This is a genomic window from Streptococcus ictaluri 707-05 (assembly GCF_000188015.2).
GTDB classification, from domain to species: domain Bacteria; phylum Bacillota; class Bacilli; order Lactobacillales; family Streptococcaceae; genus Streptococcus; species Streptococcus ictaluri.
Genome location: NZ_AEUX02000008.1, coordinates 1 through 57,671 on the forward strand (window position 1 = coordinate 1; position 57,671 = coordinate 57,671).

The 57,671-nt window shown below is 37.3% G+C and carries 58 protein-coding genes and 7 pseudogenes (1 of these 65 running past the window's edge); 52 read left to right on the forward strand and 13 right to left on the reverse strand.

The genetic code is table 11. From position 1 onward, the window contains the following. From STRIC_RS10400 to STRIC_RS10520, 27 genes and pseudogenes are all read left to right on the forward strand, one after another. A partial coding sequence (locus tag STRIC_RS10400; RefSeq protein ID WP_008090502.1) for a gp58-like family protein occupies window positions 1–994 on the forward strand: 994 nt, incomplete at its 5' end. Between the two features lie 9 nt (window positions 995–1,003). Further along, a complete protein-coding gene (locus tag STRIC_RS10405; protein ID WP_008090696.1) occupies window positions 1,004–1,432 on the forward strand; it encodes a DUF1617 family protein in 429 nt (142 codons plus the stop codon). 2 nt (window positions 1,433–1,434) lie between these two features. Continuing rightward, window positions 1,435–2,045 (forward strand): annotated as a pseudogene (locus STRIC_RS10410) (DUF1366 domain-containing protein). Between the two features lie 10 nt (window positions 2,046–2,055). Continuing rightward, window positions 2,056–2,376 (forward strand): hypothetical protein, encoded by a 321-nt coding sequence (locus STRIC_RS10415; RefSeq protein ID WP_008090734.1) that lies wholly within the window; start codon window positions 2,056–2,058, stop codon window positions 2,374–2,376. A 1-nt stretch (window position 2,377) separates the two neighbouring features. Next, window positions 2,378–2,713 carry a phage holin gene (locus STRIC_RS10420; RefSeq protein WP_008090651.1) on the forward strand — a complete coding sequence of 112 codons (336 nt, stop codon included), beginning with the start codon at window positions 2,378–2,380 and terminating at the stop codon, window positions 2,711–2,713. A gap of 1 nt (window position 2,714) precedes the next feature. Further along, window positions 2,715–3,467 carry a CHAP domain-containing protein gene (locus STRIC_RS10425; protein WP_008090834.1) on the forward strand — a complete coding sequence of 251 codons (753 nt, stop codon included), beginning with the start codon at window positions 2,715–2,717 and terminating at the stop codon, window positions 3,465–3,467. A 139-nt stretch (window positions 3,468–3,606) separates the two neighbouring features. After that, on the forward strand, window positions 3,607–3,783 hold the full coding sequence (locus STRIC_RS13090; protein WP_008090499.1) for a hypothetical protein: 177 nt from the start codon (window positions 3,607–3,609) through the stop codon (window positions 3,781–3,783). 159 nt (window positions 3,784–3,942) lie between these two features. Beyond that, window positions 3,943–4,371, forward strand: coding sequence for a Fic family protein (locus STRIC_RS13095; RefSeq protein ID WP_234944218.1), 429 nt, complete (start codon window positions 3,943–3,945; stop codon window positions 4,369–4,371). A 75-nt stretch (window positions 4,372–4,446) separates the two neighbouring features. Further along, complete coding sequence (locus STRIC_RS10435) at window positions 4,447–5,469, forward strand: IS30 family transposase (RefSeq protein ID WP_200857358.1); 1,023 nt, start codon at window positions 4,447–4,449, stop codon at window positions 5,467–5,469. 43 nt (window positions 5,470–5,512) lie between these two features. Then, window positions 5,513–5,908, forward strand: a pseudogene (locus STRIC_RS10440) (Fic family protein); the annotation flags it as partial. A gap of 255 nt (window positions 5,909–6,163) precedes the next feature. Continuing rightward, window positions 6,164–6,394, forward strand: coding sequence for a competence regulator inhibitor paratox (locus STRIC_RS13130; RefSeq protein ID WP_447446325.1), 231 nt, complete (start codon window positions 6,164–6,166; stop codon window positions 6,392–6,394). A 72-nt stretch (window positions 6,395–6,466) separates the two neighbouring features. Beyond that, window positions 6,467–8,308 carry a translational GTPase TypA gene (typA, locus tag STRIC_RS10445; RefSeq protein ID WP_008090656.1) on the forward strand — a complete coding sequence of 614 codons (1,842 nt, stop codon included), beginning with the start codon at window positions 6,467–6,469 and terminating at the stop codon, window positions 8,306–8,308. Between the two features lie 95 nt (window positions 8,309–8,403). Further along, on the forward strand, window positions 8,404–8,655 hold the full coding sequence (locus tag STRIC_RS10450) for a DUF3165 family protein (RefSeq protein ID WP_040832494.1): 252 nt from the start codon (window positions 8,404–8,406) through the stop codon (window positions 8,653–8,655). Between the two features lie 141 nt (window positions 8,656–8,796). Then, complete coding sequence (murD, locus tag STRIC_RS10455) at window positions 8,797–10,155, forward strand: UDP-N-acetylmuramoyl-L-alanine--D-glutamate ligase (protein WP_008090668.1); 1,359 nt, start codon at window positions 8,797–8,799, stop codon at window positions 10,153–10,155. Continuing rightward, the gene (locus tag STRIC_RS10460) at window positions 10,155–11,231 is read left to right on the forward strand and encodes a UDP-N-acetylglucosamine--N-acetylmuramyl-(pentapeptide) pyrophosphoryl-undecaprenol N-acetylglucosamine transferase (protein ID WP_008090822.1); all 1,077 of its coding nucleotides are present in this window, start codon (window positions 10,155–10,157) and stop codon (window positions 11,229–11,231) included. Before murD ends, STRIC_RS10460 begins: the two co-directional genes overlap by 1 nt. Beyond that, a pseudogene (locus STRIC_RS10465) lies at window positions 11,232–12,437 on the forward strand (cell division protein FtsQ/DivIB). 212 nt (window positions 12,438–12,649) lie between these two features. After that, on the forward strand, window positions 12,650–14,014 hold the full coding sequence (gene ftsA / locus STRIC_RS10470; protein ID WP_008090625.1) for a cell division protein FtsA: 1,365 nt from the start codon (window positions 12,650–12,652) through the stop codon (window positions 14,012–14,014). Window positions 14,015–14,037: 23 nt separating this feature from the next. Beyond that, the gene (ftsZ, locus tag STRIC_RS10475) at window positions 14,038–15,348 is read left to right on the forward strand and encodes a cell division protein FtsZ (RefSeq protein ID WP_008090836.1); all 1,311 of its coding nucleotides are present in this window, start codon (window positions 14,038–14,040) and stop codon (window positions 15,346–15,348) included. Between the two features lie 2 nt (window positions 15,349–15,350). Continuing rightward, window positions 15,351–16,022, forward strand: a complete 672-nt coding sequence (locus STRIC_RS10480; RefSeq protein WP_008090560.1) for a YggS family pyridoxal phosphate-dependent enzyme — start codon at window positions 15,351–15,353, stop codon at window positions 16,020–16,022. Window positions 16,023–16,034: 12 nt separating this feature from the next. Beyond that, entirely contained in the window at window positions 16,035–16,685 is a 651-nt protein-coding gene (sepF, locus tag STRIC_RS10485; protein ID WP_008090613.1) for a cell division protein SepF, read from the forward strand. 4 nt (window positions 16,686–16,689) lie between these two features. Next, complete coding sequence (locus tag STRIC_RS10490) at window positions 16,690–16,944, forward strand: YggT family protein (protein ID WP_008090504.1); 255 nt, start codon at window positions 16,690–16,692, stop codon at window positions 16,942–16,944. Further along, window positions 16,944–17,735, forward strand: a complete 792-nt coding sequence (locus STRIC_RS10495; protein WP_008090604.1) for a YlmH family RNA-binding protein — start codon at window positions 16,944–16,946, stop codon at window positions 17,733–17,735. Before STRIC_RS10490 ends, STRIC_RS10495 begins: the two co-directional genes overlap by 1 nt. A gap of 9 nt (window positions 17,736–17,744) precedes the next feature. Beyond that, on the forward strand, window positions 17,745–18,503 hold the full coding sequence (locus tag STRIC_RS10500; RefSeq protein ID WP_040832496.1) for a DivIVA domain-containing protein: 759 nt from the start codon (window positions 17,745–17,747) through the stop codon (window positions 18,501–18,503). A 259-nt stretch (window positions 18,504–18,762) separates the two neighbouring features. Next, entirely contained in the window at window positions 18,763–21,561 is a 2,799-nt protein-coding gene (gene ileS, locus STRIC_RS10505) for an isoleucine--tRNA ligase (RefSeq protein WP_008090529.1), read from the forward strand. A gap of 500 nt (window positions 21,562–22,061) precedes the next feature. After that, the gene (locus STRIC_RS10510) at window positions 22,062–24,236 is read left to right on the forward strand and encodes an EndoS/ChiA family endoglycosidase (protein WP_008090722.1); all 2,175 of its coding nucleotides are present in this window, start codon (window positions 22,062–22,064) and stop codon (window positions 24,234–24,236) included. A gap of 6 nt (window positions 24,237–24,242) precedes the next feature. After that, on the forward strand, window positions 24,243–24,998 hold the full coding sequence (locus STRIC_RS10515) for a hypothetical protein (RefSeq protein WP_008090470.1): 756 nt from the start codon (window positions 24,243–24,245) through the stop codon (window positions 24,996–24,998). Continuing rightward, entirely contained in the window at window positions 24,998–25,213 is a 216-nt protein-coding gene (locus tag STRIC_RS10520) for a hypothetical protein (protein ID WP_008090643.1), read from the forward strand. The genes STRIC_RS10515 and STRIC_RS10520 overlap by 1 nt, the downstream gene beginning before the upstream one ends. A gap of 474 nt (window positions 25,214–25,687) precedes the next feature. Here STRIC_RS10520 and STRIC_RS10525 read toward each other — a convergent pair whose 3' ends face one another. The 3 genes and pseudogenes from STRIC_RS10525 to STRIC_RS10535 form a co-directional block, all read right to left on the reverse strand. Continuing rightward, window positions 25,688–25,990: a DUF1827 family protein gene (locus STRIC_RS10525; RefSeq protein WP_008090788.1), complete on the reverse strand. Its 303-nt coding sequence runs from the start codon at window positions 25,988–25,990 to the stop codon at window positions 25,688–25,690. 59 nt (window positions 25,991–26,049) lie between these two features. Next, on the reverse strand, window positions 26,050–26,496 hold the full coding sequence (locus tag STRIC_RS10530) for an NUDIX domain-containing protein (RefSeq protein ID WP_008090564.1): 447 nt from the start codon (window positions 26,494–26,496) through the stop codon (window positions 26,050–26,052). A gap of 133 nt (window positions 26,497–26,629) precedes the next feature. Then, window positions 26,630–28,804 (reverse strand): annotated as a pseudogene (locus STRIC_RS10535) (ATP-dependent Clp protease ATP-binding subunit). Between the two features lie 276 nt (window positions 28,805–29,080). Here STRIC_RS10535 and STRIC_RS10540 point away from each other — a divergent pair. The 19 genes and pseudogenes from STRIC_RS10540 to STRIC_RS10630 all read left to right on the forward strand — a co-directional run bounded on the left by STRIC_RS10540 (window position 29,081) and on the right by STRIC_RS10630 (window position 45,154). After that, window positions 29,081–29,311 (forward strand): DUF1797 family protein, encoded by a 231-nt coding sequence (locus STRIC_RS10540; RefSeq protein ID WP_008090785.1) that lies wholly within the window; start codon window positions 29,081–29,083, stop codon window positions 29,309–29,311. Between the two features lie 125 nt (window positions 29,312–29,436). Continuing rightward, entirely contained in the window at window positions 29,437–30,120 is a 684-nt protein-coding gene (locus STRIC_RS10545; RefSeq protein WP_008090711.1) for an amino acid ABC transporter permease, read from the forward strand. Between the two features lies 1 nt (window position 30,121). After that, window positions 30,122–30,852, forward strand: a pseudogene (locus STRIC_RS10550) (amino acid ABC transporter ATP-binding protein). Between the two features lie 114 nt (window positions 30,853–30,966). Further along, the gene (locus STRIC_RS10555) at window positions 30,967–31,443 is read left to right on the forward strand and encodes a FeoA family protein (RefSeq protein WP_008090552.1); all 477 of its coding nucleotides are present in this window, start codon (window positions 30,967–30,969) and stop codon (window positions 31,441–31,443) included. Continuing rightward, window positions 31,440–33,599, forward strand: coding sequence for a ferrous iron transport protein B (feoB, locus tag STRIC_RS10560; protein WP_008090781.1), 2,160 nt, complete (start codon window positions 31,440–31,442; stop codon window positions 33,597–33,599). The genes STRIC_RS10555 and feoB overlap by 4 nt, the downstream gene beginning before the upstream one ends. Continuing rightward, on the forward strand, window positions 33,599–33,736 hold the full coding sequence (locus STRIC_RS12480) for a hypothetical protein (RefSeq protein ID WP_040832499.1): 138 nt from the start codon (window positions 33,599–33,601) through the stop codon (window positions 33,734–33,736). The genes feoB and STRIC_RS12480 overlap by 1 nt, the downstream gene beginning before the upstream one ends. 73 nt (window positions 33,737–33,809) lie before the next feature. Next, window positions 33,810–34,670 (forward strand): bifunctional methylenetetrahydrofolate dehydrogenase/methenyltetrahydrofolate cyclohydrolase, encoded by an 861-nt coding sequence (locus STRIC_RS10570; protein WP_008090516.1) that lies wholly within the window; start codon window positions 33,810–33,812, stop codon window positions 34,668–34,670. 147 nt (window positions 34,671–34,817) lie between these two features. Next, entirely contained in the window at window positions 34,818–36,146 is a 1,329-nt protein-coding gene (xseA, locus tag STRIC_RS10575) for an exodeoxyribonuclease VII large subunit (protein ID WP_008090558.1), read from the forward strand. Next, window positions 36,136–36,354, forward strand: coding sequence for an exodeoxyribonuclease VII small subunit (locus tag STRIC_RS10580; RefSeq protein WP_008090833.1), 219 nt, complete (start codon window positions 36,136–36,138; stop codon window positions 36,352–36,354). Before xseA ends, STRIC_RS10580 begins: the two co-directional genes overlap by 11 nt. Further along, a complete protein-coding gene (locus STRIC_RS10585) occupies window positions 36,351–37,223 on the forward strand; it encodes a polyprenyl synthetase family protein (RefSeq protein WP_008090591.1) in 873 nt (290 codons plus the stop codon). The genes STRIC_RS10580 and STRIC_RS10585 overlap by 4 nt, the downstream gene beginning before the upstream one ends. Next, on the forward strand, window positions 37,216–38,052 hold the full coding sequence (locus STRIC_RS10590; protein WP_008090688.1) for a TlyA family RNA methyltransferase: 837 nt from the start codon (window positions 37,216–37,218) through the stop codon (window positions 38,050–38,052). The genes STRIC_RS10585 and STRIC_RS10590 overlap by 8 nt, the downstream gene beginning before the upstream one ends. Then, window positions 38,039–38,509 carry an arginine repressor gene (locus tag STRIC_RS10595; protein ID WP_008090736.1) on the forward strand — a complete coding sequence of 157 codons (471 nt, stop codon included), beginning with the start codon at window positions 38,039–38,041 and terminating at the stop codon, window positions 38,507–38,509. Before STRIC_RS10590 ends, STRIC_RS10595 begins: the two co-directional genes overlap by 14 nt. A 19-nt stretch (window positions 38,510–38,528) precedes the next feature. After that, window positions 38,529–40,190, forward strand: coding sequence for a DNA repair protein RecN (gene recN, locus STRIC_RS10600; protein WP_008090503.1), 1,662 nt, complete (start codon window positions 38,529–38,531; stop codon window positions 40,188–40,190). Between the two features lie 171 nt (window positions 40,191–40,361). Continuing rightward, window positions 40,362–41,237: an LPXTG cell wall anchor domain-containing protein gene (locus tag STRIC_RS10605; RefSeq protein WP_008090661.1), complete on the forward strand. Its 876-nt coding sequence runs from the start codon at window positions 40,362–40,364 to the stop codon at window positions 41,235–41,237. 117 nt (window positions 41,238–41,354) lie between these two features. Beyond that, a complete protein-coding gene (locus STRIC_RS10610) occupies window positions 41,355–42,194 on the forward strand; it encodes a DegV family protein (protein WP_156033622.1) in 840 nt (279 codons plus the stop codon). Further along, window positions 42,187–43,038, forward strand: a complete 852-nt coding sequence (locus STRIC_RS10615; RefSeq protein ID WP_008090524.1) for an SGNH/GDSL hydrolase family protein — start codon at window positions 42,187–42,189, stop codon at window positions 43,036–43,038. Before STRIC_RS10610 ends, STRIC_RS10615 begins: the two co-directional genes overlap by 8 nt. Next, window positions 43,016–43,603 carry a YpmS family protein gene (locus tag STRIC_RS10620; RefSeq protein WP_008090724.1) on the forward strand — a complete coding sequence of 196 codons (588 nt, stop codon included), beginning with the start codon at window positions 43,016–43,018 and terminating at the stop codon, window positions 43,601–43,603. Before STRIC_RS10615 ends, STRIC_RS10620 begins: the two co-directional genes overlap by 23 nt. A gap of 88 nt (window positions 43,604–43,691) precedes the next feature. Then, window positions 43,692–44,714, forward strand: a pseudogene (locus STRIC_RS10625) (IS30 family transposase). A gap of 164 nt (window positions 44,715–44,878) precedes the next feature. Then, window positions 44,879–45,154 (forward strand): HU family DNA-binding protein, encoded by a 276-nt coding sequence (locus tag STRIC_RS10630; protein WP_008090501.1) that lies wholly within the window; start codon window positions 44,879–44,881, stop codon window positions 45,152–45,154. Window positions 45,155–45,243: 89 nt separating this feature from the next. Here STRIC_RS10630 and STRIC_RS10635 read toward each other — a convergent pair whose 3' ends face one another. The 4 genes from STRIC_RS10635 to STRIC_RS12790 all read right to left on the reverse strand — a co-directional run bounded on the left by STRIC_RS10635 (window position 45,244) and on the right by STRIC_RS12790 (window position 48,445). Next, window positions 45,244–46,386: a tyrosine-type recombinase/integrase gene (locus STRIC_RS10635; protein ID WP_008090616.1), complete on the reverse strand. Its 1,143-nt coding sequence runs from the start codon at window positions 46,384–46,386 to the stop codon at window positions 45,244–45,246. 126 nt (window positions 46,387–46,512) lie between these two features. Next, a complete protein-coding gene (locus tag STRIC_RS12785; protein WP_234944219.1) occupies window positions 46,513–46,710 on the reverse strand; it encodes a hypothetical protein in 198 nt (65 codons plus the stop codon). Window positions 46,711–47,122: 412 nt separating this feature from the next. Beyond that, window positions 47,123–47,839, reverse strand: coding sequence for a S24 family peptidase (locus STRIC_RS10645; RefSeq protein WP_008090635.1), 717 nt, complete (start codon window positions 47,837–47,839; stop codon window positions 47,123–47,125). 309 nt (window positions 47,840–48,148) lie between these two features. Next, window positions 48,149–48,445 carry a hypothetical protein gene (locus tag STRIC_RS12790; RefSeq protein ID WP_234944220.1) on the reverse strand — a complete coding sequence of 99 codons (297 nt, stop codon included), beginning with the start codon at window positions 48,443–48,445 and terminating at the stop codon, window positions 48,149–48,151. Between the two features lie 179 nt (window positions 48,446–48,624). Between STRIC_RS12790 and STRIC_RS10655 the strand changes: the two genes are divergently transcribed. Further along, window positions 48,625–48,855, forward strand: a complete 231-nt coding sequence (locus STRIC_RS10655; RefSeq protein ID WP_008087836.1) for a helix-turn-helix transcriptional regulator — start codon at window positions 48,625–48,627, stop codon at window positions 48,853–48,855. Window positions 48,856–49,069: 214 nt separating this feature from the next. Here the strand turns inward: STRIC_RS10655 and STRIC_RS10665 are convergent, their stop codons facing one another. After that, window positions 49,070–49,279: a hypothetical protein gene (locus tag STRIC_RS10665; RefSeq protein ID WP_008090780.1), complete on the reverse strand. Its 210-nt coding sequence runs from the start codon at window positions 49,277–49,279 to the stop codon at window positions 49,070–49,072. A 58-nt stretch (window positions 49,280–49,337) separates the two neighbouring features. Between STRIC_RS10665 and STRIC_RS10670 the strand changes: the two genes are divergently transcribed. After that, a complete protein-coding gene (locus STRIC_RS10670) occupies window positions 49,338–49,583 on the forward strand; it encodes a hypothetical protein (RefSeq protein WP_008090752.1) in 246 nt (81 codons plus the stop codon). Window positions 49,584–49,681: 98 nt separating this feature from the next. Further along, a complete protein-coding gene (locus STRIC_RS12220) occupies window positions 49,682–49,849 on the forward strand; it encodes a hypothetical protein (RefSeq protein WP_156033623.1) in 168 nt (55 codons plus the stop codon). 71 nt (window positions 49,850–49,920) lie between these two features. On the opposite strand, the gene STRIC_RS12225 is transcribed toward STRIC_RS12220, so the two are convergent. After that, on the reverse strand, window positions 49,921–50,067 hold the full coding sequence (locus STRIC_RS12225) for a hypothetical protein (protein ID WP_008090796.1): 147 nt from the start codon (window positions 50,065–50,067) through the stop codon (window positions 49,921–49,923). Between the two features lie 143 nt (window positions 50,068–50,210). On the opposite strand from STRIC_RS12225, the gene STRIC_RS10680 reads away from it, so the two are divergent. Next, window positions 50,211–50,396, forward strand: a complete 186-nt coding sequence (locus STRIC_RS10680) for a helix-turn-helix domain-containing protein (protein ID WP_008090476.1) — start codon at window positions 50,211–50,213, stop codon at window positions 50,394–50,396. Window positions 50,397–50,733: 337 nt separating this feature from the next. Here STRIC_RS10680 and STRIC_RS10685 read toward each other — a convergent pair whose 3' ends face one another. The 4 genes from STRIC_RS10685 to STRIC_RS10700 form a co-directional block, all read right to left on the reverse strand. Then, complete coding sequence (locus tag STRIC_RS10685) at window positions 50,734–51,489, reverse strand: DNA/RNA non-specific endonuclease (RefSeq protein ID WP_008090757.1); 756 nt, start codon at window positions 51,487–51,489, stop codon at window positions 50,734–50,736. 194 nt (window positions 51,490–51,683) lie between these two features. Beyond that, window positions 51,684–52,547: an IS982 family transposase gene (locus STRIC_RS10690; protein WP_008088535.1), complete on the reverse strand. Its 864-nt coding sequence runs from the start codon at window positions 52,545–52,547 to the stop codon at window positions 51,684–51,686. Window positions 52,548–52,819: 272 nt separating this feature from the next. Then, window positions 52,820–54,004, reverse strand: coding sequence for an MFS transporter (locus STRIC_RS10695; protein ID WP_008090707.1), 1,185 nt, complete (start codon window positions 54,002–54,004; stop codon window positions 52,820–52,822). Between the two features lie 66 nt (window positions 54,005–54,070). Next, complete coding sequence (locus STRIC_RS10700; protein ID WP_008090808.1) at window positions 54,071–54,946, reverse strand: helix-turn-helix domain-containing protein; 876 nt, start codon at window positions 54,944–54,946, stop codon at window positions 54,071–54,073. A 209-nt stretch (window positions 54,947–55,155) separates the two neighbouring features. Between STRIC_RS10700 and STRIC_RS10705 the strand changes: the two genes are divergently transcribed. Together STRIC_RS10705 and STRIC_RS10710 are read left to right on the forward strand one after the other, a co-directional pair. Beyond that, a complete protein-coding gene (locus tag STRIC_RS10705; RefSeq protein WP_083835452.1) occupies window positions 55,156–57,015 on the forward strand; it encodes a heavy metal translocating P-type ATPase in 1,860 nt (619 codons plus the stop codon). A gap of 394 nt (window positions 57,016–57,409) precedes the next feature. Further along, a pseudogene (locus STRIC_RS10710) lies at window positions 57,410–57,671 on the forward strand (IS1182 family transposase) (it continues 1,260 nt past the right edge of the window).

Genomic DNA, 57,671 nt, shown 5'->3' on the forward strand with positions numbered 1-57,671 from the left:
CCAATCAACGGTTGAGAGCAATGCCAGACGATTACGTGACGCTGAAGGCAATTACAATAGTCTGGCAGAAACAGTGGCAGGCTATGAGCGCAGGATATCTAGTCACGATGAGACTATCTCCTCTAACTTTACACAGCTTAAAAGCTTAATTAATGCCAGCGTATCCCTGGAAAAAATCCAATCTATGCTGCAACTATCTGGTGACAGTATCATGTTTGCGATTAAAGACAAAATCCCGCAAAGTAAAATGTCTGGTAGTGAGATAATCTCAGCGATTAACCTCAACGCTTATGGCGCAGTCATTACAGGTAAAAACATCGCTCTTGATGGCAATACCACTGTTAATGGCACCTTTACCACAAAGATTGCCGAAGCTATCAAGATACGAGCTGACCAGATTATCGCAGGTACTTTAGATGCCTCTAAGGCTCGTATTATTAATCTAAACGTTAGCAGTATCGTTGGTTTAGACGCTAACTTTATCAAGGCAAAGATTGGCTATGCGATTGTTGACATGCTTGAGGGTAAGGTTATTAAGGCTCGTAATAGTGCAATGCTTATAGACCTAAACGCAGCAAAGATTGACTTTAACAGCAATGCCACGATAACTTTTAATACAAAATACAATGCGATTGTGCGTAAAAGAGGTGAGAGTACCGCATTTTTACACTTTAATGACGATGTACACGGAGGAGCCTTTATCGGTCTTGGAGTGACGTCAAATTATGAGGGCATAAAATCACAGGACACGGTACGTTTTGCTGGTATGCGAGTATTTAGATCAAATGACAGTAATGACCAACTTGAGCTTTACGGAGATAGGATTATTATGTCACACGGTTTTGATCAAGGTGGGTCGCTAATTATTAAATTTAGTGATTTTGCTGGTACGGATGTCAATTTAGCTGATATATTTAATAAAATTTTTGATAATTTTAACAATCTAAACAATAACGGTAACTATAGTCGTAGTTTTTACGGCAGTTGGAAATAGGAGATACTAATGGATTTAACATTAAAAAATAAAGATTTAAACACAATGTATGCCGTACTTGATAAAATCAAGGTCACTAATATGTGTGCCAATCGTGGCCGTGCTAAGTTACTGGCCAAAGTCGTTGATAAAATCAAAGAGTACGCCAAGGATGAGGCTGACCTTATTGATCTGTATGCGGCCAAGGATAAAGATGGCAAGTTTGTCATCGATGAGCACAAAAACATCAAACTAGCAGATTCGACTAAGATTGATGAGCTCAATGACTTATTGTCTGAACTTGGTGATGAGGACATTACTATCAAAGGCCACGAGTATTCTAAGCGATTTATTGACTTTTTGGAATACTTGGCTGAATCTGAAGATGAATTTACGGCTCAGGAAATTTTGATTGTCGATAACATTTTGGAACAATTTGAAGAAAGCAAAGGAGAATAAAGATGAGAAATTGGAAAGTCACAGGAAAATACCCACAATATAACGGCGCAGGAGCAGTCGCAAGCACACACGTCATTATCGCTGCAGAAGACGGCGCCGTTATCCCGCAACTGATTAAGCAAGATTTAACATCAACTAACGATACAGAGATTATCAAAGCTGCCTTGGAAGAGTTTGAAAAATCAGAGTATGTCGAAATCGCCATGGGCGAAGCTGTCCAAAAAGTGGACGACTTGGAAAAAGTATCCCAAGAAGCTGCCAAGACTGCTAAAACAGCTCAAGCAGCTGCTGGACTAGCTAAGGTGTCCGCAGAGCGCACGCAGAAGATGATTAACTTGCAAACTATCCATGTTTTGACTAGCGGGGGCCGAGTAGAGCCTGACATCTACAAAGGCATGTTAGAGCTTATCGAGCCTGTCAAAAAAGGAGAGTACCAAGCCTATGATGTCTTTACTGTAGTGGACGACAAGCACGAAGACCAAGCAGGCAAGGTAATCTAGTCTTTGTCCACGTTAACGAGCCGTTTACCTACGAGGCGCAGACCTTAGAGGAGCTCGAATCAGAGGAAAAAGTGACCATTATCAAATATGCGGACCTCGTTAAAGAAGATTAGAGGTGGTTAGATGCACGAAATCTTAAGTCAGATCAAAGAGTTAGCAGGGGCTGTTAGTGCCCTTGCCCTCATTGGTGGTGCTATGATTTGGATTTACAAAAAGCTTGTCATCGAGCCAGACAGCCGATTGGCTGAGCGGTTACAAGCAGAAAATAACAAATTATTGACAGATACAGTAAATCCTCTAACTGATGCCATCAAAGACCTAAACTACAATCTCAACACCGCTACAAAAGAGCGTGCTGAGATGCGAAAAGACATTGAGGTGCACGAGGGGAGACTCGATGCACACGACATCCGCTTAACTGTATTAGAGACAAAGGAGAAATAAAATGCAAGAAATCACTAATATTATCACAGGGTCATCTCTATCAATCTTGACTATCTTTGCAGGTATTGTAGTCAAGTTGGTCAAAGATTATCTGCTTAAAAAAGGTGGAGAAAAAGCGGTCAAAATCGCCGAAATTGTGGCTCGCAATGCCGTGGAAGCAGTTGAGCAGATTGCTTATGACAAAGACATCAAGGGTATTGAAAAGCTCACAGAAGCTAAAATAAGCATGCAGAACGAGCTATCAAAACATAATGTTAATTTATCAAACGAAGATTTAGAGATGTATATTGAAGCGGCAGTCAAACGCATGCATGACGAATGGAAAAAGGAGCAATAATATGGCGACTTTAGATGAAGTCTTATCCTTTGCAAAAGGATTGGCGGACACTGGTCAAGTTATTGACCTTGATGGTGTCTACGGTACCCAGTGTGTGGATTTGCCAAACTGGATCACAACGAAATATTTTGGTGTTGCCCTATGGGGAAATGCCATTGATTTACTAGATAGTGCAGCTGCTCAAGGGATGGAAGTGGTCTACAATGCTCCTGGTGTTAATCCACGAGCTGGGGCTATCTTTGTGATGGTAACTTATGCTCACGGCTATGGTCATACTGGGTTAGTTATTGTGACGTCAGACGGCTATATTTTGCACAATATCGAGCAAAACGTTGATGGTAATGCGGACGCCCTTTATATTGGTGGTCTAGCTCGATATGTTGACCGCCCATTTGAAGATGGCACTGGCTATATTTTAGGATGGTTTTACCCCCCTTACGATAGTACGCCAGCAGCAGTGACAGAGCCAAGTGCTCCAGTGGTTGCACAGTCAGATGGTACTTATGTAGCTAACCCTGAAACAGGTACTTTTACTGTTCGTGTGGCAGCTTTAAATGTCCGTTCTGCGCCTCGTCTAGATGCAGAAGTTGTGGCAACTTATGGCGAAAATATGGAATTTAACTATGATGGTTGGATTGACTCAGACGGCTATATTTGGGTAACATATGTCAGCGTTACCGGTGTTAGACGATATGTCGCGGTCGGTAACTCACAAAATGGCCGACGTGTGACTAACTTTGGTACTTTTAGATAGGAAGTAAATCTCCTTAACATAAAACAAAGGCCCTCGCTTTTGCGGGGGCTATTTTTATTTATATATTTTATATTGTTTTTTGAAATAAAAACAAGATAAAATATATAAATGCGCAAAAAATATCTTAAGGAGTAGGATTATGGCATTACAGGGAATAAAAAAGTTACCAGTCTTGCTAGAGGATAAGCAAGCCTTAAACCTTTATAAGAAGCTGGCAATAGTAAATAAAGTTCTGGGGAAGTTAGATGCTGTTTTAGAATCATCCATTATTAACTCTTCGATTCTCAGTTTATTGTCTTACAATGAGTCAGTATAATCGACAAGAATAGAAGGGACTCAAGTAACTTTCCATGAAATAATGGAGACTGCTAAAGTAGGTGCCAAAAATTGGCAGCAATGAGAAGTTTTTAATTATAAAAAGGCGATTGATTTTGGTTTTCATAAAATAAAAAAAGGCGATGTCATAACTACACGGTTGATAAAAGATCTCCATCGCCTTTTGATGTCTGATGAAGCTAGAGGAACTACATCTAACGGCGGAGAGTTTAGGAAGATTCAAAATTTTATTGGTCCAGATAAGAATATCGAAAACGCTTCATATATACCCATTCCTGCAAACGAAATTGGTGCATTTATGACAAATCTCGAATTTTTCATAAATGGGGAATATCATTCGAGTTTAGAGTGCGGAAGGACTCAAGAATCTATTAACTTTAATAGTGATATTTTATTGAGAATTGCAGTTGCTCATGCGCAATTCGAATCAATTCATCCCTTCTTAGATGGTAACGGCCGTCTTGGGAGAATTCTTATTGCATTGATGTCTGTTCAGGAGGGGCTTCTAAAACACCCAATATTTTTTGTTAGTGAAGAATTAGAAAAGGAAAGAATTCCCGCGTTGTAAAATGAAGTGCAACAAAAAAGACATGTTCGTCTGATATACTAGAATTCCCCAATTCAGTATGGAAAGCAGATGAACATGTCCAACATTAATTCTACCAGAAAATCATCCTATTCTCATCTTTCAGCCACAGAACGGGGTGAAATTGCTGCTTATCTTAAAATGGGAAAGAAACCCGCTGAGATTGCTCGACTCTTGGGTCGTCACCGTTCTACAATCTGCCGAGAAATAAAACGTGGTTCAGTAGAACAGGTAAAGGATAAGAATGGAAAACAAACCTTCTTCAACGCCTATTTCGCTGATAGTGGGCAACGTGTCTATGAAACCAATCGTCAAAAGAGTTCTTATCTCAAGTTGAATGACTGCTCCGCTAGGTTCATTGAACAATTAGAATCTGCCTTGACGGCTAACATTCGTCTCCATAGTGTGGATAGTTTTGTTCAGACTTACAAAGTGAACCATCCTGAAGAAGTCGTCCCCTCTACCAAAACGATTTATCGTTATATCAAAGAGGGGGTATTAGCTATTAAACCAATCGATTTGCCTAAGATGGTTAGTATCAGAAAACGTTCTAAGAAAGTCATGAAGACGAATAAGAAGACTTTAGGTAAATCTATCGAAGAACGTCCAGAATATATTAATGATCGTTCTGAATTTGGGCATTGGGAGATTGATTTGGTTCTCGGCAAGAAAACCAAAGGTGAAGCTGTTATGTTGACTTTGGTAGAGCGCCAGACACGCTATGCACTAGGAGTTAAGCTAGAAGACAAGCAGTCCCAAACCATTAACCGTGCTGTCACGCATCTCATCAGTCAGTATCCTATTGCATCCATCACAGCGGATAATGGTTCTGAGTTTAGTTTACTCTCAAACTTAGAAGCTGTTGAAGTTTACTTTGCACATCCCTATTCTTCACATGAGAGAGGAAAAAACGAGAACTTCAATGGCCTCCTCAGAGAATATGTCCCTAAAGGAGTCTCACTTAATCCACTAACCTCTGAAGAACTTGACAATTATATTACTGCCATCAATGAGCGCCCAAGACGACTTCTTCAATATCAATCCTCAAAATTCCTGTTTGAGCTATCCCGAACAGCTTAACATCTGGAACTCTAGTTATCTATGAACTGGTTGCACTTGACTTGACAACTTGCGAAAGGAAAGAATTCGTTATTATAACGCGCTTAATGCTACAAGGGGAGAGAATCCAGATTGGAACTTATGGCTTAATCTCTTTCTCAATGCTAGTGAGCAAATGGCCAAGAATGTCTTAAAGAAAATTCGAAATGCGGATGAACATGCCAAAAAAGGACTTTCTGTTTGTGTGACTCAAACTCAAAAAACAGTTTGGCTTGCTACTTTTAGTCTTCCTGTGTCAACTGCAAAACAGTTAGCCGAGGCTACGGAGTTCCATCCAGCAACAGTGAAAAAAGCTTTGGACTTCTTGGTAGGAGAGGGATTTCTGGATAAAGATAATTCAGTAAAACGAAATGTTCCGTATTACAACTATGATTTAATTCGTGCGATACAAAATTATTAATATGCGAACACTTTTACCTCTATTGACATTTCTGCACATTCATGAGATAATCACAGTAGCAAGAATCGCCTGATACTAGCGGCTCTTGCTTTTTTATAGATATGTTATACAATCTTATTAGAATTGTTTAAGACATAATCCTCTAAACAGTCCTTATCATTTGTTTAACTCCTACTGATTCAGTAGGAGTTTCTCTTGACTTTTACACGATAGATAGTGTAAAATAATGTTAATATTTGAACCGCACTAGTTTAAATATATCTTTTTCATTTAGTTGCCTTACGTTTTTACGTAGGGCGTTTTTCTTTTTTACCAGGAGAGGAGATTAGGCCGTTGGAAGTTGTGACAGTTGAAGTTGTGGGAGACGTTTTGAGGGAGTTAGAAGGGTGCAAAAAAGGGTCGTTTTTAACGTTAAATACCGATTTTTTACGGAAAAAAGTGCTATTGAATAAGCTTGAAAACGTTTATTTTAAGCTATTTCGATAAATTACGTGCATTTTAGTTAGCTGAATGTTATACTTATTTAGTTAAAAATTTTTATTGTTACAAGAGGAAAAAATGACAAAATTTAGAGAAGATATCCGTAACGTTGCAATTATTGCCCACGTTGACCACGGAAAAACCACACTCGTTGACGAGCTATTAAAACAATCCCATACTCTTGATGAGCGTAAAGAGCTCCAAGAGCGTGCGATGGACTCAAACGATATTGAAAAAGAGCGTGGGATTACTATCCTAGCTAAGAACACTGCGGTTGCTTATAATGATGTTCGTATCAACATCATGGATACACCAGGACACGCGGACTTCGGTGGTGAAGTTGAACGTATCATGAAAATGGTTGATGGGGTAGTCTTGGTTGTTGATGCCTATGAAGGAACAATGCCTCAGACGCGCTTCGTTTTGAAAAAAGCTCTAGAGCAAGATTTGATTCCAATCGTTGTCGTTAACAAAATCGATAAACCGTCTGCTCGTCCTGAAGAAGTTGTTGATGAGGTTCTTGAGTTATTCATCGAGTTGGGTGCTGATGATGAACAGTTAGAATTTCCAGTTGTTTATGCTTCAGCAATCAACGGTACATCATCATTGTCAGATGATCCAGCTGACCAAGAACATACAATGGCTCCGATTTTTGATACTATTATTGATCATATTCCAGCGCCTGTAGATAACTCAGAAGAACCACTTCAATTCCAAGTGTCACTTCTTGACTACAACGATTTCGTTGGACGTATCGGTATTGGTCGTGTTTTCCGTGGGACAGTAAAAGTAGGTGATCAAGTTACCCTTTCAAAACTTGATGGCACAACTAAAAACTTCCGTGTCACAAAACTTTTTGGTTTCTTTGGACTTGAGCGTAAGGAAATTCAAGAAGCTAAAGCAGGTGATTTGATTGCCGTTTCTGGTATGGAAGACATCTTCGTTGGAGAAACAATCACACCTACAGATGCTGTTGAAGCGCTTCCGATTCTGCGTATTGATGAGCCAACACTCCAAATGACCTTCTTGGTTAACAACTCACCTTTTGCAGGGCGTGAAGGTAAATGGATTACATCACGTAAAGTTGAAGAGCGTCTTTTGGCTGAGCTTCAAACAGACGTGTCATTGCGCGTTGATCCAACTGACTCACCAGATAAGTGGACTGTTTCAGGTCGTGGTGAATTGCACTTGTCAATCCTTATTGAGACGATGCGTCGTGAAGGCTATGAGCTTCAAGTATCTCGTCCAGAAGTTATCATCAAAGACATTGATGGTGTTAAATGTGAGCCATTTGAGCGTGTGCAAATTGATACACCAGAAGAATATCAAGGTGCTATTATTCAATCATTGTCAGAACGTAAAGGTGACATGCTTGATATGCAAATGGTTGGTAATGGTCAAACACGTTTGATCTTCCTCATCCCAGCTCGTGGCTTAATTGGATACTCAACTGAGTTCCTTTCAATGACTCGTGGTTATGGTATTATGAACCATACCTTTGATCAATACCTTCCAGTCGTAGCTGGTGAAATCGGTGGTCGTCACCGTGGAGCCCTTGTCTCTATTGACAATGGTAAAGCAACAACATACTCTATTATGCGTATTGAAGAACGTGGAACTATCTTTGTGAACCCAGGAACTGAAGTTTATGAAGGTATGATTGTTGGTGAAAATTCACGTGATAATGACCTTGGCGTTAATATTACCACTGCTAAGCAAATGACAAACGTTCGTTCTGCAACAAAAGATCAAACAGCCGTTATTAAAACACCACGTATTTTGACATTAGAAGAGTCACTTGAATTCTTGAATGATGACGAATACATGGAAGTAACACCAGAATCTATCCGTCTTCGTAAACAAATTTTGAATAAAGCTGCGCGTGATAAAGCGAATAAAAAGAAAAAATCAGCTGAATAACTTGTCATTAAAATGCAAAAAGAAATTAGAGAAGAGTGATTTTCTCTAATGCTTTTTGCGTCTTGTACAAGAAAATGACTGGAAGGAGTGGTAAGATGTTTTATCTTATTATCGCTGCACTAATTGTCTCCTATTATTTATTTATGGCACCCAAAAGTGTGCGGAGTACTATTGGGATGATTGGTTTAATGGGCTTAGTGGCTTTGCTCATTGACTTAGCTGGCTTAAGTTTTATTAAAATTATGCAGACACCACCAGAGATTTTTGTGGGCATAGCTATGATAGCTCTAGGCTATAGAGCTATGAAAGATCTTTTAAAAATGCCTAAAAAAACAAAAGTCAAATAAAACAGACAGGTCAAATTCTATTAGAATTTGACCTGTTATAGTTATAAAAAGGTATAAAAAGTCCTTAACCTTTAAAATCTTGAAAAAGGTATTGAATAAGGGTAAAATAGTAAAGAAATAGAATAGATAGTGTGGATGATAATGAAAGAAATAAGAGCATTTCAAAACAAAAAAGTATTGATTTTAGGTTTAGCAAAGTCAGGAGAGGCAGCTGCTCGATTGCTAGTGAGACTAGGAGCCTTAGTAACAGTTAATGATGGCAAGCCTTTTGACGAGAATCCCGCGGCTCAATCTCTACTGGCAGAAGGGATAAAAGTTATCTGTGGTCACCATCCTTTGGAATTATTAGACGAAGACTTTCAACTAATGGTTAAAAATCCAGGTATTCGCTACGATAATCCTATGGTGGCAAAAGCCATTGAGAAAGGAATCCCAATTTACACAGAAGTAGAATTGGCTTTTCTTGTTTCTGAGGCACCTATTATTGGCATTACAGGTTCAAATGGTAAGACGACAACAACGACCATGATTGCAGACGTTTTAAACGCAGCTAATCAAGCAGCCCTTTTGTCAGGTAATATTGGTTTTCCAGCGTCAGAAGTTGTTCTAAGTGCTTCTGAAAAAGATACTTTAGTAATGGAACTATCTTCATTTCAATTAATGGGGATTGATCAATACCATCCACAAATTGCCGTGATTACAAATATCACTCCTTCTCACATCGATTATCATGGTGATTTTGACCAATACCTTGCTGCTAAGTGGCGCATCCAAGAAAGAATGACAGAAGCGGACTATCTGGTTCTAAATGCCGATCAGGAGTTAACTAGCGAGTTGTTGCCTAAAACCAATGCGACACCAATTTTATTTTCAAGTAAGAAAAAAGTTGAAGGTGCTTATCTCTATGAAGGTGGTCTCTATTTTAAAGATGAATGGGTGATGTCTGCAGATCAACTTGGTGTTCCAGGGGATCATAATATTGAAAATGCACTTGCCACTATCGCAGTCGCTAAGTTAAGGGCTGTCCCTAATGAGGTCATTGCAGAGAGTCTATCCCAATTTGGTGGGGTCAAACACCGACTTCAAAAAGTCGGCGACATTAACCAAGTCACTTTTTATAATGACAGCAAGTCAACTAATATTTTAGCCTGTCAAAAAGCTTTATCTGGATTCGATAATCAAAAAGTGATTTTAATTGCAGGTGGCCTAGACCGTGGCAACGACTTCGATGCCTTAGTTCCAAATCTTGAAGGCCTTAAAAAAATGATTCTTCTGGGAGAGTCAGCTCCTCGAATGAAGACTGCTGCACAAAAAGCTCAAGTTCCTTTCTTGGAAGCTAAAGATGTTACTGCTGCGACTAAATTAGCCTTTAACGAAGCAAGTCCTGGTGATATCGTGTTATTAAGTCCTGCCAATGCTAGTTGGGACATGTACCCTAACTTTGAAATCCGAGGAGAAGCCTTTTTAGCTGCTTTTGCGGAATTAAAAGGAGACAAGTAATGGCAAAGAAAATTGTTTTTACAGGAGGCGGTACGGTTGGACACGTAACCTTAAACCTTATTTTAATGCCTAAATTTATTAAAGATGGTTGGCAGGTCCACTATATCGGAGATAAAAATGGCATCGAATTTAAAGAAATCCAAAAATCAGGTTTAGAGGTTGTCTTTCACTCGATTTCAACGGGTAAACTAAGACGTTATTTTTCCTGGCAAAACGCTTTAGATGTTTTTAAAGTCGGGAAGGGTTTGACACAGTCTTTAGCCATTATGGCCAAAATAAAGCCAGATGCTCTTTTTTCTAAAGGGGGATTTGTATCGGTTCCTCCGGTAATAGCTGCTAAATTATTAGGTATTCCTGTATTTGTTCATGAATCGGATTTATCAATGGGGCTAGCTAACAAGATTGCTTATCGCTTTGCAACGTTGATGTATACCACTTTTGATCAAAATGATCATCAGTCAAAAATGAAACATGTGGGCGCAGTCACCAAAGTTTCAAAGGATGTTGCTTTTAATAAAGCATTAGTAGCTGATGTGATTGAGGCATTTGATTCTCATTTTAAAACGCTCCTCTTTATTGGGGGATCAGCTGGTGCTAAGGTTTTCAATACCTTTGTTACGGATCATCCAGAGCTGACAGAAAGTTACAACATCATCAATATCACAGGTGACTCTAGTTTAAATCATATGGGCAAAAACTTGTACCGAGTGGATTATGTTACGGACCTCTATCAACCTTTGATGGGATTAGCAGATGTAGTAGTTACTCGTGGTGGCTCAAATACACTCTTTGAATTACTAGCCATGCAAAAATTGCATCTTATTGTTCCTCTTGGAAAAGAAGCCAGCCGTGGAGATCAATTAGAAAATGCTCACTACTTTGAGTCAAAAGGTTATGCTAAACAGCTTTTAGAAGAACAGTTTAATATTGACAACTTACAAACTTCTGTGGATTACCTTTTAAGTCATGAAAAAGAGTACAAAGACGACATGGCTGCTGCAAAAGAAATCAAATCGCCAGATACTTTTTATGGCATTCTGACAGCTGATATAGCTGCTGTTCTAAAGGAAAAATAAATGTCAAAATCGAAAGAAACAAAACCAGAGGAAAAGCTTGCATTAACGGAATGGCAAAAACGTAATGTTGAATTCTTGAAAAAGAAGCAAGCACAAGCTGAAGAAGAAAAAAAATTAAAAGAAAAATTACTTAGCGAAAAAAAAGCGCAAATGCAAGAAAATAGCGACAAAAAAGAAACAGAAGAAGTCACTGAAAGCGAAGGCCATTCGGAAGTTTCATCTGAAGAAAGTTCTGACAATCCAAAAAAAGCTACTAAAAAAGAAAAAGCGCCTAAAAAAATCAAGAAGCCAAAAGAGCCAAGACAAAAAGGCTTGAAAGAAATAGCTTTTTTGAAGGCTTGGCCAGTCTTAGTCATTGCTTTTGTTCTCATGTCCTTATCGCTCTTTATGATAACACCATTTAGTAAACAAAAGGTATTCTCAGTAACTGGTAATAAAGAAACCAGTTTGCAGCTTTTGGTTGAAGAAAGTGGCGTAAAGGCTTCGGATTATTGGTTAAGCATTCTCTTTAATCCCAAACCCTATGAGAGGGCAATTGTTGCTAAAAATCCATGGGTCAAAAAGGTTAAATTATCTTATCAGTTTCCTAACCGCTTCCAGTTTAAGGTCACAGAGTTTAATGTTATTGCTTATGCTCAAGCAGGGCAAGATTTTCAGCCTATTCTTGAAAATGGCAGACGGGTGGAAGTTGTTAGTCAATCGGATTTGCCAAAATCTTTTTTGATTATTAATTTGGAAAAGGAAAAAGCCATTCAATCTCTGATAACAAGTTTGACAAAATTACCCAAAAAACTAGTAAAAAACATCAAATCTATTTCATTGGCCAATTCAGAAACAACTAAAGATTTGTTACTGATTGAAATGCATGATGGCAATCTTGTTAGAGTGCCCCAATCTCAAATCGAAGACAAACTGCCATATTATCTGAAAATAAAAAAACACCTTTCAGAAGCTGGTGTTGTCGATATGGAAGTCGGCCTTTACACAACGACCGCTGACATTGAAAATTAACCTCCTGTTCCAACTAATCCTGAGGTCAAAGAAGATAAACCAGAAGCTCAAGCTGAGCACCCTCAAGAGGGACAAAATCATGAAAATGCTAATGAAGCAAGTGAAGAAGCAGCTTCTACAGAAGGCTTACCACAGAACCCAGAAACTCCGACACTTGAAGCAGAAGTACCTACAGGAGAAAGTACTGGTCAGTAAATTTTATTATGTTTAAAGAATCGTAAAAGAAGCGGTCAAACCGCTCTAAAATAGGATTCATTAAATTGACGAAAAAAAATTAAGAATATATAACAAAATGCGTAAAATGATAACATTTTACGTTTTTTTATGGTATAATATTTTCTGAATAATTCTGTTTTTTAGCAGTTTTTAGAATAGTAAAAGTTTGGAAAGTAAGTGAGGTCGAGTGAATGGCTAGAAATGGCTTTTTTACTGGTTTGGACATTGGAACAAGCTCGATAAAAGTTTTAGTTGCAGAGTTTATCTCTGGTGAGATGAATGTTATTGGTGTAAGCAATGTTCCTAGTACCGGCGTAAAAGATGGCATAATCATTGATATTGAAGCAGCAGCGGCTGCTATTAAAACAGCGGTAGAACAAGCAGAAGAAAAAGCAGGAATGACAATTGAGAAGGTTAATGTTGGTTTGCCAGCAAATCTGCTTCAGATTGAACCTACTCAAGGGATGATACCTGTACCAAGTGAGTCAAAAGAGATTAAAGATGAAGATGTTGATAGTGTTGTAAAATCTGCATTGACCAAAAGTATCACACCTGAAAGAGAAGTCATTTCATTAGTTCCAGAAGAATTCATCGTTGATGGCTTTCAAGGAATACGCGATCCACGTGGCATGATGGGAATTCGACTTGAGATGAGAGGTCTCATTTACACAGGTCCAAGCACTATCTTACATAATTTACGTAAGACAGTTGAACGTGCAGGCATCAAGGTAGAAAATATTATCATTTCTCCATTAGCAATGGCTAAAACAGTTTTAAATGAAGGTGAGCGAGAGTTCGGAGCATCCGTTATTGATATGGGTGGAGGCCAAACAACAGTGGCTTCCATGAGAGCGCAAGAACTCCAGTATACAAATATTTATGCTGAAGGTGGAGAATACATCACAAAAGATATTTCAAAAGTTCTAAAAACATCGGTATCAATTGCCGAAGCTTTGAAATATAATTTTGGACAAGCAGATATTAAAGAAGCTAGTCCAACAGAAACAGTAAAAGTTGATGTAGTTGGTAGTGAAGAACCAGTTGAAGTCACTGAACGTTATTTATCTGAAATCATTTCGGCTCGTGTACGTCATATTTTAGACCGTGTCAAGCAAGACCTTGAAAGAGGCCGCTTACTTGATTTACCAGGAGGAATTATCCTTATTGGTGGCGGAGCAATTATGCCGGGTATGGTAGAGGTTGCTCAAGAGATTTTTGGAACAACAGTGAAACTCCATGTTCCAAATCAAGTCGGTATCCGTAACCCAATGTTTGCTAATGTGATTAGCCTGGTTGAATATGTTGGCATGATGTCAGAAGTGGATGTCTTAGCTCAAAATGCTGTATCTGGTGAAGAGCTATTAAGACGTAAACCAATTGATTTTACAGGTCAAGAAACCTATCTACCAGACTATAATGAGACTAGGAGACTTGAACCAACTGTCAATTACGAACCACAAGCAACACAGACAACTTATGAGCCTAAAGCACCAGCTGAACCTAAACAAAAGATTTCAGATCGTGTTCGTGGTATCTTTGGTAGTATGTTTGATTAAAAGTAATAAAGTGAGGAAATAAAATGGCATTTTCATTCGATACGGCATCAATTCAAGGTGCAATCATTAAAGTAATCGGTGTTGGTGGAGGTGGCGGAAACGCCATTAACCGCATGATTGATGAAGGTGTTGCAGGTGTTGAATTTATCGCTGCAAACACTGATATTCAAGCATTAAGTTCATCAAAAGCTGAAACAGTTATCCAGCTTGGACCAAAACTCACTCGTGGTCTTGGTGCCGGAGGTCAACCTGAGGTTGGTCGTAAAGCAGCAGAAGAAAGTGAAGAAACCCTAACAGAAGCCCTTACTGGAGCTGATATGGTCTTTATTACTGCTGGTATGGGTGGCGGATCTGGTACAGGTGCTGCACCAGTTATTGCTCGTATCGCTAAAAATTTAGGGGCTTTGACAGTTGCAGTTGTAACTCGTCCTTTTGGTTTTGAAGGCAATAAACGTGGCAACTTTGCGATTGAAGGAATTCAAGATTTACGTGAACAAGTTGATACGTTATTAATTATCTCAAATAACAATCTCCTTGAAATTGTTGATAAGAAAACACCGTTACTTGAGGCATTGAGTGAAGCAGACAATGTTTTACGTCAAGGTGTTCAAGGGATTACGGACTTAATTACCAGCCCAGGATTAATCAACTTGGACTTTGCAGATGTGAAGACAGTTATGGCCAATAAAGGCAATGCCCTCATGGGAATCGGTATTGGTTCTGGTGAAGAACGTATTGTTGAGGCAGCTCGCAAAGCTATTTACTCACCATTACTTGAAACAACTATTGATGGTGCAGAAGATGTTATTGTTAACGTAACTGGCGGTTTGGATATGACTCTTACTGAGGCAGAAGAAGCTTCAGAAATTGTCGGTCAAGCAGCTGGTTCAGGTGTTAATATTTGGCTTGGAACTTCCATTGATGACTCAATGAAAGATGAAATCAGAGTTACTGTTGTTGCAACAGGTGTCCGTCAAGACAAAGCCGAACAAGTTTCTGGTTTCCGTCAACCACGTACTTTTACACAAAGCAATGCTCAACAAGCAGCTGGCGCTCAGTATGCAACAGAGCAAGTAAAACAACCAAGTTTTGACCGTCGTTCAAGTTTTGACTTTGATATGGATGAAACACGTGAGATGCCAAAATCACAACACGTAACGCCAAATCATACCAATAACCAAGGATCTGCTTTTGGTAATTGGGATTTACGTCGTGACAATATTTCTCGCCCAACTGAAGGTGAGTTAGATAGTAAATTGAATATGTCAACTTTTTCTGCTAATGAAGATGTTGATGACGAATTAGAAACACCACCATTCTTTAAAAATCGTTAAACATGGATTTAGAAAAAAATAAGTCACTTGTTTTTGAAAATATCCGCTTAGCCACTAAAGCAGCTAATAGACCAAAAGATAGTGTTTCTATTATTGCTGTAACGAAATATGTGGACAGTACAGTTGCAGGTCAGTTAATTGATGTCGGTGTTGAGCATATTGCTGAAAATCGTGTTGATAAATTTCTTGAGAAATATGAAGCCCTCAAAGATAAAAAGGTCACTTGGCATCTTATTGGGACTTTACAACGTCGAAAAGTGAAGGATGTCATTCATCTAGTAGATTACTTTCACGCTTTAGATTCTGTGAAGTTGGCTTCAGAAATCAATAAGAGAGCTGACCATCCTGTAAAGTGTTTTCTACAAGTTAATATTTCTGAGGAAGAAAGTAAACATGGATTTCGACGACATGAAATTGATGAGGCAATTGAGGCAATAGGCCAAATGGAAAATGTCCACCTTGTCGGTATCATGACGATGGCTCCTCTTAATGCAAGCTCTGAAACCATTCAAGCTCTTTTCCATGAAGCAAATCAATTGAGAAAAAACTTGCAGTTAAAAATGAGAAAGAATATGCCTTTTACAGAACTTAGCATGGGTATGAGTGGTGATTATCAAATCCCTATTCAAGAAGGCTCTACCTTTGTTCGTATTGGTAGCTCTTTCTTTCACTAAATGGAGAATAAGATGGCAATTAAAGACACTTTTAATAAGATGATTTCTTATTTTGATACTGATGGGGTCAATGAAGTTGAAGAGGAAGTAACATCTCCTGCTGAAGAAGAAGTTTCTGCCCAACCACAACAACCGGTCAGATCTACTCAGCCACAGCAAGCAGCTAGACCTAGTCAACCACAACAATCACAACATGTAAGAAGTCAATCACATCAAACAAGACCACAATCAAAACCAGTAACCACTGAAAGAAGTTACCAAGCTTCTGGTAGGGTTGCTCAAGAAGTTGCTGTGAGACGTCAGAATGCCTCTGCGGCTGCTGCTTCAAGTAGACGTGAGCAGTACCAACAAGCAGCTCATCAAGAGCAAACAACTATTGCTTTAAAGTACCCGAGAAAATATGAGGATGCTCAAGAGATTGTTGATTTGTTGATTGAAAATGAGTGTGTATTGATTGATTTTCAATACATGTTAGATGCTCAGGCTAGACGTTGTTTGGATTTTATTGATGGCGCTAGTAAAGTCCTCTATGGCACCTTACAAAAAGTTGGTTCATCAATGTATTTGTTGACCCCGTCAAACGTATCTGTTAATATTGAAGATATGAATATCCCACATAGTGGTCAAGATATTGGTTTTGACTTTGATATGAAGAGACGGTAGAGCAATGATTTTTATCCTACTTGTACTTTTAAAACTAATTAAAGTTTATTCCTACTTACTTTTAGGCTATGCATTATTATCTTGGCTTCCAGGTGCCTATAACAGCTGGATTGGGAGATTGATTAGTGATTTAGTAGAACCTGTCTTAAAACCATTTAGATCCCTTAATTTGCAATTTGCAGGATTAGATTTCACCATTTTTCTAGTGGTGATTGGATTAAATGTTTTAAGTGATCTTTTAGTTAGAATTTTAATTTAATGTCAGCTCAGAAAGATATCTATCAGCATTTTCACCCCAATGAATTTCATTTTATTGAAAAAATGTCAGATGTGATTCAACGAGTTGATGACAATTATCTTTTAGAGGTAACAGATTTTTTAAATCCAAGAGAAATTCTTATTTTAAAAAGTTTGGTAGCTCCAACAAATTTGAATTGTTTTTCGTCAACGGATTCTTATTCTAGTGAGTATGGTCGTGTGATTATTGCACCAGAATATTATAAGTTGGAGACAGAAGATTTCGATATGGCATTGGTGGAGATTAGCTACAACGCTAAATTTAACCACTTAAGTCATGCTCAGATATTAGGGACTTTGATTAATGAATTAGGAATAAAGCGCTCTTTATTAGGCGATATTTATCTTGATTTAGATTATGCGCAGATTATGATTAGTCGTAAGCTTTTACCTTATCTTTTAGGAAATATTTCTAAGATAGCCAGAGCTAGTGTAACCCTAAAAGAAGTTACATTTGACCAACTGGTCCAAGGTACAGCTCAAGAAATAACACTTGACTTGACTGTATCCAGTTTGAGACTTGATCGCTTACTAGCAACAGTCCTGAAGCTTTCTCGCAGTCAGGCTATTAAGTTAATTGAGACTGATAAAGTGAAATGTAACTATCAACCAATGGATAAGCCTTCTGAGTCTGTAGCTGTTGGTGATTTAATCAGCATTCGAGGTTTTGGTCGATTCAAATTATTATCAGATAATGGGTTCACTAAAAATGGGAAATATAAGCTAACAATCAGCAAAATGATGCATAAATAAGGAGAAATAATGGCACTCACAGCACTTGAAATTAAAGATAAAACATTTAAAACAAAATTCCGTGGTTATAGTGAAGAAGAAGTTAACGAATTTTTGGATATCGTTGTAAATGATTACGAAGCATTAGTTCGCAAGAATCGTGAAAATGAATCAAAAATTAAGGATCTTCAAGAAAAACTTTCTTATTTTGATGAAATGAAAGAATCACTTAGCCAGTCGGTTATTTTAGCTCAAGAAACAGCTGAAAAAGTAAAGGCATCAGCTAATGCTGAAGCTAGCAATTTGGTTAGCAAAGCGACTTATGATGCGCAATACTTACTTGATGAATCAAAAGCTAAAGCAAATCAACTCTTACGTGATGCAACAGATGAAGCTAAACGTGTGGCTATTGAGACAGAAGAGCTAAAACGTCAAACACGCGTTTTCCACCAACGTTTAATTGCGTCAATTGAGTTACAATTAAGTTTATCTAACTCACCAGAGTGGGATGAATTATTACAACCAACTGCAGTTTATCTTCAAAACTCAGATGCAGCCTTTAAAGAAGTTGTTAAAACTGTTTTAGATGAGGATATTCCTGAATCAACTGATAGTTCATCATTTGATGCAACTCGTCAATTTACACCTGAGGAATTAGAAGAATTACAACGTCGTGTGGATGAAAGTAATAAGGAATTGGAAGCTTATCAAGCTGAACATAATGCTGATGAAGCTTCAGAACCTGAAATTAACTTAAATGAAACACAAACCTTCAAATTGAATATTTAATTAATAAGAAAAACGCAATTGATTGCTCATATATACAGCAAACAGGGGAAGATGAGAGCCCTGTAATCCCTGTGCATGAAGATTATCATTTTCTTTGATTTTAGCTGAAATGTCTCAGTAAGCTAAGAGGTCTGCTCACCATACGAGCAAAGAGGGAATAGTGTTTTTAAAATGCTATTCTGAACTAAGGTGGTACCACGAGCTTTCGTCCTTTTTGAGACGAGGCTTTTTTTATATATAAATAAAGGAGTTTGAGAGTATGAAATTAAAAGATACCCTAAATCTTGGCAAAACGGCATTTCCAATGCGTGCTGGTCTTCCAAACAAAGAGCCGCAATGGCAATCAGCTTGGGATTCAGCCGAATTATACCAAAAAAGACAGGCTTTGAATGAAGGTAAACCTGCCTTTCATTTACATGACGGGCCTCCCTATGCTAACGGAAATATTCACGTTGGTCATGCCTTAAATAAAATTTCTAAAGATATTATTGTTCGCTCTAAATCCATATCAGGTTTTCGTGCACCATATGTTCCAGGATGGGATACACATGGTTTACCAATCGAACAAGTTTTAGCTAAACAAGGTGTTAAGCGTAAAGAAATGGACTTAGCAGAATACCTTGACATGTGTCGTGACTATGCGCTTAGTCAAGTGGACAAACAACGTGAAGACTTCAAGCGTTTAGGTGTTTCAGCAGATTGGGATAATCCCTATGTGACTTTAGATCCTCAATTTGAAGCAGATCAAATCCGTGTCTTTGGTGCTATGGCTGATAAGGGTTATATTTACCGCGGAGCAAAACCAGTTTACTGGTCTTGGTCTTCAGAATCAGCACTGGCAGAAGCAGAAATTGAGTACCATGATATTGATTCAACCTCTCTTTACTATGCCAATAAGGTCAAAGACGGCAAAGGGATCCTTGATACTGACTCATATATTGTGGTTTGGACGACAACACCATTTACAGTAACTGCTTCACGAGGATTAACTGTTGGTCCAGATATGGATTATGCCCTTGTTAAGCCAGCAGCTTCAGACCGTAAATACCTTGTAGCAGAAGGGCTATTGGATCAACTGGCTGACAAATTTAATTGGGAAAGTTTTGAGCTTATTGCGACTTACAAAGGTCGTGACTTAGAATACATTGTCACTGAGCACCCATGGGATACTGAGGTTGATGAACTCGTTATCCTTGGAGACCATGTGACTTTGGATTCTGGTACAGGTATTGTCCATACTGCCCCTGGTTTTGGTGAAGATGACTATAATGTGGGAAGTAAGTACAAGCTAGAAGTAGCTGTAACTGTTGATGAACGTGGTTTGATGATGGAAAATGCAGGACCTGATTTCCATGGTCAATTTTATGATAAAGTGACTCCAGTTGTTATTGAAAAACTTGGTCAACTTCTCTTGGCTCAAGAAGTCATTAATCACTCTTACCCATTTGACTGGCGTACCAAAAAACCAATTATTTGGCGTGCGGTACCACAATGGTTTGCTTCAGTATCTGATTTCCGTCAAGAGATTTTAGATGAAATCGAAAAAACAACCTTCCATCCTTCTTGGGGTAAAACACGTCTTTATAACATGATTCGTGACCGTGGGGATTGGGTGATTTCACGTCAACGTTCATGGGGTGTGCCACTTCCAATCTTTTATGCGGAAGATGGTACAGCGATCATGACCAAAGAAGTTACAGATCATGTAGCCAACTTGTTTGAGCAGCATGGCTCTGTTATCTGGTGGAAATCAGAAGCTAAAGAGCTTCTTCCAGAAGGATTTACCCATCCTGGTTCACCAAATGGTGAGTTTACAAAAGAAACAGATATCATGGATGTTTGGTTTGATTCAGGTTCTTCTTGGAATGGTGTCATGAATGCTCGTGAGAACTTGTCATATCCAGCGGATCTTTATCTAGAAGGTTCAGATCAGTATCGTGGTTGGTTTAACTCATCCTTGATTACCTCTGTAGCAGTAAACGGACACGCCCCTTATAAGGCTATCTTATCACAAGGATTTGTGCTAGATGGAAAGGGTGAGAAAATGTCTAAATCTAAAGGGAATATCATTTCTCCAAATGATGTGGCAAAACAATACGGTGCAGATATCCTTCGTTTATGGGTAGCTTCAGTAGATACCGATAATGACGTTCGGGTATCAATGGAAATCTTAGGTCAAGTTTCAGAAACTTATCGTAAAATCCGTAATACCTTACGTTTCTTGATTGCCAATACCTCTGATTTTAATCCAGAAACAGATACTATTGACTACGCTAATTTATCAGCTGTTGATAAATACATGACGATTAAGTTTAACCAGTTAGTGGATACCATTAACAAAGCTTATGATCGTTATGACTTTATGAGTATCTACAAATCAGTTGTGAACTTTGTGACTGTTGATTTATCAGCCTTCTACCTTGATTTTGCTAAGGATGTGGTTTATATTGAAGCAGCTAATAGCCTAGAGCGACGTCGCATGCAGACTGTCTTCTATGATATTTTAGTTAAAATTACTAAGTTATTGACACCAATCTTACCACATACAGCAGAAGAAATTTGGTCTTATTTAGAACACGAATCAGATGAATTTGTTCAGCTCAGTGAAATGCCAACAGCAGAGACATTTGAGGGACAAGAGTCTATCTTAGAAGCTTGGGAAGCCTTCATGACGTTAAGAGCACAAGCCCAAAAAGCTCTGGAAGAAGCTCGTAATCAAAAGGTTATTGGTAAATCATTGGAAGCTCATTTAATAATTTATGCTGATACAGAAATCAGAACCTTGTTAAACGCCTTAGACAGCGACATTGCTTTACTTTTAATCGTCTCTCAATTAACCATTAGCGATCAAGAGGCTCCTGAGCATGCTATTTCATTTGATGGGGTTGCCTTCACGGTAGAACGTGCGCAGGGTGAGGTTTGTGAACGTTCTAGACGTATCGATCCAACAACTCGTATGCGCTCTTATAACGCCTTTGTTTGTGATCATAGTGCCAAAATTATTGAAGAAAACTTCCCTGAAGCCGTCGCAGAAGGTTTTGAAGTTGTGACAAAATAAGGCTTATTGTTAATTGTAGTGTCTGACTTATAACGACACACGAGAGAATCAGATTGGTTCTCTCTTTTTGTTGTTTAAAGTAAGGGGTTTCTTCATTTTTGCATTCTCCCAATTTCTGTTTCTGAAAGATGGGATAGGACTGTTTTATGATGGAATGGTGAGTGGGTGTATTCATCTTCCCTCTATACTGTGTTTCACGACTTTAGGATATCAGAAGAACATATCTTTTCTATTGAATCTTCTTTTCCAAGGCGGGGATTGTAGGAAGAGGGCCTGGTAAGAGAGTTTTTTAAAATTATTAGAAAATAAGATGTGACAAATAAACCGTTTAGACAAACCTTGACAATCTATTTTTAAAAACTAAAGTTTGTGTTATTTTACCTATAGTTTGTTCATTGTTTTTTTTAAAAATTTTGTAACATAATAAAGGAGCATAAAAAAGAAAGCGCTAACAAATTTTAAGGTTCGCTAATTATTTTTAAAATCCTAAGGAGGATGAAATGGATAAACGTCAATTTACCAAGTGTGCTGTTGGATTGGTCTGTGCAGCAGTTTTAGCAGGTGCAGCAATGCAAACAGGTGAAGGCTTAGGTCTACAAGGCTTCCAACCAGCCATCGTTCGAGCTCAGGAAAAATCACCTCGCGCAACAACTAGCGAAGGCATTGTGAACGAAATTCGCCAAGGAACACGTGGCCAACTTTACGGTGCCTACTTCCGTACATGGCATGATATTGCTGCGACAAAAGCAGCTAAAGCTGTTACGGATGATACAACGAAAGTAGTGGATGAATCTCAGTTAAATAAACCTTGGGATGATCGAAAAAACTCAATGGCTGAGGTGCCTGAAGAAGTGGATATGCTCTTTGTTTTCGATGATTGGGTTCATGAAGAAAGTCCTTTCTGGGATAAGTTAAAGAATGACTATGTTTTAAAAATGCATGAACAGGGAACAGCAGTTATTCAAACGATTAGTGTCAATGAATTAACGGGTAAGGCGGGACTCTCTGCTAAACCAAAATATCCTGATGATGAGATAGGGAATGCTAGGTTAGCACGTGATTTAGTTGACAAGTATGTGTATCAACGTGGTGTTGATGGCTTGGACATTGATGTTGAAGGTCATGATTATGATGTAAAATATAGATATACTACTAAAGAGCAAGTTGAACGTGCCAAAGCAGTTTTCAAAGAAATTGCTAAACTAATTGGTAAAGCTGGTAAAGATAGTGACAAGTTGTTGATTATGGATACGACACTTTCAGTGGAACAAAATCCTTTATTCTGCGAAACAGCTGATTCCATTGACCTCTTGCTTCGCCAATACTATGGTACACAAAATCGTGGAAGTGGTGATGCCTTACAACTAATTAAGGATGAGTGGGATGGTTATAGAAACTATATCTCACCACGTCAATTTATGATTGGCTTCTCTTTCTATGAAGAAAGATCACATACAAATGAAGATAATATTTGGTATGATATTAATCAGTATGACGAAAGTGATCCTGAAAAAGGTAGCAAAATTGAAGGCACTCAAGCTGAAAAATATGCCAAGTGGCAACCAGATAATGGAGGTCTCAAGGGTGGTATCTTCTCTTATGCCATTGACCGTGATGGTGTAGCCCATCCAAAAAAATGGTCAGGACATAGAAAATTGCCAAATCCAAACGGCGAGGAAATTTCTAAAGTTAATGAAATCTATCATACAGAGTACAAGGTTTCAAAAGCTTTGAAAGAAGTTATGAAAAAAGCAGAGGGTTATAAAAAACTGACTGAAGAGGATTTCCCTGATAAAGCTTTATTAGCAGAAGTACAACAACAAGTTGGTATCTATAAGGGTGACCTTGAGCGCTTTGATAAAAAGCTAAACCTTAGCAATCCTGATATTAAAAATCTAAAAGGGTTGACAGAACTGAAGAAAGTTAAACATATCACTTTAGATGGCTTGACTGGCTTGTCTGAATTGGATGTAAGTATGTTACCAGAGAGTATTAAGGAGCATGGAGGTCTTACCCTAAAAGGGATGACAGGTTTGAAGACTCTTAACATCTCAGGCATCGGTTTGGAAAGCTTAGAGTCGCTAGATGTTGAAAGCTTATCAGGGTTAACAACATTTGATATTTCAAACAACAAACTTGACTTGAAGCGTCAAGAAAAATTGTTAAATACTCTACTTGATACAGTGAAAAAACATGGTACTGATACGACAGCTGAAACTATAAAATTTGAAACTCAAAGGCCAATTGGTTATTTCCCTACATCTTATGGTCCGAAAGAAGCTACCCTTGTAAAAGGTAGTGATAAAAATGATATTTCCAAAGAATTTGTTCTTGGTACAAGTACCAAAGCTGGTACTCTTATCAAAGATAAAAATGACTTTGAAATTTATAAGGTAGAAAAAGCTGGAGGCCGTCCATATATTGCTCAAGACTGGACTTATGAAGCTTTTACCAAAGGAGTAAGTTATAAAGATTTTACTGTTTTGCAAGTCAACTCAACCTTAGGTAAAAATAATGACAGAATAATAAAAACTGATAAAGATGAAAGTTTCAAAATCAAAGTCTTTAAGGATAAGGAAATGACAAAACTTGTCCATGAAATGGAAGTTAAGGTTGGAGAAGGTAACGACTTCTTGACTAATCTATCACTTGAAGCAACTGCATTTGAAAATTAGTTTAACATGACTGAGAAACGGGCTTTAGATAATAACAGAGACAACGCTTTCACAAATCAGAAAGCTAAAGCTCAGTTAGTCATTGATTTAGGATCTTTCAATTCAGTCGAGCACTGGAGAATTTATAATTCAATTCTGAAAAATTGTCCTGATAGAAAAGATCATTTCTTAAAAGATGCACTGTTATTTGTTCTAAAGAATCCAACCGTTGATCTCAAAACAATGAAAGAATCAGATCGTGACGAATATATTGCAAAAGATGAAAATTGGAAGCTTGTAGCCTCTATTTCAGAAGCTAAGAAAGTTATGGAAGCATCGGCTAATATTGTGGCTCGTTATTGGAAACTTGATATCAAAGCTACTGAAGGAGGAACTGACTATGATGCTCCTCAGGTTGCTGAGGTTCAAATCCTTGGTAACAAACTAGACTCAGCTAAATTTGAGCAAAGTCTTAAAGCTGTCTCAGATGCTCGTGAAAAAATTAAAACTGAATTGAAAGATACTAAGACTGTCCTTACGAGCTTTGAAGAAAAACTCAAGGAAGCAACTGCAATTCTTGAAGCAGCTAAAGTTACACAGGCAGACTTGGACACTGCTGCCGATAAATTAGCAGAACTTGCTAAAGATTTCAGTGAGATGCCAGAACGCAGAGTAGTTGCGCATAAGACATTAGAAGAATATCGTAAAGTTGCAAATAACTTGCCGAACTTAATGCTGAGATTGATGGTAAAATTGGTGCTGAAGGCTTTAGTAAAGAGTTGATGGCATCAGTTGAAGAAATGGCAAAACTCACTCAAAAACTTGATCAATTGTCAGATCCAAACTATGATCAAATTAAAAAATTAGAAGAAACATCTCAACAATTGCATAAAGCAATGGAAAAGAAAGTTTCTGCTAAAGAATTTGACCAAGAGCTTGAAACATCAGCTAAAACAATGCTTGAAACTCTTAAAACATTAGAATCACTTTACAGGTAATAGCATGTACTATTCTCTCTCCTAAAAAACATTAAACGTCTGTAGCCTTTCAGTTAACACACCTCTATAATTGGCTACAGCTGACAAAGGGTCTGTGATATTCATCTCAGGCCCTTTTTGGTCGTGATCGGTATAGGATAACATCACAAATTCAAATGGTTTCCAGCTTTTCAAGGAATTTTCTTATCAAAGAAATGTATAGAATCGTTTTGGTGGTAGGTTTGCTGTTTCTTTTGTGAAATAAAAATCTGGTCAGCTCGATAAGAAAAGCAGAAATAACATTACAATGAAGGTATGTCACGGAAAATTTGAACTGAACTTTTTACAATATCTTAATCACAATGAGGTTAAAACTATTTGGGATAAGATATTGCTCTATGCGCTTTAATTTAAGTGTGTTTGGGGTTAAGTTTCTCTTTTGTGATAGTAAAAAAACCCTAGACTATAATAATCATTTAGGGAGTCAAAATCAGCTTATTTAATGGTTTCGTAAGAAATTTCAATGAGATTATCAGTGTGTAAGGTTCGTGAACGCTCTGGAATGACAATAGATTGATCAATTTTGCGCTTTAAGAAAAATTCTCGAATAACTTCAAGTTCATCATCTTTAATAGCACGGTATTTATTAGAAATAAGCAATTCATAATGCTTAGGTGCTTGAGTGAAAATCACATCGGTGTTTCCTGCGGAATAAATTTCAACAAGGTGAGCATCGGTATTTTTTAATTGATTTCTGACGAGTTCAGGATGACTACTGGTTGTATTAATAAGTCTCATCGTTTTCCTCCTTGATAGATCTGTTCTTATTATAGCACTATTTTAAAAGCATTTTGGTATTAATGGTGCTTTTTTTGCCACTCTTTAAGGCCCCATTGATGACTTCCTCGTTTGAGTTTTTCAATGGCTTCAGCAATGGGAAACCACGCTAGACGGTTAAAGTCCTCAAGAGGCTGAGCAACAGACTTGTAAGCTGTAACTTCATAAAGAAATGCTGGATTGTAAAAGTGTGTGTCTCTATGGCGAGAGTAAAAATACTCATCAGCCTGACCATAGAAGTAGCCAATGGAGGCAGAAAAGCCAAGCTCTTCTAAAAGTTCACGCTCTAAAGCCATAAGATGGTTTTCGTCTGCTTCTATTTCCCCCCCTGGTAAGAACCACGCCCCATTTGGAGCCTGGACAAGAATAACTTGGGTTTTATCTTGATTAGGAATAATAGCGTAGACACCATAGCGGGAGCTATAGGGTTGATCTTTTTGTTTGTCACCAAATACGGGAACTGTCATAACACGTCTCCTTTGTTTTATTATACTAAATTTTAGAAGTTTGTACCTATTTAAATGGTAAATATTACCAAAAAAAATTTTTAGCCACTAAGATTAAAAAAAGAGTTAGCTGATGCTAACTCTTTTAGAAGTATTAATCGACTTTTTTAGTTGATTTAATGGTAATGTTGCCATTGCTAGTTAAGACAGCTTTTAAGGATTTCTCGTTAGGGTTTTCAAGATAGAAATCAGTGATAGCATCTTCGATGTGATCTTGAATAGTACGACGTAATGGTCGAGCCCCCATTTTAGGATCATAACCTAAATCAACGAGTTTTTCTTTCACTTTTGGTGTGACCTCAAGGTGAATGACGTTAGTAGCTAGTCGATTATTAACATCATCAAGCATCAAATCCACTATATGTAAGAGATTTTCTTTGTTTAAGACCTTAAATTCGATAATACCATCAAAGCGGTTCATGAATTCTGGACTAAAGAAATGACTAAGCTCGCCAAGAACAGAATTAGTACGCCCTTCTCTAGAGGCACCAAAACCTACAGAGGCTTCTGATTTCCCTGTGCCAGCATTTGAGGTCATGATGATGATGGTATCTTTAAAGCTTACCGTACGTCCTTGCCCATCGGTGAGTCGTCCATCATCCAAGACTTGTAAGAACATGTGCATGACATCTGGATGAGCTTTTTCAACCTCGTCGAGGAGGATAAGAGAATAAGGATTCCGACGAACCTGCTCAGTTAGTTGGCCTGCTTCCTCGTAGCCAACATAACCAGGAGGAGCTCCAACTAGTTCAGCAACAGCATGTTTTTCCATGTATTCAGACATGTCAAAACGAATCATATTGTCAGCAGATCCAAATAATTCAATGGCTAGCTGTTTGGATAATTCTGTTTTACCAACACCAGTCGGACCCACAAATAAGAAAGAACCAATTGGACGATTAGGGCTTCCAAGGCCGACACGATTTCGACGAATAGTTTTAGCGATTTTATCCACAGCTTCATCTTGACCAATGACTTGTTTTTTCAAATCATCGGCTAAGTTAATGAGTTGAGATTGTTCTTTTTCTTTGAGGTTACCAACTGGAATATTGGTTTTTTGTTCTACAATCGCTTCAATGGCTTTTTCGGTAATAATAGGTGTGACTTGATCGTCTATTTTTTGAGCTTGAAGTTCTTTATATTTGGCAATTTGATCGCGGAAATAAGCAGTACGTTCAAAATCTTCCTCACGTGTGGCTTTGAGATTTTCAGCTTCAATTAAACGTTTATCGATTTCTTTAGGATCAACCACGTTGAGTGTCAGATTCATTTTTGAGCCAGCTTCATCCAGTAAATCAATGGCTTTATCTGGTAAGAAGCGATCTTGAATATAACGATTGGAAAGATGAGCTGCCGCTTGGATAGCAGCATCGCTGTATTTCACATGGTGGTAGTCTTCGTATTTGGGTTGAATCCCTTTTAAGATGGTAAGGGTTTCTTCGACAGAAGGTTCATCCACTTTGACGGGTTGCATACGACGTTCCAATGCAGCATCTTTTTCGATAATGCGGTATTCATTGAGAGTAGTGGCGCCAATCAGCTGCAATTCCCCACGAGCTAGAGCAGGTTTTAAGATATTGCCAGCATCCATATCTCCCTCACCAACTGAGCCAGCTCCAACAATTTCATGGATTTCATCAATAAAGAGAATGACGTCTTTTCGATGCCTGATTTCTTCCATTAATTTTTGCATACGCTCTTCAAATTGTCCTCGAATACCAGTTCCTTGAACCAAGCTAACCACATCTAGTCGAATAACTTGCTTTCCTTGCAATTTGTGAGGAACGGTACCGTCAACAATTTTTTGAGCCAGTCCTTCAACAACGGCGGTTTTCCCGACACCAGGTTCACCAATTAGAACAGGATTATTTTTGGTGCGACGGTTTAGAATTTCAATCACTCTGATAATCTCTTCGTCACGTCCAATAACAGGATCAATATCACCTTGTCTTGCCATCTCAGTAAGATTTATCCCAAATTCATCTAAAAGTCCTTTGGCTTTTTCTTGTGCTGGCGGTGCTTGATAAGGCCCATGACCTTGATTACCACCTCCATTGTAGCCATTTCCTGAACCATGACGACCACTTTGAGTTGGTGGGGTATTTGGGAGTTGTCCGAAAGCTTTGAAATTATTCAAATCTCCGAAGAAGTCATCGAAGAAAGGATTCATTTATGACTCTTGGTTAGAATGGAGATGTCTTTTTTGTCCTCCTAAAAGTGTATTTTGAGGGTCTGTTTTCATGATTTGATAACAATTTTGACAGAGCATGATATACCTCCAGAATCTTCTTTAAATGTCAAAAACATTTAGTCAAAAATGGTCAAATTTTATAGTCATATTATAGCACCTATAGGATTGAAATCAAGTAAAAAGTATCATAAATTAGCACTGTTATACTTAGAGTGATAATGTTAGAAAAAGTGAAAAGGAAACGAGCTTTTCCATTATATTTGCTAAAATATAGAGAAAATTGTTTCTTTTCTTGTTTGTTTATAGCGATTTGTGTTAAAATAATAGGGATAATAAACGAATAGGAGAAACGAAATGGAATCACATTTGGTGAGAATCATCAACCGCTTAGAATTGATGATAACAGATGGCGGTAATCTAAAAAGAAACTTCGAGCGTGATGGCGTTGTTGTTGCAGAAGTTGCTTTTTCAAATGATCCTGAAAACGGTCCAGTTTTCACATTGCGTGATGTGGAAGCACGTGAGTCATACTCATTTGATAGCATTGATTTAATCGCTATGGAAATCTACGATTTATTATATTAAGTTTAATCTCGTAAATAAAGAGGCTTGCTTTGGGCAAGTTTTTTTATTTTAAAAAGTGTTGTATTATTATTCGTGAGATGGTATAATTATCTCTTTTCTTGTTGTTAATTAGTGAGGAGATTAGTATGGATTTTTCGTTTTTGCCTAAATATTGGGCCTATTTTAATGATGGTGTTTTGGTCACCATTATGATATCAGCTTGTGTGGTTTTCTTTGGTACTATTATTGGTGTTCTGGTAACTTTTATCAAGCGTAGCCATCTACGACCACTAGCCTGGTTGATGAATTTATACGTATGGATTTTCCGTGGAACTCCTATGGTTGTTCAAATCATGATTGCCTTTGCTTGGATGCATTTTAACCAAATGCCAACGATTGGTTTTGGCGTTTTAAGTCTCGATTTTTCAAGACTTTTGCCGGGTATTATTATTATTGCTTTAAACAGTGGTGCTTATATTTCAGAAATTGTTAGAGCTGGTATTGAAGCAGTTCCCAAAGGTCAACTAGAAGCAGCTTATTCTTTAGGGATTAGACCTAAGAATGCCATGCGTTATGTGATACTACCACAGGCCTTTAAAAATATTTTGCCAGCCTTAGGGAATGAATTTATTACCATCATAAAAGACAGTGCTCTCTTGCAGACCATTGGCGTTATGGAGCTATGGAATGGGGCACAATCTGTTGTGACAGCCACCTATTCTCCTATCACACCTCTTTTGTTTGCTGCCTTTTATTATTTAATGGTAACAACGGTTCTATCACAACTATTAAGTCTTTTAGAAAAACGAATGGCTCAAGGAGGAAGATAACATGACAGAGATTTTGATGTCTATTAAAGGGCTTCATAAAGCCTTTGGCAATCATGAAGTGTTAAAAGGGATTGATTTAGAGATTAAACAAGGGGAAGTAGTGGTAATTATCGGCCCGTCAGGCTCTGGCAAATCAACCTTTTTAAGAACCATGAACTTACTAGAAGTGCCTACAAAAGGGACTATTTCTTTTGAAGGTGTTGATATTACTGATAAAAAGAATGATATTTTTAAAATGCGGGAAAAAATGGGGATGGTCTTCCAACAATTTAATCTCTTTCCTAATATGACAGTTTTAGAAAATATTACCTTATCCTCAATCAAAACAAAGAAAGTATCTCAAGCAGAAGCCAAAGCCATGCTTTTGCTTGATAAAGTAGGGCTATCCGAAAAACCAATGCTTATCCGTCTAGTTTATCAGGCGGACAGCAGCAGCGTATTGCTATTGCTCGAGGCTTGGCCAGGGACCCAGATGTTCTCTTATTTGATGAGCCTACTTCAGCTTTGGACCCTGAGATGGTTGGAGAGGTATTAGCAGTGATGCAAGATTTGGCCAAATCCGGTATGACCATGGTCATTGTGACCCATGAAATGGGATTTGCCAAAGAGGTAGCTGATAGGGTTATTTTCATGGATGAGGGCTCAATTATTGAAGAAGGAAATCCTATCCAAATATTTGAAAATAGTAAAGAAGTCAGAACACAAGATTTTTTAAGTAAAGTCTTGTCATAAACAAAAATACTGGGCTATGATCAGTTTTTTAAGTTAGGATGAGAAATCCTAGTAATATCTGTCATGCTTTAAGGGTTATGGTATAATAATCAATGTGTAAAAGGAGTGATAGGATTGAAATTATGGCAAGCACATATTGGTGTGGATTATCAAATTGATGAGATTGACTTAGCAGCTGATTATCAAAGGCATTTGGCCATTCTTGGTATTAGAATAGGGAGTCAGGTTAGGGTCTTATCAAAGACTAAGACCAGCCTTATTTTGATGCTTAAGACAGGACGTCTAGCCTTTGATCAAAGTATTCTTGATAAGATTGAAGTCCAAGAAATATCTGATAGTCAGCCACTGATCCCCTTATCGGAATTAAGCGTCTCAGAAAAAGCTGTTATTAAGGGAATTTATGCCTCTAAAGAAGCCAAGCGTCGCTTGATGGATATGGGCTTAACTCGTGGGACAACTGTTCAACTCTGCAAAAGAGCTCCCTTAGGAGATCCTCTGGATATCAAAGTTAGAGGTTATGACTTAAGCTTACGGCAGTCCGAAGCTCAATTGATTTCAGTAGCTAAGGTAGAAATTGAGGAATTGCCATGATTAAAATGGCCTTAATAGGAAACCCCAATAGTGGTAAAACCAGTCTCTTTAATCTTTTAACAGGGACTAACCAAAGAGTAGGTAATTGGCCAGGAGTGACGGTTGATCAGAAAAGTGGTTTCTTAAAAAAGGATAAAAGGATTGAAATTCAGGATTTGCCTGGTGTCTATTCCATGTCACCATACAGTCCTGAAGAAAAAGTGGCGCGTGATTACCTCTTGAGCCAGGATGCTCAAGTCATTCTTAATGTGGTTGACGCGACTAATCTAGAACGTAACCTTTACTTGACGACTCAGCTGATGGAAATGGGTATACCTATGGTCGTAGCGCTAAACATGTCCGACCTTTTAGAGAAATCAGGCAAAGCTATTAATCCGGATAAATTGAGTTATCAGTTGGGTCTGCCAGTTCTTTTAACCAGTGCCCTTAAGCACAAAGGGGGGCAGGATTTGATTGAAATGGGGAAAAAACAAGCTAAGTTAAGTCCTTTTTCGCCATCCTTTCCCACCTATGATAGTCGGCTAGAAGCCGCCTTAAGTCAAATTCTGGATCTTCTTGAGGATTGTGATTTGGGCAAGAGTTACCGTTACATTGCTATCAAATTATTTGATCGAGATCCTCTTGTTCTAAGCCAGTTATCGCTTAGTCCACAACAAGAAAATGACATAGAAGAGATTAGGCAGATTACAGAGTCATTATTTGGAGAAGACGCTGAATCTATTGTGATTAATGAACGCTATGCTTATATTGAACAGGTCTGTCATATGGCACAAATTAAGACCAGTGATTTTGACTTAAGCCTATCAGATAAGATTGATCGTATTGTTACGCATCGTGTCTTAGCCTTGCCTATTTTTGCCTTCACCATGTTCTTGGTTTATTTTTTAGCCATTCAAACGGTTGGAACAATGGGGACTGATTGGGTCAATGACCAACTATTTGGACAATACCTTCCAGATGTGACGACTTCCGTATTACAGTATTGGCAGGTTGCTCCTTGGATGCAAGCCTTAATCATTGATGGTATTTTAGCTGGTATTGGTGCTGTCTTAGGATTTGTTCCTCAAATAGCGGTTCTCTTTTTGTGTCTAGGCATTTTGGAAGGTATTGGTTATATGAGTCGGATTGCTTTTGTCATGGACCGTATGTTTAGACGCTTTGGCCTTTCAGGGAAATCCTTTATTCCCATGTTAATTGCGACAGGATGTGGTGTGCCAGCTGTTATGGCGAGTAGGACTATTGAAAATGAACGAGACCGAAAAATAACTATTATGACAGCAACCTTTATGCCTTGTTCTGCTAAGTTGGCTATTATTGCCTTAATTTCAGGAGCTTTCTTCCCAGATAGTCCCTTTATTGCACCAAGTGCTTATTTTATTGGGATGGCCTCTATTATTTGTTCTGGAATTGCTTTGAAAAAAACGAAATTCTTAGGAGGACAAACCAGTCCCTTTATCATGGAACTACCAGCTTACCATCTGCCAAATCTTTTTACAGTAGGACACTATGCTTTTGGAAAAGCTTGGAGTTTTGTCAAACGTGCTGGAACTGTTATCTTTAGTTTAACTATATTAATTTGGTTTTTATCAACTTACGACTTTAAGTTACAGCCAGTTCAAACTAATCATAGTATCTTAGCTCAATTTGGTCACCTTTTTGCCTGGTTCTTTAAGCCACTTGGTTTTGGGAATTGGCGAGCGACAGTCGCTGCCTTGACAGGATTAGTAGCTAAGGAGACGGTAGTGGCCACCTTGGGGATTTTGTATCATCATGCAGATGCCAATGAGACAAGTAAAGCCTTATGGACCAGTCTTCAAATGGATTATTCTGCCTTAGAGGCCTATTCTTTTTTAGTCTTTAATCTTTTATGTGCGCCTTGCTTTGCAGCTATTGGAGCTATCAAAAGAGAAATGAACAGTTTGAAGTGGTCTTTAGTGGCTATAGGCTTTCAGACGGCTTTTGCTTATCTGGTCAGTATGGTTATTTATCAGCTTGGCTTACTGTTAATGAGGGGTTCCTTCACGTTATGGACTTGGCTAGCTATTGTAGTTGTTTTGGTAATGCTGTACCTAGTCTTTAGAAGACCAACTGAAAAAACCCTTGAAGTTATTCAACTGGATACGTTAGCTAAGATAGATCAAAAAGGAGAACACTAATGTCAACACTTATTATTGGATGTGTTTTATTGCTTTTAGTTGTTATCAGTATTAGATATGCGATTAAGCAGAAAGGGTCTTGTGGGGATTGTCACTGTTCTTGTCCCGTGAAAAAAGAAATGACTAAAAAACGATAAGGATTTGAAGGAGCAGGTTTGGCTCCTTTTTGATATAATGAATAAAATAGAAATGAATGTAAGGGGAATGTAAATGACAGAATTGATTGATGGCAAGGCCTTAGCCCAAAAAATGCAGAAGGCCTTAGCTCAAAAAGTGGCTAAACTAAAAGATGACAAAGGCATCGTTCCAGGTCTTGCTGTGATTTTGATCGGAGATAATCCAGCCAGTCAAGTCTATGTCCGAAATAAGGAGCGTGCAGCACTTGCAGCAGGATTCAAGAGTGAAACCATTCGCTTATCAGACGCTATCTGCCAAGAGGAATTAATCGCTATTATTGAGAAGTATAATGCTGATGAAACCATACATGGTATTTTGGTTCAGCTGCCCTTACCGAATCACATTAATGATAAAAAAATTATTTTGGCTATTGACCCTAAAAAAGATGTTGACGGTTTTCACCCCATGAATACAGGACACCTCTGGTCAGGAAGACCCCTTATGGTTCCTTGTACACCTGCTGGTATTATGGAATTGTTGCATGAGTATCAGGTGGACTTAGAGGGGAAACACGCTGTTATTATTGGACGCTCGAACATTGTGGGTAAACCCATGGCTCAACTGCTCCTTGATAAAAATGCAACGGTAACCCTTACCCATTCTAGGACACGACATCTTGAGGACGTTTGTCGTACGGCAGATATCCTCATTGTGGCTATTGGGCAAGGGCATTTTGTAACGAAAGCGTTTATCAAAGAAGGTGTTGTTGTTATTGATGTTGGCATGAATCGTGATGATCAAGGAAAATTAATCGGAGACGTTGCTTTTGATGAAGTGTCCCAAGTAGCAAATAAAATCACACCCGTTCCAGGAGGGGTAGGGCCCATGACGATTACCATGTTACTGGAGCAAACCTATCAAGCAGCACTTAGAAGTGTTTCGCACTCTTCTTAATTTGCTCTGCTAGTCATAACGGTAAATGAAGTCCTTAGGGGGCTTCTTTTTAGCTCTTTTGAGGTCACTTTTTCAAAAGAAAAATGGTATAATTGCATTAGTATACCGTTTCCCTTTTTTAGGGATGACAAAGAGAAAGGTGGTTTGATGACAGATTATTTAAGCGTCACTAATCTAACGAAATACCTCAAGTTAAAATTTGATCGTGATCCTTATTTAGAAAAAGTTTATCTGACAGGACAAGTGTCTAATTTTAGGAAAAGACCTACCCACCAGTATTTCTCTTTAAAGGATGAGGGAGCTGTCATTCAAGCAACCATGTGGGCAGGAGCTTTTAAAAAACTTCCCTTTGAATTGGAAGAAGGCATGAAGCTTAATGTGGTTGGACGTGTCCAGTTATATGAACCAGGAGGTTCTTACTCCATTATTATTGAAAAAGCAGAGCCGGATGGTATTGGTGCTCTTGCCTTACAATTTGAACAGCTCAAGAAAAAATTAGCAGAGCAGGGCTTTTTCGATGCCAAGCACAAAGAAGGCATTCCTCAATTTGTAACCAAAATAGGTGTCTTAACCAGTCCTAGCGGTGCAGTGATTCGTGATATTATTACGACCGTTTCCAGACGCTTTCCTGGTGTGGAAATCCTATTGTTCCCAACAAAGGTTCAGGGTGAAGGTGCCGCTCAAGAAATTGTAAGTAATATTGCTAAAGCCAATCAGCGTGATGACTTAGATTTGTTAATTATTGGTCGTGGTGGTGGGTCTATCGAAGACTTGTGGGCCTTTAATGAAGAGGTGGTGGTTGAAGCTATTTTTGCTTCCAGATTGCCTGTTATTTCTAGTGTAGGCCATGAAACGGACACTACCTTAGCAGATTTTGTAGCAGATCAGCGGGCAGCAACGCCAACAGCCGCTGCTGAGTTAGCCACACCAGTGACTAAAGCTGATATTCTGTCGTGGATTGTCGAGAGACAAAATCGTGCTTATCAAGCAAGCCTGCGTCTGATCAAGCAAAAACAAGAGGGGCTTAATCAGCAGATGCGGTCAGTAATCTTTAGACAGCCTGAACGCTTGTATGATGCTTACCTTCAAAAGATTGATCGTTTAACCTTTTCCTTAGCTAATTCTGTTAAAGAAATGATTCAGCTAAAAAAAGAAGGGCACTTGCATGCGCAACATCGCTTGTCAGCTCTAGGTTTGCCTGCTCGACTAGCACGCTATCAAGATCAGATTAATAACGCCAATCGTTTATTGCTATCGCAAATGTCAAATCAATACGATAGCAAGCTAGCTCGTTTTGAAAAAGCTCAGGATGCCTTATTATCCCTTGATACCAATCGGATTATCGCTCGTGGTTATGCCATGATTTATAAAGAAGGACACCTAGTGTCTTCCACAAAAGACCTTCAAAAAGGCGATCAATTAGCTGTAACCTTAAAAGATGGACAAATAGAAGTAGAGGTAAGAGATGTCAACTAAGAAAACATTTGAAGAAAATTTACAAGACTTAGAGGCTATTGTAAGCAAACTAGAAAATGGAGATGTGCCATTAGAAGAGGCAATTGCTGAATTTCAAAAGGGAATGCTCTTGTCAAAAGACCTTCAAAAAACCTTGCAAAGTGCTGAAAAAACCTTAGTGAAAGTCATGCAAGCAGACGGAACAGAAGTAGAAATGGATGCCCAATGATTAGCCTTAACAAAATCGATGAGGCCATTCACGATTATTACCAAAAGTCGCACTCTCAAGTTTCCACAGACTTGATTGAAGCTATTTTATATTCGGTAAATGGTGGTGGAAAACGCATTCGCCCACGCATCCTATTAGAATTGCTAGAGGGGTTTGAGATTACTTTAACAGAGAGTCATTATATGGTGGCTGCAGCGCTTGAAATGATTCATACAGGGTCGCTTATTCATGATGACCTTCCTGCCATGGATAATGATGATTACCGTCGCGGTCGTTTAACCAATCATAAGCAATTTGATGAAGCTACAGCTATATTAGCGGGAGATGCTTTGTTTTTAGATCCTTTTGATGTATTAGTCAAGGCTCATTTAAAGGCAGAAGTAACCCTTCATTTAGTGACCTTATTATCAAGCTCAGCAGGAAGCTTTGGCATGGTCGGTGGTCAGATGTTAGATATGAAAGGTGAAGAAAAATCCTTATCACTTTTGGATTTGACTGCGATTCATACCAATAAAACAGGAAAACTATTAGCCTTTCCTTTTTTGGCTGCCGCTATCATTGCAGAAGCGTCTGAAAAGGTGTGTGGGCAATTTTGGCAAGTGGGTATGCTTGTTGGGCATGCCTTTCAGGTTAGGGACGATATTTTGGATCTGACAGCTAGTTTTGATCAGATGGGGAAAACTCCCCAAAAAGATATCGCTTCTCAAAAATCAACCTATCCTAGTCTATTGGGCTTAGAGGAGTCTTATGCTGTTTTAAAGGACAGTTTGACTCAAGCCAAAGACTTGCTTGAGCAAATTGCTCAAGAGACTAACTTCAATGCTCAAGAGATAGTAAAACTAATAGAAGGACTACGATTAGATGCCTAAAGAAAGAGTAGATGTCTTAGCCTATAAACAAGGCTTATTTGAGACACGTGAGCAAGCCAAGCGAGGCGTTATGGCTGGTCTTGTGGTTTCGGTTCTGAATGGGGAACGTTTTGATAAACCAGGAGAAAAAATTGATGAAGCTATTGAATTAAAGCTAAAAGGTGAAAAGCTTAAATATGTTGGTCGTGGTGGTTTAAAACTCGAAAAAGCCTTAAATCTTTTTAAGCTCTCCGTTCAAGATAAAATCTGTATTGATATTGGTGCCTCTACAGGTGGTTTTACGGATGTCATGCTTCAATCAGGAGCTCAGTTGGTTTATGCAGTTGATGTTGGAACCAATCAGTTAGTCTGGAAATTACGTCAAGATTCACGTGTTCGTAGTATGGAGCAGTACAATTTCCGTTATGCCAAAGCAGATGATTTTGAAGAAGGTAGACCTAGTTTTGCAAGTATTGATGTATCCTTTATTTCCCTAAGCCTAATATTTCCCGCTCTAGTTGAAGTCTTGGCTGATGGGGGGCATGTCGTTGCACTGATTAAACCTCAGTTTGAAGCTGGCCGTGACCAAATTGGTAAAAAAGGAATTGTCAAAGACAAACAGGTTCATGAAAAAGTGATACAAGATGTCATTAGCTTTGCTGAAAAAAACGAATTAATGATTAGAGATTTGTCCTTTTCTCCAATACAGGGAGGACATGGCAATATAGAATTTTTAGCTCACTTTGAAAAGGTTACAAGTCCTGAAAAGACAGATGTGATATCTAATCAAGCTATTAGGGAAGTTGTGACCCAAGCACATAAGGAATTTGAAAAACATGAAAAAGAATGAACGTTTAGATTTAATCAAGAATCTAGTTCTCAATCATGATATTGAGACTCAGCATGATTTGTTGCAGCGCTTAAAAGAACATGGATTGGTTCTCACTCAAGCAACCATTTCAAGAGATATGAATGAGATTGGTATTGTTAAGATTCCTTCAGGTTCTGGACGCTATGTTTACGGCTTATCACAAGATAGTGGTAAAAAAGTAGTCCAAAAACCTACTTCCATAAAAAGCACTATTCTAGAAATATCTGAAAAAACGGAAGGGCTTGAGCGCTTTTTATATCTAACTGTAGTACCTGGAAATAGCAAGTTGATCAAGCGCTATTTATTAACCGACTTTTCTGAGCAAATTTTTAGCCTTGTTGTCGACGATGATAGCCTCTTATTGATAGCTAAAACACAAGAGGCTGCTGATTTTATACGTCATGAAGTAAGACTTTGGATGCAAGGAAAAGACTAAGGCTTTAGGGGAGAAGAACATGTTATTAGAAATTTCCATTAAGAATTTTGCTATTATAGAAGAAATCTCCCTAAATTTTGAAAACGGGATGACAGTTCTAACGGGTGAAACAGGAGCAGGTAAATCAATCATCATTGATGCCATGAACATGATGCTTGGAGCGCGTGCTAGTACAGAAGTGATTCGTCATGGCGCTAATAAAGCAGAAATTGAAGGTTTCTTCTCTCTTTCTGAAAATCGTGACTTACAAGCCTTGTTAGAAGAATCGGGAATTACCATAGAAGAAGAATTGATTGTACGCCGTGATATTTTTGCCAATGGTAGGAGTGTTAGTCGTATCAATGGTCAAATGGTCAATTTGGCAACCTTAAAGAAAATTGGACAGTTTTTAGTTGATATTCACGGTCAACATGATCAAGAAGAACTGATGAGACCACAAATGCATTTGCATATCTTAGATGCTTTTGGTGATGACCATTTTAGGCAAGTCAAAGAGAACTATCAGAGACTTTTTGATAGCTATAAAATCTTGCGAAAAGATGTTCTTGAAAAACAAAAAAACGAGCAAGAACATAAAGCCAGAATTGACATGCTCGCTTTTCAAATGGCTGAAATTGAAGCTGCAGATTTACAACGAGATGAAGATCAGGTGCTTAATCAAGAAAGAGAGCGTCTTCTCAATCATAAAAAAATAGCAGATACCTTAACAAATGCCTATCTGATGTTGGATAATGATGACTTTTCAAGTTTATCCAATATTCGCTCAAGTATGAACGATTTACAAAGCATAGAGACCTTTGCCCCTGATTATAAGCAGTTTTCCACTTCTATTGCGGAAGCATACTATATCTTAGAAGAAGTGAGTAAGCAATTAGCTACATCTCTTGATGAGCTTGATTTTGATGGTACACGCCTACAAGAAATTGAATATCGATTAGATTTGTTGAATAGCTTGAGTCGAAAATATGGCGGAGATGTTAATCATGTGATGGATTATTATACCAATATTGTCACAGAATATCAGTTACTCACCGGTGATGAAAGGACCTCAGGTGAGTTAGAGATAGAGTTGAAAAAACTTGAAAAACAATTGGTAATTGCAGCTCAGGACCTGAGTGAGGGTCGTCACCAGCTGGCTTCAACCTTAGAGACTGACATCAAATCACAACTGAAGGACCTTTACATGGAAAAAGCTGATTTTAAAGTGTCATTCACTAAGTCAAAATTTAATCGTCAAGGAAATGAACAGTTAGAGTTTTATATTTCAACCAATCCAGGGGAAGGTTTCAAGCCTTTAGTTAAGGTAGCGTCTGGAGGTGAGTTGTCTCGCCTAATGTTAGCAATTAAAGCGGCTATTTCTAAAAAAGAGGATAAAACCAGTATTGTCTTTGATGAGGTCGATACAGGGGTATCAGGCCGTGTCGCCCAAGCCATAGCACAAAAAATCTATAAAATTGGACAGCACGGGCAAGTCTTAGCTATCTCTCATTTACCACAAGTCATAGCCATTGCTGACTACCAGTACTTTATTTCTAAAGAAAGCAAGGAAGACTCGACGGTTTCAAAAGCAAGATTATTAACACATGAAGAGCGTATTGAAGAGATTGCAACTATGATAGCAGGAACTGATATGACTCAAGCTGCTCGTAATCAAGCAGAAGCCTTATTGAAAAAGTTCTAATCTTATTTCTCATTTTGAAAAAAGAGTTTTTCTTAAAATAGAGAAATCGATTAAAATCCTTATTATAACTAAAGAAGCCGTAAAAACATGCGGTTTTTTTAGTTTTCTACTATTGACAAAACCTTAATTAATAGTAAAATAAATAAGAGAATTCTAATCTAGGAGGTATATATGTCTAATAAAAAAATGTATTTCTCAACAATACTAATATGGACAGCCTTGACATGCCACACACAACTAATCAAAGCTGATCAGGTCTTAGAAACGATGGCATCTGTGGACCAGAAAGTTGATTTAATGCCCACTAATGAAGGCTCAGCCTTTCATTTAGAAGAGAAAGCGGCAGAGGTATTACATATCATTGAAGAAGTGGCCCCAGAAACTTTAAGTGATCAGGAAAAAATCGAACGTACAGAATTGATTCAACAGTTTCTAGACGATTTAGATGCTAAAGATTCTGATCAAGAGCTTATAGTCGAAAATTCAGATACTCTTTCTGAACCACATGTAGAAATAAATAGTCCTCAAGCAGAAGATGATTTTGATTTATCGACTGTTTTTGTGGCTAAGTTACCAACCGAAGAACAGATTAATCCTTTAGAATTGGATTATTATAGTAGTTCTGAGATAAACAAGCGCTATCAAGCCGCTCGTCAGGAGCTACAAGTAAAGATGACACAGTTTAATAAAGCAAGCAAAAGCTTTGTCAATGCTATCAGCAATCGTTCTCATCTGAAACCATCTAAACTTTACCTTGCGGCTCAGCATGAGAAACAAAAAGTTGAACAATTGGTTCTAAAAAGCCGGGAGGCTGAACAGATTAGCCAAACTCCTACCTCTATCATCAATGAATTTTTATCATCTATTAATGGTGAGGGAGACCGAATTTCTGTTCCTTATAACAGAAAAATTAGCTTTTTAAAATCAACTAGTAGACTTCAATTACCAAATACTGGAGAAAAAACAGAGAGATTACCTCAACTTTTAGGAATGCTCTTGGTAACAGCAGGAGTTGTTGGACAATTTCTCAGAATAAAAAGAAATTAGGCTTCTTTAAGCCTAGTTTTTATTTTTAAGGAGGTTATAGCCTTTACTTATTTTGATTTATTTACCAATGAGTGATAAAATAAAGAGATGATAAACTAGACTAGAATGGAAAAAGACATGGGAAAAATTAAAATTGTTGCAGATTCTTCAATGACCATTGAACCTGAATTGGTTAAAGAACTTGATATTACAGTTGTACCACTGTCGGTCATGATTGACAGCAAACTTTATTCGGATAGCGACTTAAAAGAAAAGGGACACTTTTTGTCATTAATGAAGGCTAGCAAGTCACTACCAAAAACCAGTCAACCACCTGTTGGCTTATTTGCAGAAGTGTATGAGCAGTTGGTAGCTGAAGGAGCAACCGATATCATTGCCATTCACTTATCCCCAGTTCTGTCTGGAACCATTGAAGCTTCTAGACAAGGAGCTGAAATTGCAGGTGCGCCTGTAACAGTGTTAGATTCTGGATTTACTGACCAAGCCATGAAATTTCAAGTGGTTCAAGCTGCCAAGATGGCTAAAGAAGGAGCAGAGCTTTCTGAAATTCTTGATGCTATCCAAGAAATAAAATCCAAAACGGAACTCTACATTGGAGTATCGACTCTCGAAAATCTTGTTAAAGGAGGTCGTATCGGTAGGGTAACAGGTCTTATTAGTTCTCTTTTAAACGTTCGCGTCCTCATGGAAATGAAAAATGATGAGTTAAAAACCCTTGTCAAAGGTCGTGGTAATAAGACCTTTATCAAATGGTTGGAAACCTATTTGGAAGCTAATGCTCACAAACGCATCGCAGAAATTGCCATTTCTTATGCTGGAGAACCAGACTTGGCTGAGAGCTTAAAGGAAAAAATTGCTGCTGTCTATGACAAGCCAATTGCGGTTTTGGAAACAGGATCAATCATCCAAACTCATACTGGTGAAGGTGCTTTTGCGGTGATGGTTAGATATGAATAAGCGTCAGTTTCTAAAAGGATTATTGGTCTTTCTTTTTGCTTTTTGCATTTCGCTCTTTTTACTAAATAATCTGATTCCAAAATCAGATTCTAAATTGAAAAAGAGTGACTTTTTAAAAAATGAAAAAATCGACTTTACTTACGTGGCTATTGGTGATTCCTTGACGGAGGGGGTTGGTGATCTAACCAACCAAGGTGGTTTTGTTCCTCTGTTATCAGACGAAATCAGTGATACTTTTTATGCTAAAGTTAGTCATAAAAATTATGGGGTTTCGGGAAATACCAGTCAACAAATCTTAAAAAGGATGTCTACAACTAAAGACATTCAATCAGATTTAAAAGATGCCGATTTATTGACCGTAACAGTTGGTGGTAATGATGTCTTAGCTGTCATTCGAAAGAATTTAGCTCATCTAAAACTATCTAGTTTTGATAAGCCTTCGATAGCCTATCAAAAACGTTTGCGCCAGATACTAGATTTAGCTAGGAAAGATAACAAGGACTTGCCCATTTTTGTGGTTGGTATCTACAATCCATTTTATTTGAATTTTCCTGAATTGACTGATATGCAAACAGTTATCGATGACTGGAATCAAAAGACAAAAGAAACCATTTCGTCCTACAAAGGTGTTTATTTTGTTCCTATTAACGATTTGTTGTACAAAGGGGTAAATGGACAAGATGGACAAGAAGGCATTATTCAGTCCTCAGGAGATCAAACAAGGGGCATTAACGATGCTCTATTTACGGGTGATCATTTCCATCCTAATAACACGGGTTATCAAATCATGTCAGATGCAATAATGGAGAAAATTAGGAAACATGAAAAAGAAATTAAACCTTAACTGGTGGAAGTGGGCCTTCTTATGCTTATTAGCTTTAAATCTAGCTTTTGGGGTGGTTATTGGAAGTCGCCTTATCCAAGTCAGAGAACCAGAATCAGAATTGATTGCTAAAAAGAAACTCAACAATATTAAGGTTGGTACTTTTACCACGAATCGTGAGCAACTAAATGAAACAGTAGCTAGTTATTTAAAGGATTATCAAACAAAAACCTTACACTACAAGTTTTATGCTACATCAACGTCTATCTTATTTGAAGGAACCTATCAATTATTAGGCTATGAAGTACCACTATATATTTATTTTCAACCCAATCGTTTAGATAATGGGGCTGTTCAATTACAGGTGGTTTCGTTCTCAGTAGGTACCCTTCCTCTTCCTGAAAAAGATGTTTTACAGTATTTGAAATCAAGCTATAAGCTACCTAAATTTGTCAAAGTAATGCCAAACCAGTCTGCTATCATTGTGAATTTACAAGAATTGAAGAATGACGCAAATGTCTACTTAAAGGCAAAAAAAGTGGATTTAGTCAAGGACCAAATTAGCTTTGATATTTATAAGAAATAGGACCGCGTTGTAAAATGAAGTGCAACAAAAAAGACATGTTCGTCTGATATACTAGAATTCCCCAATTCAGTATGGAAAGCAGATGAACATGTCCAACATTAATTCTACCAGAAAATCATCCTATTCTCATCTTTCAGCCACAGAACGGGGTGAAATTGCTGCTTATCTTAAAATGGGAAAGAAACCCGCTGAGATTGCTCGACTCTTGGGTCGTCACCGTTCTACAATCTGCCGAGAAATAAAACGTGGTTCAGTAGAACAGGTAAAGGATAAGAATGGAAAACAAACCTTCTTCAACGCCTATTTCGCTGATAGTGGGCAACGTGTCTATGAAACCAATCGTCAAAAGAGTTCTTATCTCAAGTTGAATGACTGCTCCGCTAGGTTCATTGAACAATTAGAATCTGCCTTGACGGCTAACATTCGTCTCCATAGTGTGGATAGTTTTGTTCAGACTTACAAAGTGAACCATCCTGAAGAAGTCGTCCCCTCTACCAAAACGATTTATCGTTATATCAAAGAGGGGGTATTAGCTATTAAACCAATCGATTTGCCTAAGATGGTGTATGCTATACGAAGTTATTAGAAAGTCATGAAGACGAATAAGAAGACTTTAGGTAAATCTATCGAAGAACGTCCAGAATATATTAATGATCGTTCTGAATTTGGGCATTGGGAGATTGATTTGGTTCTCGGCAAGAAAACCAAAGGTGAAGCTGTTATGTTGACTTTGGTAGAGCGCCAGACACGCTATGCACTAGGAGTTAAGCTAGAAGACAAGCAGTCCCAAACCATTAACCGAGCTGTCACGCATCTCATCAGTCAGTATCCTATTGCATCCATCACAGCGGATAATGGTTCTGAGTTTAGTTTACTCTCAAACTTAGAAGCTGTTGAAGTTTACTTTGCACATCCCTATTCTTCACATGAGAGAGGAACAAACGAGAACTTCAATGGCCTCCTCAGAGAATATGTCCCTAAAGGAGTCTCACTTAATCCACTAACCTCTGAAGAACTTGACAATTATATTACTGCCATCAATGAGCGCCCAAGACGACTTCTTCAATATCAATCCTCAAAATTCCTGTTTGAGCTATCCCGAACAGCTTAACATCTGGAACTCTAGTTATCTATGAACTGGTTGCACTTGACTTGACAACTTGCGTATAAGAAATAGGGCTAAATAACGTTAAATACTTGACCTGAGAGCGTTTTTTAGATATGATAATATCTGTTAAAGCATTAAGCTTACTAATTATTTGGAGGATTTGTTAAATGGCTAACAAACAAGATTTAATCGCAAAAGTTGCAGAAGCAACTGAACTGACTAAAAAAGATTCAGCAGCAGCAGTAGATGCAGTTTTCTCTGCAATCGAAGCATTCCTTGCTGATGGTGAAAAAGTACAATTAATCGGTTTTGGTAACTTCGAAGTTCGCGAACGCGCAGCTCGTAAAGGTCGTAACCCACAAACTGGTGCAGAAATCGAAATTGCAGCTTCAAAAGTGCCAGCCTTCAAAGCAGGTAAAGCTCTTAAAGACGCTGTTAAATAATAGATATAAAAAAAGTCTATTGCATCAACGTTTTGACGTTGTACAGTAGACTTTTTTTATATGTTTTGGGGCAAATTTGGGGCATATAATTAGTAGTTTTCCATGATTTCTGCTACATTTGATTTCAATTTTTTTGTTATATGGGTATATATTTGGGTAGTTGTCTTTGCGTCAGCATGATCGACACGATCCATAATTGCTTTCAGAGGCGTCTTATTTTCTGCCAAGCGACTAACTAGGGTATGACGGAATATGTGGCTAGAAAGATTTTTCGTTATTGGATTTTCAAGTCGTTCATTTGCCTTTTTCAAAGCAATGTTAAAAGAATTGGTCTGAATTGGGACACCATTTTTAGTCGTGAAGCTATATCCCATATCCTTATATCGATGATTGGTATTCTTTTCCAACTCATTCATAAACTCAAGTTCTTCAATGATTTCCATCTCACGCTTCGTCATTATGGTCTCACGATAGGAAGCGAGAGTTTTCGGTGATGTCTTTTCGCCATTACGATAGCCTTCAGTGTGATCGTAGGTTCCATGTAGTTTTAGGATTCTAGTATCAAAATCATGATTAGCGGGCTCAAGACTGACTGCTTCACCAATACGGCAGCCGTTTAGGCTCATAAATTCAGCTAGTAGAGCTGTCCGATATGTGCTTGGCCGTCGGTACAATTCTTTGAGCAACGGTTGAATCTCGTCTTCTTCAAGATATTTTTCTTCAATTTTTTTACAATCCTCCAAAGTCTTCTTTATTCGGGGGAGCTTTGCCCGCCTTGAGGGATTATCCTTGATGATATTTAAGTCAATAGCGTAGTCAAAGGTGAGATTAAGCATAGATTTGTTACGCTCTTTTTTATTTCTAGAGCAGTTCAGTTTATCCAGGTAAGCTTGTACATACTTAGCATCAATATTGACTACTTTGATACCTATTCCAAAACTCTCTCTAATTTCCCTTATATTGCCTTTTAGCGATGCATTAGAGGAGCGTTTTATCTCTTGTTGGTAAAATGTCCACCATTGGTCAAAAAGATCTGTAAAAAGCATTTCAGATGATTGTAGCTTGAATAAAATATCAGCTATCTTAGCATCTAGTATTTTTTGAGCCTCTTTTCTTATTCTAGAGGTATCTTTATCCATCAATACTGATGTCCGTTTCCATTTTCCTGTATAAGGGTCTTTATATCTCTCTACAAAATTTACTTTTCCGCTTGTATGTTTTTCAGCCCACATTGTTTTTTACCTTATTTTTTGATAAAATAGGCATAAGAAAACGAGCTTTTTAATGCTTGTTTCTTATGTTAGTTACGCCCTACGCTCAGACTCGCCAAAGTTTGAGAGCGTAGGGCTTTTTTTATTTTACTGCAAGTCTAATTCAACTATGAATTTTTCTTTTTCAAAGCTAAAAGAAGGTTTTACTTCTAATTCCATTTTGTCTGTACCATTGACGCCAAAAGCAGTCACTGCATTGTCGTAGCTACGTCCAGGAGATAACGTCTCAACAGTTGTGTCTATAGGATAGCTATTCATTTTATTGCTTCCTATATATAATTCCATCTCTGATGATACCAAGTAATCTTCTTTGGTATTGTTAGTTACGTTGTAGATTACTTTTAATACTTTTTCCGGATTGGAGTCATCAAATTGATTTCGTTCGTCTGTAAACTCAGCATTTGTTATAGTTATCTCTAGTCCGTTTTTAAATGTTAGTTTATCTCCTACCTTGTATTTTTGATTTTGAGGTTCACTTACTTTTCCGCTTGATTTTGTATCTTCTTTTTTATTTTCCGTTACAACATTTTATTTGTTGGTTATTTTAGTTTGATCACCGCTCGAACACGCTGTCAAAAAAATAGTAGATATCCCAATAACCCCTAAAGTAACCAATTTTTTCATATATTGTCTCCCATCAGCTTTTTATGTGGATCAGTTATTGCACGTAATTATTAAATAATAAAAGAATACTAAATTATTTATCCGAATAGCTTCCGACAACTTCTCCAATAATCCTAAAATCACTGTCGGCATCAACAGGTATATCGTCATACTTGTCGCTCAGACTATGCAGAAAAGCTCCCTCGTCGTTTATAAGAAGTTGTTTGATATAAGCGTCACCATAATACTCAAAAACTCCTATATCACCATTTGACAGGTTAATAGATAGTTTGATAAATACATAGTCGCCAGAGTGATACTCTGGTTCCATGGAATTACTATAGACAGGAATAACGAAATCCGCATTAATATCGACTGGTAATTCAATTGTTTCTACTTGCACATCATTTAGATATTGACCTGTCCCAGCAGAAGCGGGGTGGTCGTAGTAGTTATAAGAGAAGAATTCCACTACTGTATCTTCGTTATTTTTAATTTCTTTTTGTTGATTTAATGAAGTTTCAGCTGTATCCAAAACGATTAGCTGTCTACTGTGTTCTAATTGAGAAGAAGTAGCATTTATTTTTTGTAGAGTAGATGGGATGAGTTCTGGTGGAACTTTATCTTGGATTTTATATATTTCGTTACCTAAAAGCTTTGATTTTGATATTCCAAAAATAGAAGCCATTTGTTCGATGTTATCCATAAGAGGTTTGTTTCTACCTACCTCCCAAGCTGAAATAGCTGTTGGAGCTATTTTTAGTTTTTTAGCTAATTCTTTTTGAGTTAACTTGCTTTGTATTCGTTTCATTGAGCAAATTATTAAGTTTGCTCGAAAAGAATTGCATCGCCTCGATTTCCTGAGGGGTTAACTTACCTCTTCCTCTTGCCATTATTTTTTCCTTTCGAATTTTTATACTTATATAATATCGTTTTAAATCGTATTTGTAAATAATATTTTTAAAATAAATACGATTTTTTTCGGAAAAACATTCGCCATACGATTTAATTCGTAGTATACTATAGTCAAGCTTAAGGAATTAAGCAAAACAAAAACTCCCAAGAGGGAGTGGAAAGGGTGGGTTAGAATGGCAGTGGTCTTTCAGGTCTTAGGGGTTTGTTATGGGTTTCTAGTGATAAAAATCTTGGACCGATATAGTTTTTTGTTCCCCAAAAAGTTCTCTAAAGTGGATTTGGATAAGTTTGGTAAGCTTAGCTTCTGGGATAATACTGTTCCTTCTGTTAGCAATTGTTCAATAATGAGGTCAAATAATTCAGAGGCTTTTTTTGCAAATATTTCATAATCATAATCGTATTCAGCGTTACGATAAAAATGTAAAGAGGTTGCAGAATTTAGGGTGTATTCAGAGTATTTCATAGCAACTGATACAGGTAATTTTTCAAAATTTTTTAACAATAAGTTTGTCAGAAAATCTTGTGTATTTGTTGTATATCTAGTAAATGCCACTAGCCAATAATAACTTTTGTTATTGAATGATTGCGAATTCATCCACTTTATTAACGGTACATAGAGAGTTAGGTATATTTCTTTTTCTTCATCAAATTTCAATTATATCACAGAAAGGGGGTGGGATAATGACGAAAATGACACTAAGAGTGCTACGCGTTAATTATAGTCTTAGCGCTAAAGAAGTTGCGCAAGAGCTTGGTATTCACCATCAAACTTTATTAAAATACGAAATTGATAGTAGCAAGATCCCTGTATCGCTACTAAATGAATTGGCAGATTTTTATAAAGTAGATGTTAATAATATTTTTTTAGGCAATAAATACGATTTAAATCATATAAAACAATTACAACACTAGAAAGGACAATATGAACGAACTAGAAAACAAAATAAATGAACTTGAAGAAATAGTAATCAACATGGATGAAGTAGCTGTAGTGATTCCATGGAAGGTAGCAAAAAACCTACTACAAAGAGCAGGTTATTTATCAGAAGAGGAACGCAGATTGTTGCAGTGGAAATTTGGAGATTCTCCCCACCAAGGTAAACGTTCCGAAAAAGTCCGCAATATGCTAGAGGGACTTAGGAATAGTGGAAATTCCGAGAATAGCTGATAATTTTAATTCTGTTGTTTGGTCATTGTGCATGAAAATGAGGGTTTCATTTTTACGATTAGGCTCAATCCAATGATCAATAACAAAATCTCCAACGAGACTATGCAAAATAACAGTTTCAAAATCATCAATACTATTCAATAGAGGAGTTAATTCTTCTAAATTCATTCACTTATCCCCCTTCCTAATAGGATAACTACATTATACAACACTAGAAAGGAATTAAATGACTAAAGCAGAACGAATAAGGCGTTTTTACTATGAGAATTCTGATTCAAAATTAGCAGAAGCGTATCAAGTTTTAAAAGGGTATGACATATCAGAAAGTCATATCAAAGTAACTTTGAGTAGAGACAGAAAAAATGGTGTCTGTGCTATGAACAATGATTACACACAATATTTTGAGACGACTAAAGCTAAAGAGGAGCTATCAGAGTGGAGACGTGATGTTCGCAAAGATTTAGTCGAATAACTGTTACAAGCCAATAACCACGAGACTGACAGCAATCAAATCAGATTAAACGCTAAGACAATTAATCAGCTGTTGTCTGAAATATAGAAAGGAGACACATGAGACCAAAACGATACCCGTATAGCGGAAAGAAAACAATCGAATTAATAACTATCGGTCAAGATAAAAAGCCTACTGAAACAGTAGACTTTAGGATTTCGAGACTTGAATCGGTAATTAACGGAATTGAGCGTGAAATCGCTTGTGTTTATGGAATGATTTTTTAGAAAAAGTTGAGAACATTGTCGTTGATCTTTTTGACATTGTAACCTGCCCTTTTAGCTTCTTCGATAATCTCTTAAGCAGACATTTCGTAGGTATCTACAAGTATGGTAAGCTCCATGTCTTTTGTCGGTATTTTAAAAGCTGCTTGAAGTGTGCTGTCTAAATCTTTCCAACTTTTTTTAGGATTTTTATCTGTAGGCTTTGGACTCAATTTACTCATAACTTTCCCCTCCTTTCCATAATTTTTTGAATACAACGGTGAGAGGTCATATTCAAATAAATTATATCATAGGCATATTGAAAAATCAATATATTGTATATAACAAAGCTATAAACAACTATATGTTGTGCTTAGGAGGAATTATGTGGGAAAAAATCGAAGCTATATTAATTGAGAAAAAAATGACTAAATATGAATTGTCACAAAAGGCTGGATTAAATCAAAACAGCTTAATTGATCTAAAAAAAGGAAGAAAAAAATCATTGAAATTTGATGATGTTGTTAAAATCGCCGATGTCTTAGGCATCAGCACAGAAGATTTTAGATAACAAAAAAGTCCGACGGGAATCGGACTCAGAACAAAAAATACGTTTTAATTATAACACAAGAAAGGTCGCTTTAGTAACAGCACTCAGAAGTTTAAAGCTAATAGGTTTTTTTGAGATAGATGAAAGTATTTTCATTGCTTATATAACCTTATATCAAAATATTTTTTATCATTTTACATCTACGGAAAATATTTTATTGAATAGATGCCATTAAATAATAGATATAAAGAAGCCTATCATAGAAACCTTCATGGCCTATATGATGGGCTTTTTTTAGGGACAATAAAAAAGTTATAGAGATGATTATTTTCTAACGTTAAAAACGAATAGATGTTTTTTATTTTAAGGTTGCCATACCTGTTAAGTAATCAAGATTGATATTTGAAGAATAATTTTCTAAGACAACTGTTGTTATGCCATTTTCGTCAATTACTTCTTTATCACTATTTAATTTGATATTAAGTAGTTTCCCAGAAAAATCGATACCCACATATTGTAATTCTATTTGTCTAGGGAGTAATTCATTTGCATTATAGATAGGGGTAACTTTATAGTCTAGCCAAAAATTTGGATGTAATGCAAGCCAAGAATCTAAACGATTTTCATAATATAGCATGCCTTCTGGATTGCTATCATTTCCACCTGAATATGCTCCAGTATTTAACCAAGCGGTCATAGTTACTAAATTTTTAGGTTCATCATTTAAACCACAAAATTGGTATCCAATAAGACGCCCACGATTCATAACCCAAGCCTTTTTGGTTCCATCTCCGTAGGGCATTTCATAGTTGTGCCAACCGACTGGATTGTAGTTTATTTTTGAACGATTATCTGTAGTTTCATGTTTATCTTGAAGTTGTATGTGGGCTGACTGTGCTCTGTTCAAATTATCTAAATTTTCTAGTTCTAGTGTATAAATTCCTTTAAAAGGTAGAATCTTTGATGAAAGGTTACTTGAAATATTTGTTTCAATATGTGAAACATTGGGATACGTTCGTATCCTTGACGCATTAACTATTGAAGTTGGTAGTGATAAACATAATACTAGTAAGACAACAGCAAAAAAACTTGATTTTTGTTTAGATAATTTCATAATTACCACCTAAACCTTTCTAACAAAGCTTTTAAAGTGGATCATGCATTGCACTTTACTGGTTAAGTATAACACATAAAATCTCATTTTTAGGCTATTTAATAAAATTATTTTATAATAATTGATAAAAAATAATAATTAAACATAATTTAGAGGTGGAAATTATTAACAAAATATATATTATACCCATGGTGCTAGTTAATTTCAAAATATCTCAAATTGTAAGCTAGTATGATTTGTTCAATCCTCAATTGCAGCCCTGTCATGCCCCTATCCAGTGTTCGTTCCATATCAAAAAGGGAACAAAGTTCTGAAAATCTAGTCTCAATGGTTCGTCTCATAGCCATTAGTTTCCAATGATTATGCTGTTTAGCCCCTTCCATATTTTGACGCAAGGGAGTCCAGAGGTGATAGCCATTTTGCTTCAACTCATCTTTCAGCTCACGGTTAAGGTAACCTAAGTCTGCTAAAATGACGGATTGTTCACACCTTTCTAGCAACTCGTAAACTGCCTTAATATCATGAACAGAGGCTGGGCTGACAACATAATTCAGAATGTAGCCTGATAAGGTCACTAGCATGTGAACCTTAAAACCGTAAAACCACATATGTTTAGAGGCGGTGTAACCAATATTAGCTATCCCATTGAAAAGTCTGACCCTGTGGTTACGAATAGATTGACAAAGTGGCAAAGGAAAGCTGTCTATAATAACAATGGTATTGGGAGAAATTTGAGTGTTCATTGCCTGACGAATCACTTGAACCAGCCAAATCAACTGTCTTGCACGCCTATTAAAGCGACTTCTTTCTAGTAATGTACCGCAGGGAAATAGCTGACAAATCCTATAAAAGTGACGTTGTGATTTAATACCTAGTTCAGCTTGTAATAGCAGTAAAACTAGAAGAGATTGGTCTGAAACTTTGGACAGACAGACGTTACGACGGTGTTTGAAGTCTTCCGGACAATAATCTTGATAAAACTGAGAACAAATTTTTGATAATTGACGCATATTCCATTGTAAGTGATGGGATTTAGCTGTATACTGTAAGTGGCTCATTTGGACTAACCTCCTGTTTGTGTAGGCACTTACAGTATAGTCCTTTTGGGCTTTTTATTGTATTTTGAGATTAACTAGCACCACGGGTATATTATACTAATAATAAAAACTAATTTTCTTTTAAAAATAGATAAAAACTCATAATTTTCTAGAATATCACCTAAAAAAAGAGCTAATTTGCTCTTAAAAAAATTTTAGCTCTTTTTATCTTTTTGATATGATCTTATTTTTATGCATTAATAGCAATGGAGTTTCTAGTGGTTCACCAATTTTTAAGATGATAAGTTCTTCTTGTAATAGAGATAGCCTAATAGGGACAGAAAAGTCATCCCACAACCAATAAGAGCAAAGCTTGAAAGAGATAACAAAAAAGGAAGGTAAGTCATCAGAAAGGTAGCTAAGGGCATTAATAGAATAGCAATGGTAAAAATGGAACTAAAAACACGACCTAAGAGATGTTCAGGAACCTTTTGTTGAACAAGTGTGAAAAATTGAATATTAAATATGGTTAAAAAGCATTCAAAGATCAACTGTCCTATTAAAATGATCAAGATATGACAGTTTAAAATAGCTAATGGTGTGATGAGCATCATCCCTAAGCCGCTAAGGGCTAAAGTTAGAAGCAAATGCTTATAACTATGTTGAAAGAAGGGTTTGACCAGAAGTGCCCCTAGGATGGCTCCGATAGCTCCTGTAGATAAAAAATGAGCATAACTAGCTTGATTCGACAATAGTTGGTTAGTGAATGGCAGAAGGTAATTAAATGCTGCAATAAAAAAATTCACTAGGCTGGCAATGAAGAGTAAAGAAGCAATTTCCTTTTCGTTAATAATAAAATCGAGTCCTTCTTTCATATCTTTAAAGATATTGGTTTTTGAAGCGGTTCGTTGTATGTGACTTTCTTTTTCTTTAATGACCCAAATAAAGAGAAAAGAAGCTATAAAACTAAGACAGTCGACCCAAAGTGTTAGTGTTAACCCTATGTTATCCACTATCATAAAAGCGATAATTGGGGTACTAACCCCAATTATTTGAGAGATAAGCTCTAAGCTAGCATTAAAATCACCTAATTCTTGTTTAGGGACAATAGTGACAATATAGGAACGAAAAGAGGTTGAGGAAAAAGCTTGGCTGATGGCTAAAATAGCATTTACAATAATTAAACCAATCAAAAGGTGCTTCTCATCTTTTAAAAGGGTGAGGCAAGCACAGCAAAGAGCCCCGATTGCATAAGTCCATAATAAAATATGACGACGTTTAAAGCGATCAGCAATTACGCCTCCAAAGGGGTTGAAGAAGATAGCGATGAGATGCTCAACCAGTTGATAATAACCAAGGTAGCGTTGGCCAAGGATACCCAGTCCAGCTATCCAACTACTATTAGCATAATCATAAATGATATTACCGATTTTATTAATGGCATGACTAGATAAGAGATGGTATTTGTTTTTGATCATAAAAATATCCTCCTAAATTGCTTTTATTATAAAGCATCTTTAAGAGGAAAAATGTTATTTTGCAAATCAGGAAAGTGGTCCAACAAAGGTTTCAAAATCTTGACGGTAGTTTTGAGCATGGTGAGAGCAACCAAGAGCATCAAAAATATCAATAGCTTTTGTCATGTCTTGAATACCTGACAAGGCATCACCGCAACGGTAAGCTTCTAGACCTTTTAAAAAGAGAAATAAGGTTTTTTCGTATAATTTTGTTTCATTCTTAAGGAGTGGAAAGAGCTTTTTCTGATAAAAGTTAGCTTCTTTAAGGTAATGGCGATGAATACAACTTTCCCAAATATTCATTAGGGTAATAGTAACTAGGTATTTGTTAGTGGAGATTTCTTTATAATAGTGGTAATTAGTTAAGATTTCGCGTCCCATTTTATCTAATAGGGGAATATCGATAAATAAATAGCAATTTCCAATTAAAATTAACTCATAGATATGCCAATTTTCAGTAGTGAATAAATAATCTGTTAGGTCATCTAAATAGGCCTTGGGGAAAGGGAGGTTAGGGTCACATTTACAGATAAACGCCTGTAATAGAATCATATTTAAGTAATAGCGTTTTTCTTTAGGGTTCTCTTCAAATTTGGCTTTTTCTTGTAATTGTAAGTATCTAAAACCGTTGATATCCCGCTTGTATTCTAGCTCGATTAATTGAGACATGAAGTGAATTTGTTCTGTTGTTTGATAATCGGCTGCGGTATCCATAAACTCTTTAACTTCAACATGAATCTTGTTGAGTACGATAAGAAATTTAGACAAAGAGATATCACACTGCCCTCGTTCAAACCGTGAAATCTGTGACAGAGAAACATGCTCGTTTGCAACCTGGCTTAAGGGGATTTTTCGATTTATACGTAACTGACGAAAAGTCAGTCCTAAGTCTTTATTTAACATTTTTTTACCTCTATTATTTAGTATACCATTGTCTTAGTCAGAGACGATTATTTCCCTTATCTGCAAAAAATGTCTTTAATGTCACTTGTTAAAGAATTGCTAAAAAAGTATTTAATTATAATAGTTCTAAATAGTTGACTTATTTATTTAGAACTATTATAATTAAAGTATCTTAATGCATAAGATACGTTTTTTAAGTGAGGGAAATAATGATGATAAAGTGGGTAAAAGACCATCTACATTTAGTAGAAACACTGGTTTGTTTAGTTTTAATTGTGATTGGTATTCTAGTTTTACCAAGTATACCGAAGTTAGCTTCTGTTATTTTTATATTAGCTTTTATTATTGGTGGCTATCAATCAGCAAAATCTGGCTTACTAGACTTAATTCAAGAGAAACACTTATCCGTTGATGTCTTGATGATTTTAGCTGCTATAGGCGCTGGAATCATAGGCTACTGGTTAGAGGGAGCATTGCTTATTTTTATTTTTTCCATGTCAAACACCTTGGAAGAAATGGCGATGGAAAAAAGTAAAGACGCTATCTCTGCATTAATGAATCTTCAGCCTGAAACAGCTAGACTTATTCAAGAAGATGGTACGATTTTGGAAGTGGAAACAAAGAGTCTACAGATTGGAGATCGTGTTCAAGTGCGACAAGGAGAATCGGTTCCGATTGATGGCACCTTATTGAGTAACTTTGGCCAATTTGATGAATCAATGATTACAGGAGAGCCTATCACTGTGGATAAGGTCCAGGATCAAGATATCATCGGTGGTACCATTAATCAAGGTCAAACCATCGAAATGCTTGTGACTGTGGAAAATGAGAATACCCTCTTTTCTAAAATTCTTAATTTAGTGGAATCAGCTCAAACGCAAAAGAGTAAAACAGCTACCTTTATTGAAAGTTTAGAAGATGGTTATGTGAAGTTTGTCTTACTATTGGTGCCTAGTTTCATTTTATTGAGTCACTTTGTATTAGGCTGGACTTGGATGGATGCCTTTTATAGAGGAATGATTCTTCTAACAGTAGCTTCTCCATGTGCTCTTATTGCTAGTTCAACGCCGGCTAGTTTATCAGCTATTTCACGTGCCGCTCGTAAAGGCTTGATTATTAAAGGTGGAGATATTGTTGATAATATGGGAGATATCAAAGCAGTCATCATGGATAAGACTGGGACTTTGACTCAAGGAAAACCATCTGTTGTGGATAGCCATTACCTTTTGCCTAAGGAAGAAGTAGATGCAATTGTTAGGACAGCTGAGTCTGCTAGTAGCCATCCGATTTCAAAAGCTTTGCTAACTTATACTGAAGGAGTATCTTCGGTAGCATTAGACCAAATAGAAGAAATTGCAGGCAAAGGATTTGTCCTTAGTCTATCGGGTCAAGAATGGCGAATCGGCAAGAAGTCATTCATATTAGAAAAGGTAGCTAATCTAAATCAATTTGAGGAAACTGTTCAAGTGGAAGAAGGGCAAGGAAAAACCTTAATCTTTGTTTCCTGCGACGAGCAGCTGGCAGCCTATTATGTTCTTTTTGATGATATTAAAGTTGAATCTCAAGAAGCCATTAAAGCACTTCATGAATTGGGAATCAAGACCGTTATGCTAACAGGTGACCAAGCAGGAACAGCAGAATATGTTGCCCAAAAACTTGGGATTGATGAAGTGGTAGCCAATTGTATGCCTCAAGATAAAGTGACTCAGCTCCTTAGGCTAAAAGAAAAATATGGTTTTGTTGCGATGGTAGGTGATGGCATTAATGACGCCCCTGCTTTAGCGCAGGCAGATGTTTCTTATGCCATCGGTACTGGTACCGATATTGCTATGGAGAGTGCCGATAGCGTGATTATGGACGACCTTACGCGCATTCCTTTTTCCATTCGCTTGTCTCAAAAAATGAAAGGCATTGTGAAGACTAATATTGTTTTTGCCTTATTAATTATTGCTAGCCTTATCCTAGCCAATGTTTTTCAAGTCGTTAATTTACCTCTAGGAGTTGTAGGACACGAAGGTTCAACCATTCTAGTCATTTTGAATGGCCTACGCTTGCTTTCTTTTGAGTAGATAGACTTGCTGGAATACATTAAAGAGACTATAATAGATATAATGCTATTTTAAATAGAAAGAAGCCTTATGTTAGTTTATATTCTCATTGGACTCGCTATATTTTCCTTGATTAAAATAATCTTGTTTATCTTTTTTTATCAAAAATTTCTTCGTAAGCAAGAAAAGAAATCAAAAGAAGAACAAGAGAAGGAGCCAGAAGCCATAATCGAAAAAAGTGATAAGACCTTTCCCTTTTAATCTCAAGTATGACTTTTGTGCTAACACACAAAGAGTGCTCATTCTTACAAATGAGCACTCAGATTGAAGACAAAGCCCTAGAAAAATGAATTTCTAGAGCTTTTTTGTTCGCTAAGAGTTATAATAAAGACAAGAATCTCTAGGAGGTCTCTCTATGTTCCACAAAGAAAATCCGAACTAAAATCGTAATCAAGTTGGCTTTTATAGCTTAGATGAGTTGGTCCCTAAAGACCATCTCTTACGTCAAATTGACCAAGCCATTGATTTCTCATTTATTTATGACTTAGTTGAAGATAGTTATTGTGCTGATAATGGTCGTCCTAGTTTGGATCCCGTTATGTTGATTAAGATTCCTATGATTCAATGTCTGTTTGGCATTCGTTCTATGCGTCAAACTATCAAAGAAATTGAAGTCA

Coding starts and splice junctions, on each gene's coding strand:
- STRIC_RS10405 (WP_008090696.1), top strand. CDS start 1,004: ATGGATTTAACATTAAAAAATAAAGATTTAAACACAATGTATGCCGTA.
- STRIC_RS10415 (WP_008090734.1), top strand. CDS start 2,056: ATGCACGAAATCTTAAGTCAGATCAAAGAGTTAGCAGGGGCTGTTAGT.
- STRIC_RS10420 (WP_008090651.1), top strand. CDS start 2,378: ATGCAAGAAATCACTAATATTATCACAGGGTCATCTCTATCAATCTTG.
- STRIC_RS10425 (WP_008090834.1), top strand. CDS start 2,715: ATGGCGACTTTAGATGAAGTCTTATCCTTTGCAAAAGGATTGGCGGAC.
- STRIC_RS13090 (WP_008090499.1), top strand. CDS start 3,607: ATGGCATTACAGGGAATAAAAAAGTTACCAGTCTTGCTAGAGGATAAG.
- STRIC_RS10435 (WP_200857358.1), top strand. CDS start 4,447: ATGTCCAACATTAATTCTACCAGAAAATCATCCTATTCTCATCTTTCA.
- typA (WP_008090656.1), top strand. CDS start 6,467: ATGACAAAATTTAGAGAAGATATCCGTAACGTTGCAATTATTGCCCAC.
- STRIC_RS10450 (WP_040832494.1), top strand. CDS start 8,404: ATGTTTTATCTTATTATCGCTGCACTAATTGTCTCCTATTATTTATTT.
- murD (WP_008090668.1), top strand. CDS start 8,797: ATGAAAGAAATAAGAGCATTTCAAAACAAAAAAGTATTGATTTTAGGT.
- STRIC_RS10460 (WP_008090822.1), top strand. CDS start 10,155: ATGGCAAAGAAAATTGTTTTTACAGGAGGCGGTACGGTTGGACACGTA.
- ftsA (WP_008090625.1), top strand. CDS start 12,650: ATGGCTAGAAATGGCTTTTTTACTGGTTTGGACATTGGAACAAGCTCG.
- ftsZ (WP_008090836.1), top strand. CDS start 14,038: ATGGCATTTTCATTCGATACGGCATCAATTCAAGGTGCAATCATTAAA.
- STRIC_RS10480 (WP_008090560.1), top strand. CDS start 15,351: ATGGATTTAGAAAAAAATAAGTCACTTGTTTTTGAAAATATCCGCTTA.
- sepF (WP_008090613.1), top strand. CDS start 16,035: ATGGCAATTAAAGACACTTTTAATAAGATGATTTCTTATTTTGATACT.
- STRIC_RS10490 (WP_008090504.1), top strand. CDS start 16,690: ATGATTTTTATCCTACTTGTACTTTTAAAACTAATTAAAGTTTATTCC.
- STRIC_RS10495 (WP_008090604.1), top strand. CDS start 16,944: ATGTCAGCTCAGAAAGATATCTATCAGCATTTTCACCCCAATGAATTT.
- STRIC_RS10500 (WP_040832496.1), top strand. CDS start 17,745: ATGGCACTCACAGCACTTGAAATTAAAGATAAAACATTTAAAACAAAA.
- ileS (WP_008090529.1), top strand. CDS start 18,763: ATGAAATTAAAAGATACCCTAAATCTTGGCAAAACGGCATTTCCAATG.
- STRIC_RS10510 (WP_008090722.1), top strand. CDS start 22,062: ATGGATAAACGTCAATTTACCAAGTGTGCTGTTGGATTGGTCTGTGCA.
- STRIC_RS10515 (WP_008090470.1), top strand. CDS start 24,243: ATGACTGAGAAACGGGCTTTAGATAATAACAGAGACAACGCTTTCACA.
- STRIC_RS10520 (WP_008090643.1), top strand. CDS start 24,998: ATGGCATCAGTTGAAGAAATGGCAAAACTCACTCAAAAACTTGATCAA.
- STRIC_RS10525 (WP_008090788.1), bottom strand. CDS start 25,990: ATGAGACTTATTAATACAACCAGTAGTCATCCTGAACTCGTCAGAAAT.
- STRIC_RS10530 (WP_008090564.1), bottom strand. CDS start 26,496: ATGACAGTTCCCGTATTTGGTGACAAACAAAAAGATCAACCCTATAGC.
- STRIC_RS10540 (WP_008090785.1), top strand. CDS start 29,081: ATGGAATCACATTTGGTGAGAATCATCAACCGCTTAGAATTGATGATA.
- STRIC_RS10545 (WP_008090711.1), top strand. CDS start 29,437: ATGGATTTTTCGTTTTTGCCTAAATATTGGGCCTATTTTAATGATGGT.
- feoB (WP_008090781.1), top strand. CDS start 31,440: ATGATTAAAATGGCCTTAATAGGAAACCCCAATAGTGGTAAAACCAGT.
- STRIC_RS12480 (WP_040832499.1), top strand. CDS start 33,599: ATGTCAACACTTATTATTGGATGTGTTTTATTGCTTTTAGTTGTTATC.
- STRIC_RS10570 (WP_008090516.1), top strand. CDS start 33,810: ATGACAGAATTGATTGATGGCAAGGCCTTAGCCCAAAAAATGCAGAAG.
- xseA (WP_008090558.1), top strand. CDS start 34,818: ATGACAGATTATTTAAGCGTCACTAATCTAACGAAATACCTCAAGTTA.
- STRIC_RS10580 (WP_008090833.1), top strand. CDS start 36,136: ATGTCAACTAAGAAAACATTTGAAGAAAATTTACAAGACTTAGAGGCT.
- STRIC_RS10585 (WP_008090591.1), top strand. CDS start 36,351: ATGATTAGCCTTAACAAAATCGATGAGGCCATTCACGATTATTACCAA.
- STRIC_RS10590 (WP_008090688.1), top strand. CDS start 37,216: ATGCCTAAAGAAAGAGTAGATGTCTTAGCCTATAAACAAGGCTTATTT.
- STRIC_RS10595 (WP_008090736.1), top strand. CDS start 38,039: ATGAAAAAGAATGAACGTTTAGATTTAATCAAGAATCTAGTTCTCAAT.
- recN (WP_008090503.1), top strand. CDS start 38,529: ATGTTATTAGAAATTTCCATTAAGAATTTTGCTATTATAGAAGAAATC.
- STRIC_RS10605 (WP_008090661.1), top strand. CDS start 40,362: ATGTCTAATAAAAAAATGTATTTCTCAACAATACTAATATGGACAGCC.
- STRIC_RS10610 (WP_156033622.1), top strand. CDS start 41,355: ATGGGAAAAATTAAAATTGTTGCAGATTCTTCAATGACCATTGAACCT.
- STRIC_RS10615 (WP_008090524.1), top strand. CDS start 42,187: ATGAATAAGCGTCAGTTTCTAAAAGGATTATTGGTCTTTCTTTTTGCT.
- STRIC_RS10620 (WP_008090724.1), top strand. CDS start 43,016: ATGAAAAAGAAATTAAACCTTAACTGGTGGAAGTGGGCCTTCTTATGC.
- STRIC_RS10630 (WP_008090501.1), top strand. CDS start 44,879: ATGGCTAACAAACAAGATTTAATCGCAAAAGTTGCAGAAGCAACTGAA.
- STRIC_RS10635 (WP_008090616.1), bottom strand. CDS start 46,386: ATGTGGGCTGAAAAACATACAAGCGGAAAAGTAAATTTTGTAGAGAGA.
- STRIC_RS12785 (WP_234944219.1), bottom strand. CDS start 46,710: ATGGAATTATATATAGGAAGCAATAAAATGAATAGCTATCCTATAGAC.
- STRIC_RS10645 (WP_008090635.1), bottom strand. CDS start 47,839: ATGAAACGAATACAAAGCAAGTTAACTCAAAAAGAATTAGCTAAAAAA.
- STRIC_RS10655 (WP_008087836.1), top strand. CDS start 48,625: ATGACGAAAATGACACTAAGAGTGCTACGCGTTAATTATAGTCTTAGC.
- STRIC_RS10665 (WP_008090780.1), bottom strand. CDS start 49,279: ATGAATTTAGAAGAATTAACTCCTCTATTGAATAGTATTGATGATTTT.
- STRIC_RS10670 (WP_008090752.1), top strand. CDS start 49,338: ATGACTAAAGCAGAACGAATAAGGCGTTTTTACTATGAGAATTCTGAT.
- STRIC_RS12220 (WP_156033623.1), top strand. CDS start 49,682: ATGAGACCAAAACGATACCCGTATAGCGGAAAGAAAACAATCGAATTA.
- STRIC_RS12225 (WP_008090796.1), bottom strand. CDS start 50,067: ATGAGTAAATTGAGTCCAAAGCCTACAGATAAAAATCCTAAAAAAAGT.
- STRIC_RS10680 (WP_008090476.1), top strand. CDS start 50,211: ATGTGGGAAAAAATCGAAGCTATATTAATTGAGAAAAAAATGACTAAA.
- STRIC_RS10685 (WP_008090757.1), bottom strand. CDS start 51,489: ATGAAATTATCTAAACAAAAATCAAGTTTTTTTGCTGTTGTCTTACTA.
- STRIC_RS10690 (WP_008088535.1), bottom strand. CDS start 52,547: ATGAGCCACTTACAGTATACAGCTAAATCCCATCACTTACAATGGAAT.
- STRIC_RS10695 (WP_008090707.1), bottom strand. CDS start 54,004: ATGATCAAAAACAAATACCATCTCTTATCTAGTCATGCCATTAATAAA.
- STRIC_RS10700 (WP_008090808.1), bottom strand. CDS start 54,946: ATGTTAAATAAAGACTTAGGACTGACTTTTCGTCAGTTACGTATAAAT.
- STRIC_RS10705 (WP_083835452.1), top strand. CDS start 55,156: ATGATGATAAAGTGGGTAAAAGACCATCTACATTTAGTAGAAACACTG.